The 41652-nt window shown below is 60.3% G+C and carries 35 protein-coding genes; 20 read left to right on the forward strand and 15 right to left on the reverse strand.

Annotation, left to right across the window (positions count from 1 at the left end):
* From O2S87_RS09255 to O2S87_RS09270, 4 genes are all read left to right on the forward strand, one after another.
* Nucleotides 1–456, forward strand: a 456-nt coding sequence (locus O2S87_RS09255; RefSeq protein WP_475408509.1) for a transposase, incomplete at its 5' end; no start/stop codon positions are given.
* Nucleotides 447–1082 (forward strand): DUF7958 family protein, encoded by a 636-nt coding sequence (locus O2S87_RS09260; protein WP_475408510.1) that lies wholly within the window; start codon nucleotides 447–449, stop codon nucleotides 1080–1082. The genes O2S87_RS09255 and O2S87_RS09260, both read left to right, overlap by 10 nt.
* 88 nt (nucleotides 1083–1170) lie before the next feature.
* The gene (locus tag O2S87_RS09265; protein ID WP_475408511.1) at nucleotides 1171–2292 is read left to right on the forward strand and encodes a pyridoxal phosphate-dependent aminotransferase; all 1122 of its coding nucleotides are present in this window, start codon (nucleotides 1171–1173) and stop codon (nucleotides 2290–2292) included.
* A gap of 88 nt (nucleotides 2293–2380) precedes the next feature.
* Nucleotides 2381–3307, forward strand: a complete 927-nt coding sequence (locus O2S87_RS09270) for a YncE family protein (RefSeq protein WP_475408512.1) — start codon at nucleotides 2381–2383, stop codon at nucleotides 3305–3307.
* A 34-nt stretch (nucleotides 3308–3341) separates the two neighbouring features.
* Here the strand turns inward: O2S87_RS09270 and ppc are convergent, their stop codons facing one another.
* From ppc to O2S87_RS09305, 7 genes are all read right to left on the reverse strand, one after another.
* A complete protein-coding gene (ppc, locus tag O2S87_RS09275; RefSeq protein WP_475408513.1) occupies nucleotides 3342–6035 on the reverse strand; it encodes a phosphoenolpyruvate carboxylase in 2694 nt (897 codons plus the stop codon).
* A 261-nt stretch (nucleotides 6036–6296) separates the two neighbouring features.
* A complete protein-coding gene (locus tag O2S87_RS09280; RefSeq protein WP_475408514.1) occupies nucleotides 6297–6866 on the reverse strand; it encodes a DUF7110 family protein in 570 nt (189 codons plus the stop codon).
* Between the two features lie 167 nt (nucleotides 6867–7033).
* Complete coding sequence (locus O2S87_RS09285) at nucleotides 7034–7375, reverse strand: glutaredoxin family protein (RefSeq protein WP_475408515.1); 342 nt, start codon at nucleotides 7373–7375, stop codon at nucleotides 7034–7036.
* Nucleotides 7376–7439: 64 nt separating this feature from the next.
* Nucleotides 7440–8087 (reverse strand): transcriptional regulator GfcR, encoded by a 648-nt coding sequence (gfcR, locus tag O2S87_RS09290; protein WP_475408516.1) that lies wholly within the window; start codon nucleotides 8085–8087, stop codon nucleotides 7440–7442.
* Nucleotides 8074–9144, reverse strand: coding sequence for a glucose 1-dehydrogenase (locus O2S87_RS09295; RefSeq protein ID WP_475408517.1), 1071 nt, complete (start codon nucleotides 9142–9144; stop codon nucleotides 8074–8076). Before O2S87_RS09295 ends, gfcR begins: the two co-directional genes overlap by 14 nt.
* Before the next feature lie 418 nt (nucleotides 9145–9562).
* A complete protein-coding gene (locus O2S87_RS09300) occupies nucleotides 9563–10198 on the reverse strand; it encodes a uracil-DNA glycosylase family protein (protein ID WP_475408518.1) in 636 nt (211 codons plus the stop codon).
* Nucleotides 10199–10278: 80 nt separating this feature from the next.
* Nucleotides 10279–10749 (reverse strand): DUF5793 family protein, encoded by a 471-nt coding sequence (locus tag O2S87_RS09305; protein ID WP_475408519.1) that lies wholly within the window; start codon nucleotides 10747–10749, stop codon nucleotides 10279–10281.
* A gap of 89 nt (nucleotides 10750–10838) precedes the next feature.
* On the opposite strand from O2S87_RS09305, the gene O2S87_RS09310 reads away from it, so the two are divergent.
* Entirely contained in the window at nucleotides 10839–11369 is a 531-nt protein-coding gene (locus O2S87_RS09310) for a DUF7549 family protein (protein ID WP_475408520.1), read from the forward strand.
* Between the two features lie 38 nt (nucleotides 11370–11407).
* On the opposite strand, the gene O2S87_RS09315 is transcribed toward O2S87_RS09310, so the two are convergent.
* Nucleotides 11408–11596: a hypothetical protein gene (locus O2S87_RS09315; RefSeq protein WP_475408521.1), complete on the reverse strand. Its 189-nt coding sequence runs from the start codon at nucleotides 11594–11596 to the stop codon at nucleotides 11408–11410.
* Between the two features lie 126 nt (nucleotides 11597–11722).
* Here O2S87_RS09315 and O2S87_RS09320 point away from each other — a divergent pair, with 126 nt between their 5' ends.
* Nucleotides 11723–12775, forward strand: a complete 1053-nt coding sequence (locus tag O2S87_RS09320) for an enolase-like domain-containing protein (RefSeq protein WP_475408522.1) — start codon at nucleotides 11723–11725, stop codon at nucleotides 12773–12775.
* Between the two features lie 149 nt (nucleotides 12776–12924).
* Nucleotides 12925–15453, forward strand: a complete 2529-nt coding sequence (locus tag O2S87_RS09325) for a GAF domain-containing protein (protein WP_475408523.1) — start codon at nucleotides 12925–12927, stop codon at nucleotides 15451–15453.
* Nucleotides 15454–15497: 44 nt separating this feature from the next.
* Here the strand turns inward: O2S87_RS09325 and O2S87_RS09330 are convergent, their stop codons facing one another.
* Nucleotides 15498–17678, reverse strand: coding sequence for a VWA domain-containing protein (locus tag O2S87_RS09330; protein ID WP_475408524.1), 2181 nt, complete (start codon nucleotides 17676–17678; stop codon nucleotides 15498–15500).
* 31 nt (nucleotides 17679–17709) lie between these two features.
* On the opposite strand from O2S87_RS09330, the gene cobN reads away from it, so the two are divergent.
* From cobN to O2S87_RS09365, 7 genes are all read left to right on the forward strand, one after another.
* Nucleotides 17710–21591 (forward strand): cobaltochelatase subunit CobN, encoded by a 3882-nt coding sequence (cobN, locus tag O2S87_RS09335; protein ID WP_475408525.1) that lies wholly within the window; start codon nucleotides 17710–17712, stop codon nucleotides 21589–21591.
* A complete protein-coding gene (locus O2S87_RS09340; RefSeq protein ID WP_475408526.1) occupies nucleotides 21584–22321 on the forward strand; it encodes a precorrin-8X methylmutase in 738 nt (245 codons plus the stop codon). The genes cobN and O2S87_RS09340 overlap by 8 nt, the downstream gene beginning before the upstream one ends.
* The gene (locus O2S87_RS09345) at nucleotides 22318–23085 is read left to right on the forward strand and encodes a cobalt-precorrin-7 (C(5))-methyltransferase (protein WP_475408527.1); all 768 of its coding nucleotides are present in this window, start codon (nucleotides 22318–22320) and stop codon (nucleotides 23083–23085) included. The genes O2S87_RS09340 and O2S87_RS09345 overlap by 4 nt, the downstream gene beginning before the upstream one ends.
* Complete coding sequence (locus O2S87_RS09350) at nucleotides 23082–24386, forward strand: cobyrinic acid a,c-diamide synthase (protein WP_475408528.1); 1305 nt, start codon at nucleotides 23082–23084, stop codon at nucleotides 24384–24386. The genes O2S87_RS09345 and O2S87_RS09350 overlap by 4 nt, the downstream gene beginning before the upstream one ends.
* Before the next feature lie 214 nt (nucleotides 24387–24600).
* On the forward strand, nucleotides 24601–25095 hold the full coding sequence (locus O2S87_RS09355; protein WP_475408529.1) for a hypothetical protein: 495 nt from the start codon (nucleotides 24601–24603) through the stop codon (nucleotides 25093–25095).
* 157 nt (nucleotides 25096–25252) lie between these two features.
* Complete coding sequence (locus O2S87_RS09360; protein ID WP_475408530.1) at nucleotides 25253–26452, forward strand: GAF domain-containing sensor histidine kinase; 1200 nt, start codon at nucleotides 25253–25255, stop codon at nucleotides 26450–26452.
* A gap of 134 nt (nucleotides 26453–26586) precedes the next feature.
* Nucleotides 26587–26766, forward strand: a complete 180-nt coding sequence (locus O2S87_RS09365) for a hypothetical protein (protein ID WP_475408531.1) — start codon at nucleotides 26587–26589, stop codon at nucleotides 26764–26766.
* A 186-nt stretch (nucleotides 26767–26952) separates the two neighbouring features.
* On the opposite strand, the gene lrpA1 is transcribed toward O2S87_RS09365, so the two are convergent.
* The 4 genes from lrpA1 to aroC form a co-directional block, all read right to left on the reverse strand.
* Entirely contained in the window at nucleotides 26953–27381 is a 429-nt protein-coding gene (gene lrpA1 / locus O2S87_RS09370; protein WP_475408532.1) for an HTH-type transcriptional regulator LrpA1, read from the reverse strand.
* Between the two features lie 90 nt (nucleotides 27382–27471).
* The gene (locus tag O2S87_RS09375; protein ID WP_475408533.1) at nucleotides 27472–28410 is read right to left on the reverse strand and encodes a thiamine pyrophosphate-dependent enzyme; all 939 of its coding nucleotides are present in this window, start codon (nucleotides 28408–28410) and stop codon (nucleotides 27472–27474) included.
* A 2-nt stretch (nucleotides 28411–28412) separates the two neighbouring features.
* Nucleotides 28413–30311, reverse strand: a complete 1899-nt coding sequence (locus O2S87_RS09380) for a 2-oxoacid:acceptor oxidoreductase subunit alpha (RefSeq protein ID WP_475408534.1) — start codon at nucleotides 30309–30311, stop codon at nucleotides 28413–28415.
* A 400-nt stretch (nucleotides 30312–30711) separates the two neighbouring features.
* Nucleotides 30712–31866: a chorismate synthase gene (aroC, locus tag O2S87_RS09385; protein ID WP_475408535.1), complete on the reverse strand. Its 1155-nt coding sequence runs from the start codon at nucleotides 31864–31866 to the stop codon at nucleotides 30712–30714.
* A 345-nt stretch (nucleotides 31867–32211) separates the two neighbouring features.
* Here aroC and O2S87_RS09390 point away from each other — a divergent pair, with 345 nt between their 5' ends.
* From O2S87_RS09390 to O2S87_RS09415, 6 genes are all read left to right on the forward strand, one after another.
* Complete coding sequence (locus O2S87_RS09390; RefSeq protein ID WP_475408536.1) at nucleotides 32212–33222, forward strand: TAXI family TRAP transporter solute-binding subunit; 1011 nt, start codon at nucleotides 32212–32214, stop codon at nucleotides 33220–33222.
* A 99-nt stretch (nucleotides 33223–33321) separates the two neighbouring features.
* Nucleotides 33322–33828 carry a DUF1850 domain-containing protein gene (locus tag O2S87_RS09395; RefSeq protein ID WP_475408537.1) on the forward strand — a complete coding sequence of 169 codons (507 nt, stop codon included), beginning with the start codon at nucleotides 33322–33324 and terminating at the stop codon, nucleotides 33826–33828.
* A gap of 85 nt (nucleotides 33829–33913) precedes the next feature.
* A complete protein-coding gene (locus O2S87_RS09400; protein ID WP_475408539.1) occupies nucleotides 33914–36703 on the forward strand; it encodes a TRAP transporter permease in 2790 nt (929 codons plus the stop codon).
* A gap of 47 nt (nucleotides 36704–36750) precedes the next feature.
* A complete protein-coding gene (locus tag O2S87_RS09405; RefSeq protein ID WP_475408540.1) occupies nucleotides 36751–37662 on the forward strand; it encodes a DUF4392 domain-containing protein in 912 nt (303 codons plus the stop codon).
* Between the two features lie 128 nt (nucleotides 37663–37790).
* Nucleotides 37791–39758, forward strand: a complete 1968-nt coding sequence (locus tag O2S87_RS09410; protein ID WP_475408541.1) for an ABC transporter substrate-binding protein — start codon at nucleotides 37791–37793, stop codon at nucleotides 39756–39758.
* Complete coding sequence (locus O2S87_RS09415; RefSeq protein ID WP_475408542.1) at nucleotides 39758–40597, forward strand: phosphatase PAP2 family protein; 840 nt, start codon at nucleotides 39758–39760, stop codon at nucleotides 40595–40597. The genes O2S87_RS09410 and O2S87_RS09415 overlap by 1 nt, the downstream gene beginning before the upstream one ends.
* A gap of 32 nt (nucleotides 40598–40629) precedes the next feature.
* Here O2S87_RS09415 and O2S87_RS09420 read toward each other — a convergent pair whose 3' ends face one another.
* Nucleotides 40630–41058, reverse strand: a complete 429-nt coding sequence (locus tag O2S87_RS09420) for a CopG family ribbon-helix-helix protein (protein ID WP_475408543.1) — start codon at nucleotides 41056–41058, stop codon at nucleotides 40630–40632.
* A gap of 266 nt (nucleotides 41059–41324) precedes the next feature.
* Nucleotides 41325–41573 carry a transposase gene (locus O2S87_RS09425; protein WP_475408544.1) on the reverse strand — a complete coding sequence of 83 codons (249 nt, stop codon included), beginning with the start codon at nucleotides 41571–41573 and terminating at the stop codon, nucleotides 41325–41327.
* Nucleotides 41574–41652 lie beyond the last annotated feature (79 nt).

Consider the following 41652-nt stretch of genomic DNA (forward strand, 5'->3'; position numbering starts at 1 on the left):
CGCAACGAGGACACCGACGACTACCATCTCTACGTGACGAATTTACCGGGAGAGTTCACGCCAGAGCAAGTAGCAGCGCTGTACACCCTGCGGTGGAACATAGAGCTTCTGTTCCGTGAGTTGAAGTCGCGGTACGGACTGGAGAAGTTCGAAACAGGCGATGAAGCGATTGCAGAGTTGCTCGTAACGGCGGCTCTGCTGACACTGACGGTCAGCAGAGCCTTGTTGGCAGTGTTTCAGGAGATTGATCCGGACGTCGAGTACCCGGAAGAGCGTTGGGCGACGACCTTTCGGTCGGTCGCCCAGCCAGTCCTTTTGGATCTCGCACTTGCTCTTGGCCATCCTCCACCAAATCTCCCAGAACAGATGCGTCGTGAGGCACGCCAACCAGAGAGATCACGCCTTACCTTGAACAAACGAGTGGCTCAAGCCTTCAACTCGGGGATATGGCCTTAACCGAACACGGATGGTTCAGAAGCCTCCATTCGGACGTCGACCCGGTGGTCGACGTACCCGAAGAGGTCGACCCATCCCACGCCGTCTACCAACAGGACGTTTATCTCGGTCTCGACGACGAAGACGCGGCGGCGTACGCGGTCGCACTCAGCGAGGTCGACCACATGGCTGACGGCGATTTCGACGCGACGGAACTCCCCACACACGAAGAGGGGCTGTTCATCGAGTCGATCTCCGGGATCCACGTCCGCTGGGACGACGCGAACGGGCAGTACCACACCCAGTGGGGTGACCAGCCAGCGGTCGACGATGAGCGGGATCCCGACGGTCGACTCGAACTACTGTCGTTCGACCCCGAGTCGATAACCGACCTCAAACGACAGGCCATCCGCAACCTGTTGTGTCATGTCCGCGACTGCTATCTCGCTATGGGGATCGCCCCGCCTGAACGGTTTCGGCTCCTCGGCCATGGCCGCCACGACGCGTCGACATGGTACGTCCACAACGACTACTACGAGGACTACTACGACCCTGACGCCGACGTCGACACGTGGTTCGAAGACCACACGCCCGAAAACGCGTATTCGATCGGCGGGGAACCAACGACAGTGCAAACCGACCAGTAGCCGATCGGCGGTTCCGTACAGTCGACCCACGACCCCCCTCTCAGCGGATGTGACAAAAGCTATCCTGTCGGCGGCGAGCACGTAGAGTATGACAGGATTTTCCGCTCGCGTCGAGCGCATCTCGATCAGTGGCATCCGCGAAGTGTTCGAGGCAGCCGGCGACGACGCCATCAACCTCGGACTGGGCCAGCCGGACTTTCCCACGCCTGCCCACGCCCGACAGGCAGCTGTCGACGCCATCGAATCCGGTGATGCGGACGGCTACACCCCCAACAAGGGGATCGAACCGCTCCGCGAAGCGATCGCCGCCAAACACGAACGCGATCAGGGAGTCGACGTCGATCCCGACGACGTGATCGCCACCTCCGGGGCGAGCGAAGCGCTCCACATCGCACTGGAGGCGCACGTCGACCCCGGTCAGGAAGTCATCATCCCCGATCCGGGCTTCGTCTCCTACGACGCGCTGACCAAACTCGCCGACGGTGAACCCGTCCCCGTTGGACTCCGTGACGATCTGACGCTCGATCCTGCTGCTGTCGAAGCGGCGATCACCGACGACACCGCCGCGTTCATTGTCAACTCGCCCGCGAACCCGACTGGTGCGGTCGCCAGCGAAGAGGATATAAAGGAGTTCGCCCGCATCGCCGATGAACACGACCTGCTGTGTGTTTCGGACGAGGTTTACGAGTACACCGTTTTCGAGGGCACCCACCACTCGCCGATCGACTACGCCGAAAGCGACAACGTGGTCGTCATCAACTCCTGTTCCAAACTGTACTCGATGACTGGCTGGCGACTTGGCTGGGTGATCGGTGCTAGCGAACGAGTCGACCGAATGGTTCGAGTCCACCAGTACGCCCAGGCCTGCGCCAGCGCGCCCGCCCAGTACGCCGCCGAGGCCGCGCTGACCGGCCCACAGGAAATTGTCGACGAGATGACCGACTCGTTTAAACAACGGCGTGACATCCTGCTCGACGGACTGGCCGACCACGGCATTGAGTGTGCGACACCGCATGGGGCCTTTTACGCGATGCCGGAGGTGCCCGAGGGCTTCGTCGACGAGTGCATTTCGCGCGGTGTGATCGTCGTCCCCGGCGCAGCCTTTGGTGAGGGTGGCAAAGGGATGGCACGGATTTCGTATGCGACCGACGCCGAAACGCTGCGTGAGGCCATCGAGATCATGGGCGAGGCAGCCAAAGCGGTTCGCTGAGTTCTGGACTCGACTGGCCTGCTGGCCAAAGAGTCGACGAATCGGGACGGTGCTAACAGGCTTTGCTGTGGCGGTTCATCATTGTTCTATGGATGATCGACTGCTTGTGCTCAACCGGGACGACGACTGCGTCTCTGTCGTCGACCCCGCGACCGGTGAGACGGTCGACGAAATCGAGACCAACTTCGGGCCACAGACGATCGAAACCTCGCCCGACAGAACCAAAAGCTACGTCACCTGCTCGCAGGGCAACACGCTGAACGTTATCGACAACAAGACGTTCACGGTTTCGGCCCGAATCGAACACGAGCTGTTCGACGATCCACGCGGCCTAGTCGTCCGCGAGCAGGCCAACGAACTCTGGTTGGTCTCGCGAAACAACAGTCAGGTGTACGTGTTCGATATCGAAACCGACGAGCTACTGGACGTGATTCCAACCCACCAATCACAGTCGAACTCGCTGTCGCTCAACAGCGACGAGTCGAAGGCGTACGTCACCAACAGCAGCGGCAACACGCTCACGGTCATCGACTGTGAGCAACGACGCATCAAGGTCGACGTGCCGGTCGGCAACGGCCCCGAAGGTGTCGGTGTTAACCCCCTGACCGACAATGTGTACGTCACGATCCAGCATGAAAGCCGGCTAACCGTCCACGATCCGGACTACCACGACACGCTGTATAAGACCGGCCTCGGCGAGTCACCGATGGGAATCGTCTTCGCACCGGATGCCTCTGTCGCGCTCGTCCCCAATCGGATGTCGAACGACATCTCGGTGATCGAAACGCGCTTTCACCGCTGTGGAGCGGGCAGACCCTGGGAGGTCGAACGCATCCCGGTTGGCATCTGGCCGGGCGAAATCGTCTTCAACAGCGACGGCTCGGTTGCCTACGTCTCGAACAACAAAACGAACGATGTCTCAGTAATCGACATGCAAACCCGTGTGGAAACCTCGCGGATCGACGTCAAAACGTTCCCCAACGGCATCACCTATTTAAATCGGGACGGGACGTAACGAACCGAAATCAGAGAGACCGATCCGCGGTCGGTTATCCGGTGTTTTTCATGCCTGCTGCAATGCCATTGACCGTTAGTCGGAGGGTCCGTTCTTCGGCTTCTGTCAGATGCGTCTGGCTCAGCAGGTGCGTCTGCAGGAGGTTGAGTGGGTCGACGTACGGGTTCCGTCGCTCCAAACTCTCGTCGAGCCAGTCGCGTCGAAGCAGATCGTTGCGACCAGTTATCTCGGCGACGTAGTCGACGGCCGACTCGTACTCGGTTTCGAGCCGCGGCTGGAACTCCTCGCGGAGTTCGGCGTCGGCCAGCGCTGCGTACTCGTCGGCGATTTCGAGATCGGTTCGTGTCAGCGAGAGCGCCGCCCGGTCGAAGGTGGTCCGGAAGAAGGCCCACCCGTCGTACATCTCGGTGAGCGTCTCCAGGTCGCCCTCGGCGTCCAGATAGGCGTCGACGCCCGCGGCCAGCGAGAACCATCCTGGTAGGATACACCGCGACTGGGTCCACGAGAACACCCATGGGATCGCCCGCAGGTCCTCGACCGATCGCTCTTCGGATCGGGAGGCTGGCCGAGAGCCGAGGTTGAGGTCTTCGATGACCGTAATGGGCGTCGCCTGCTCGAAGTAGGAGACGAACCCGTTAGTCTCGAGTAGATCGCGGTAAGCCGACCGCGCCGCAGCCGCCATCGTATCCATCGCCTCGGCCCACTCGTCGGGCACCTCCTCGACTGGTTCTTGAAGTGCGTTGTGGCGCGCGCGGATCTGGGCGTCAAGCATCTGTTCGAGGTTCCGCTCGGCGATCCGTTCGTTGCCGTACTTCTCGGCGATCGCTTCGCCCTGTTCGGTGAACTTGACCTGTCCGGTCACTGTTTCGTTCGGTAGCGCCAACAGCGCTTTGTTCATCGGGCCGCCGCCGCGGGAGATCGAACCGCCACGACCGTGGAACAGCCGCATCGTCACGTCGTAGTCGTTGGTGATCTCGGCGAGGCGTTTCTGGTTCTTATAAAGGTCCCAGTTCGCCGCGAGGAAGCCGTTTTCTTTGTTAGAGTCAGAGTAGCCCAGCATGATTTCCTGGGTGTTTCCTCTGGCTTCGAGGGCCTGTTTGTACGCCTCGTTTTCGAACAGCGTGCCCATGATGCGGTCGGCCCCGTTGAGCGCCGCCTCGGTTTCGAGCAGCGGCACCACGTCGAGTCCAGCGTGGTCGGGCAGCGAGACCGCACCCACTTGATCGGCCAAAAAGAGGACTTCGAGGACGTGGCTCGGCTCTTCGGTCATCGAGATACAGTAGGTGTCGATCGCCTCGACGCCGAACTCATCCTGCCAGTCGCCGAGTGCGGCAAATCGAGTGAGAACCTTTTCGGCGACCTCCGAGACGTCACCGGGATTCTCCGGATCGATGATCGGCTCGTCTTGCAGGATGGCGTCGGTCAACAGGTCGACACGCTCGCTTTCATCGAGTTCGCGGTATGCGATTCCTTCCTCGGCGAGTGCCTCGTCGATGGCTTTGGTGTGCTGGATGCGGTGATCACGGAGATCGAGGCTTGCCAGCTGGAAGCCGAACGTACTCACCTGACGGAGCAGGGGTTCGACGAACGCCTCGGCGATGTCGCTTCCCCCGTAGGCACGCAGGCTGGTGTCAATGGTTTCAAGATCTTCGAGGAGCTGGTCATCGTCTTCGTAGCCGCCGGGCCGAACGTCGCCGATGCGGTTGAGTCGTTCGCGCATCAGCCGGAGCTTTTGACGGTACGGCTCGTCGGGGTAGCGCTCTTCGGCCTCTCCAGTGATCATCGGGAACGCATCGAAATCGGCATCGAGCGAGGCCTGAAACGCTCCGGTCGTCGGATACCGGTCGCCGTCCTGGCTGAGCACCGCCGAGAGGCGTTTGAGCTTGGTTCGGTAGCGTTCGAGGACGATCTCGCGCTGGCGTTCGAGCGTGTCCTGGGTGACGTCGACGGTGACATACGGGTTGCCGTCGCGGTCGCTGCCGGCCCACGAGCGGAACTCGAACAGTTTCGGCAGGTCGATGTCGGGGTACTCGTCGGTGACGATATCCTCGAACTCGGCGTACACTTCGCCGGTGACATCGAACAGCGTGTTTTCGAGGTACCACTGGATGTTGCGGGCCTCGTCCTGTGGTTCGGGTGGTCGCTGTCTGACCTGGCGAGTCTGCCAGAGGCTCGTTACCTCGGCGTCGATGTCCCGCCAGACGCGTTCGGCCTCGCGGTCGGTCAGCGACTGGGCATCGAGCGTTTCGAGGTGGCCGGCGATCGACCGGAGTTTGGCTTTGACGGTGCCCCGACGAGCTTCGGTCGGGTGGGCCGTAAACGTTGGCTCGATAAGCACGTCGTCGAGCACCGACCGGATGGTCTCGGTGTCGGCTCCGGCCTCCGAAAGCGACTCGATGGTCTCGTCGAGACTGTCGTCGAGTGTCCCTTCTTGCGAGCCCTTTCGCACGGCGCGGACGCGCTCGCGCTCTTCGGCGAGGTTGATCAACTCGAAGTAAGTCGTGAACGCACGGGCGACGTCACCTTCCTCGTCGGGCGAGAGCTGTTCGAACGTCGACCGAAGCTCCTCGCGGGAGTCGATATCACCCTCGCGGTAGGCGATCGCGGCCTGTCGAAGTGATTCGACCGTCTCGAACGAGTCAGTTGAGGTCTGTTCTTTGAGTACGTCCCCGAGCAACGCGCCGAGTTCGCGGACGTCCTGGCGAACACCCCGATTGTGCAATTTCATACCATATGGTAGATGCACCCACTGGTAAAAGTCTCACCAAGTATAGAGCCGACAAAAACAAACTTTCATGATAGTTTTCCGGAATTATATCAGCACCCGATCGATCTATCGACTTCCGATTATCTCGTCGACACCTAGTCCGCTCACCGACTGACTCGCATGCATAACAGTACGCAACTCGCATACATAGCAGTACGCAAACTGGATCGTTCGAAAAGCGTCGACCACGGGTGTATCCGAACCACCGCGGTGGTGTGGTGCTCAGTCGCTGATGAACTCGTTGTCGCGCCAGTTGACGCCCGTCTTCCCGGAGCTGTTTTTCCGTGGGTTCTCGACGACCTCGACGGTCGCCGAGCGTGTTTCGCCCTCGACGATTCGCGTCGCCTCGAGCTGGCCGTCTTCCTCGGTGATCGCCGTCAGCGTCCCTTTTTCAGACAGAAGGGCGATCTCTTTGAGCACCTGGAACATCGGATACTGGACGGCGGTGTTCTGGAGCACCGTCTCGCGGTCACCTTTGAAGCACGCGAACTCGACGAGTTCCGAAGGGATCTCCTCTTCTTCTTCGTCGCCCCAGCGTGGACCACCGGCTCGTGGTGGCTCTTCCTCGTACACCCGCGTTTCCGAAACGCTGGCTTTGAGTTGGGCGGTCGGTGTGTACTTGCTGAGGCTCTCATCGGCCGCGACGGCCTTGATGATGAGCGTATTGTTGCGTCGAGTGATGTCGATGTCCTCGATCTCGTCGGGCAGATCGGGGTTCGAATCGAAATACGATTCGACGTCTTCGAGTGGCAGTTCAAGCGTCGAGTGGAGACGGAATACGCGACCTGTCATAGTGGAGTTGAATTCACGAGTAGTTCCCCGCGGCTGGGCCGATACCTACCGTTACTACGGGACGGTGATTATAAATATCCTGTGAGAGTACTGTACAAGTTGTTCTGTAACAGAGTCTCACACACTCCTGAAAGTCGACGAGAGCCCTCGCTAGCGACTGGCTGGAGTCAGGCCGTCAGTTCGGCCTCGAGCTCGCCGCGTTCCTCTAATTCTTCGAGGATGTCGCTACCACCGATGAACTCGCCGCCGACAAAGGTTTGCGGAATCGTCTCCCAGCCGCTTCGGTCCGAGAGTGCCGCACGGTACTCGGCGAGCGCGGGCAGGACGTCGACGGTTTCGAACTCCTCGACGTGCTTGCTGATGAGTTCGAGCGCTTTCGACGAGTAGCCGCACTGTGGCATCAACTGGTTGCCCTTCATGAACAACACCACGTCGTTGGATTCGAGCGCCTCGTCGACCTGCGCGGCCACCTCGTCGGCGTCTAGATCGCTGTCGGGTTGGAATGACATACTCACAGATTGGCTGCGTGACGGGAAAGGTATTGCGTCCCGCCAGCGAGCATCGATTGCCTGGCTACTCCTCGCGGCCGACACTGACGACGTTGATCAGCGAGTAGACGGGCACGCCATCGATTTCGTCTAGCCCTTGTTTGTCGACCAAGACGACACAGCCCACCGGTTCGCCGCCGCGGGCGCGGATCGCCTCGATGGTCTCCCGAAGCGTCGTCCCCGAAGTAATGGTGTCGTCGACGACGTAACACTCTTGATCGGAGATGGGCGAGAAGTTCCGCGAGAAACCGCCGCCGAGTTCGTCGATATCGCCTTCGTCCCACTGGTGTTTGGCTGGAGCATAAGCACTGAGATCGGTGTCGAGTTCGCGGGCGACGATGGTCGCTAGCGGGACACCCGCTTTTTCAATGCCGACCGTCAGGCGGACGTTGTCGCCCTCCTTCGAGATGATGTCGGCCATCGCGCGACTCACCTGGGTCAATCGGGCGCTGTCTCGACCGATGGCGTTCCAGTCGACGTGGATGTCCTGGGGGCTGGTTGGCCGGACAGCCAGTTCGGGTTCGCTGGCGGCGTCGCTGGCGGTCCCGCTGCGCTCGACCAGCCAGCTTGCGGTCTCCCGGGAGACGTTCAGTTCGTCGGCGATCTCGCCCTTCGAGAGCCCGCGGTCGGCCAACTCGGCGGCGCTTTCGATGAGCGTGTCAACGTTTTTCATATGTGCTGAATTGGACGGCGTTTTTTATAGTGGTGTCGTCGTCGACGAACGCCGCCTCGAACTCGTCGAGATCGTAAACTCCCGTGACAAGTGCATCGAGAAACTCATCGGAGAGCGAAGCAAGCGACTCGACGGCGGCCTCGAACTGCCGTCGGTTGGAGTTGACGCTCCCCACGAGGGCCTTGTTGTGCAACACGAGTTCCCGGTGGAGTTTGCCACCGTCGACTTCGAACGCCCAATCGCTCGGCACACCCAACAGGGCGGCCACGCCGTTGGGCGCGAGCGCCTCGATCGACTCGAAGGCGTGTTTGGCGTAGCCCGTCGCCTCGTAAATGAGATCCGGCGCTTCGTAGGCGTCGGGGATCTCTGAGACGGGTGTCTCGGTGCTATTTATATAGGTGCTGCCGAGCGATTCGATGATGTCGATCGTCGGGTCGGGACGTTCGCGCCGACCGAGACAGTAGGTTCGGTCGAACCGCTGTTCGAACATCGCCAGCGTGAGCAGGCCAAGGCTTCCGTTGCCCAAGACGAGTGCCGACTCGGGATCCCACTCGAATGCCGACCGGCTGGCTTCGGCGTGTTCGACCGCCTTTTCGGTGATCGAGATCGGTTCGACCAGAAAGCCGTACTCGGCGAGTTCCGGCGGCACGGTAACGAGCGCCGACTCGGGGCTGGTGAAGTACTCGGCCATAAAGCCGTGTTCGCCGACGATGCCGCGCTCGTGGTACTGGCCATCGGGGGCCATATCCGGTTCGTCGTTCTCGAAGTAGCGGTTCGGGCCGTTCGGTGGTCGACGCACGGTCGGAACGACCACGTCACCTGCTTCGAGATCGGTGTCGTTCGGGTCTTCGACGACGCCGACAGCCTCGTGTCCGAGAACGAGGTACGACTCGCCTTCGGGTGGCCCGCCGTGGCTGCCCGCGATCACCTCGTGGTCGGTGCCGTCGACACCCACTCTGAGCGTGCGCACCAGCGCCTCTCCAGATGCTGGCTCCGGCTTGGGGATCTCGATCAGTTCGGCCGCTTTGGTGCCGTCCGTAACGCCGATTGCTTTCATTAGTACATCGTACAGCGCCAATGCTAAAAGATTTATTTGTTTTTGAGTAAATAATCTGCCCAGGTCGATAGCCGAGCGGCGAGACCGTTGGTCTACAGTCGACAGCCGTAGTCGCGGCTACTGTTGGGGGCGGACGGGCGAAAACCCGCCGGGACCACAACAGGGGTAGCCACGACTGCCGGCCGTGTGACTGACCAAGCCACTGTGGGAGCACTAGTCCACAGCGTGGTGGCGCGTTTGACGACAGTGCGTCGGTGCGCCACCGGATAATGAACGTATGTCTGCAAAAAGGCTTTCCTTTCACTAAATTTGGTCATCTCAACGCCCGATTCTATGCGAGCATATGATTCTGTTCGCCTATATCGGAGTTCGTCCGATTCGACTCCGTATTTCCGGACGTTCGTCGGTCCTGCGTTGGCTATCGAACGTAGTAGGGGTCACTGCCAGCAATAAACCGGCCGAGATCGGTCTCCCGGCGGAAGTCGGTCGACCGAAGCACGCGGATCGATTCGACGAGCCGTTCGTGGTCGTCGTCGGTCCACTCGGCGGGCTCTTTGATCGGCATGACGAGCCAGCCGCTGCCCCGGATTTCGGTGGCGTGGAGTCGGTCCATGTCGACGGTGGTCTTCCAGGCCTGGGCGGTGTACTGTTCGAGCACGTGGCGGGTCGCGCGCTCGCCAACCGGAAACAGGACGTGGGCGGCGATTGCGCGGAGTTCGGCGTCGAAAAACCGCTCCATATCGACGTACTCGGCCTCGGTTGGTGTGCCGCCGGGGTTCGGGACACACATATGTAGATACGACAAGAACGTATCGCCGACGATCGGTTCGGAGCCGGTCGCCCGGAGCAGGCCGGCCGTCTGGAGGGCTTCTTGGAGCCGGATCGAGGAATCGAGCTCCGTGAACGGAACCCCGCTTTCGGTGCCGCCGTGAACACCGGGGTGGTCACCGATCACGTGAAATGCGGCGTTCGCATCACCGTATCCCGGCACGAACTGGGCACACGACGGAATCATTCCAAAGGGATTGCTCGTGCGCTCGGTAACGTTTCTCACAATATTCGGTATGTAATGGAGGCGCTAAATGTCGACCGATTCGAATCGATTCGATCCGCTTGGCTCGCAATCCGGCTGGTTCAGAGTTCGACGCCCGAAGGAATAAGACTCTGTCCCCGCAGGAGTTCTCCGTTGTCGTCGTAGACGAGGAAGGTCCCTTTGTCGAAGCTGATCGTCTCATTGCCGATGACGATCTCGATGCGATACCGACCGTTCGTCTCGGTTTGGCGGCCGTACTCGCGGGCGGCATTAATAAATGCGAACACGTCGTCGGCCGCCTCGTTGGTTTCGAAGATGAAATCGCCGGTGAGCCGGTTGGCGACGCTGACGACGCCAGCGGCGGTCGGCGTCTCCTCTATCGACTCGGTGAGCCGGAAGGCGACGTCGACTTTCTCGGCAGTGAGTCGGTTGTCGTCTACATCCAGCAGCCGGGCTTCGAGCTGGTCGGTCGTGCCGGTAACCGAGATTCGTGCGAGTGGTTGGCGTGGCTCGCCGCCGGTCTCAACCCACTCCAAATTGCGAACGTCAAGGTCAAACTGTTCTCGCCGCATTCGATACCAATGATAGCGTGGCCGACCGTATGAACGTAACGCCTCCCTCTCGGCAGATTTTTATCAGAGTCGCCGACTGTCCTACGAACATGGTTTGGGTCCAACGCGAACAGGCGGGTGCACTCGCGGTGCTGTCGGCGTGGCTCGGCGTACTGTTGCCATGGAACGTAATCTACTCCGCAAAGGAGGGGATTTCGGTGTTGTTCGTCCGGTTTCCGTTGTTCGAGTTCCAGTACACCCGCGGCGTTTCAGGTTCGATCGGCGGACCAGCCCTGCGGTCGGTCGTCGGAGCGATCCGACTCCAGTTGGGCGGGGACCTCGAAACGGCAACGTTCGTCTGGGCAGTCGGTGCAGTGTGTATGCTGTTGGCCCTCGGGCTGTCGATCGTCTACTACGCCCGCGAGTCACGTCTCGAAGCCGGTCGGATCCATCCGGTTCGCCTCATGGGCGGACTACTCGCCGCCGCGACATGTTCGTTTGCGGTTGCAACCTGGTTCGTCTGGACCGGGAGCCTGAATGGCGTACCGATCCCGATCGGGGTTGTCCTGCTTGGGCTCCTTGCATGGGCGTTGCTCAACGCGGAGCTCGCCGGTGATCTTTCCGCAGAAAACACCCAGTAGTCTCGTCGACGTTTCTTCGACCACCAGCCTGGTACGCGTTACTCGCGAGCGAAGTAGGTGATATCTCGTTCGAGATCGTACCCTTTCGGCACGCCGATGAGTTTCAGACAGTCGTGACAGAGCGGTTTGAAAATCGATCGCGACTTGTTGATTCCCACGGCATCTTCCAGCGGAATGACCACCTCACACCGACTACACTCGATCCGGTTTCCCTCCAGAACTTCCATATATCCGTACTATCAGTCGTTTCATAATACACTTTCGCAGAGGAGCGACGGGTTCGCCAAACCCCCCAGAAATCCACAGGGAGTGGCCGAACAGAGCTATGTACCTATTGGCTTGCTCTGTTTCGTATGGCTCTCTACGACCGGCTCGCCGATCTCCCAGTCCACATCGATTTGGTCGACTACCGTCGACGCGAGCGTGAGACGACCAGCGACTTCACTCGGACGACCACGCTCATCTCGCTGCACGGCACGGGAGAGACTGGCATCGGTGAGGACGTCACCTATGAAACCGCCGACCACGACGCCCTGCTCGCCGCCGAGTCGTCGTTCGATCTCTCCGGGAGTCACACGGTCGACTCACTGTCATCGCAGCTCGCCGAGTGGGATCTCTTCTGTGGCCGCGAGCCCGACCAGGCGGCGTTTCGAAACTACCGTCGCTGGGGGTTCGAAAGCGCAGCCCTGGATCTCGCGCTGCGACAGGCCGACACCGATCTCGCCAGCGCACTCGACCGGACGTACGATCCCGTCGAGTTCATCGTCAGTACACGACTGGGTAGCCCACCGACGCTCGATCGAATCGAGCAGCTCGTGGCGCACAACGACCAGCTCCAGTTCAAACTCGATCCGACCGACGAGTGGACGGTCGACCTCATCGAGCAGGTCGCCGAGATGGGCCGTGTTCGGATTCTCGATTTAAAAGGCCAGTACAAAGGAACCGAGGTCGACCAAGCACCCGACGCCGAACTCTACGGTCGGCTGTTCGAGGCGTTTCCCGAGGCGATTATCGAGGATCCAGCGCTGACCACCGAGACCGAGCCGCTGGTGGCAGCCCACCGCGAGCGAGTCTCGTGGGACGCGCCGATTCACGGTGTCGAGGATATCGAGACGCTGCCGTTCGAGCCCGACTGGCTCAACGTCAAGCCGTCGCGGTTCGGTTCGATCCAGTCGCTGTTCGAGACGATCGAGTACTGTCTCGACCACCGAATCGAGCTGTACGGCGGCGGCCAGTTCGAACTCGGCGTTGGCCGCGAGCAACTGCACGCGCTCGCCTCGTTGTGCTATCCACGCGCGCCGAACGACGTCGCACCGGCGGCCTACAACGTGCCGACGCTCGATTCATCGCTCCTGACAAGTCCGCTGTCGCCGCCCGACGAGCCCCGCGGCTTTCGCTGGTCGTGAGCGTGTCGACCGAGACGCATCAGCGAGCCCAGCCACTGCGAAACGTATGATAGCATAAATATGTGAGTGAAACTCTTGAAAACCAGGGTATGACACGTAGTAACAACCCGACCCGTTCAGTTATTATACTCAGCCGACAACTATCTTCAATGAACGAGTCCGGTGACCAGTCGACTGCACCTCACACGCACGACGAGTCGACGCACGCGGCCGACCCGTCGGGCGTGTTAGCGGAACTCGTCGACGATGCGGTGTTTCGACTCGGACATGAAGGGAACATACGTTCGGTAAACAGTCGATTCGAGATCTTGACCGGCGAGACCGAATCGGCGTCGGTCGGCCAGTCGCTGTCAACGTTTGTCGTCGAAAGCGATGCCCAGAAGTTGGCTGCAGTCGTTCGCGCGCTCGGGAAACAGGCCCACGGCGACCAGACAACCCTCGGCGTCAGTCTCCAGACGTACGACGACGAGCCGGTGGCCTGTCAACTCTCGCTGGCGGTCGTCGGCGAGTCGTCGGCCGCAACCGAGATCGTGGGCACGATTCGCCCTGTGGACATCGCCGAGGCCGAACTCGAACGCCGCGCGCGCCAGCAGGCAGCGGTCGCCCGACTTGGTCATCTGGCGGTCGAGTCGACCGATCTCGACGAGCTCGTGGCCGAAACAACCCGACTGGTCGCCGAGACGCTCGACTGTCCGTACGCAAAGGTCCTCGATTTCGATCCCGACCGCCAACAGCTCGTGGTTCGACAGGGCGTCGGCTGGCGACCCGGGATCGTCGCGAACGCAACCGTCGAGACGAATACGAACTCGCAGTCAGGCTACACACTTCTGTCAGCCGAGCCAGTGATCGTCGACGATCTCGCGACCGACACACGCTTTTCGGGACCCGAGCTGCTGACCAGTCATGGCGTCAAAAGCGGCATTAGCGTGATCGTGGGGAGTCTCGACGAGCCATGGGGGATTCTCGGTGTTCACGACACGCGCCACCGCCAGTTCACCGACGAGGACGTCAACTTCGTCCAGAGCGTCGCCAACGTCCTCACTTCGGCACTCGATCGTCACGACCAGCTCCAAGAGCTCCGGCGGTACGAACGGATTATCGAGACGGTCAACGATGGCGTCTACACGGTCGACGCCGAGGGTCGGTTCACGATGGTCAACGAGGCGTTCTGCGAGCTAACGGGCTATAGTCGTGAGACGCTGATCGGTGCCGATGGCTCGCTGTTGGTCGACGATGAGATACTTGAAGCAATCAGCCAACTCGAAGCCGAGATGTCAGTCGAACCTATATCGAATCCAACGCTTGAGGGAGAAATCAATACTGTCAGCGGCGAGACAGTGTTCGCCGAGGCGACATTTGCCCGCTTGTCGATCAACGACAGCTGGGAACGAGTCGGCGTTGTCCGAGACATCAGCGAACGGAAGGCATACCAAGAGCGGCTCGAAACAAAGCGAACAAAGCTCGAAGCGCTCGACGAAGTCAACTCAGTCGTCCGAGAGGTAACGAACGCGATTCTCGAACAGTCGACACGCCACGAGATAGAACGGGTCGTCTGTGAGTCGTTGGCGGCGTTCGACGCCTACCGTTTTGCCTGGATCGGGGAGGTAGATACCCATTCACAAACAATTGTCCCACGCGCAGAGGCAGGTGTGGCGGGCTATCTCGACGAGGTGACTGTCTCGACGAACGCGGCAGACCCTCAGAGTCGTGGTCCCGCTGGCTGTGCAGCCGAAAAACAGGCGATACAGGTCTCACAGAACGTGTTTGATGACCCCGACTTCGAGCGCTGGCGGGAAGTGGCTGCAACGTACGGCTACCAGTCGTTGGCGGCGATTCCGATCACACACGACGGAACACTGTATGGTGTTCTTGGACTCTATGCGAACGTAACGGATGCCTTTTCGGCCGAAAAACAGGCAATCATCGAACAAGTCGGAGAAATCGTCGGTCACGCGATCGCAGCAGTCGAGCGCAAACAGGCGCTTATGAGCGACGTAGTAACCGAACTCGAATTCGAAATCCCAGACCTGTTTCCGCTGGATGATGCGGAGATCCCGACTGGCGAGATCGTCTTCGATCGCGTCGTGCCCGTCGACGGTGGATCGTATCTCCAGTACGGTCGAGCGACGACAGAGATGGTTCCGATTCTCGAACAACTTGAAGCAGAACACTCTTCGTGGGAAACGGTAACGATCCTCGACGAGTTCGACACACAGGTGTCGTTCGAACTGCGGATCGACGAGCCGCCAGTCACGTCGGTGATCGCCGACGCGGGAGGCGCAGTCAAACAGGCGATGATCTCCAACAACGATTTTCGTGTGACCGTTCACCTTCCACAGAACGCGGATGTGAGGGGAATCCTCGATCGGATTCGAGAGCTGTATCCGTCAGCCAGACCGATTGCGCGTCGACAGGTCAATCGCGTCGAAACCTCGACACGGCAGCTTTCGACCGCCTGGACAGATCAACTCACTGATAAACAACGCGCGAGCCTCGAAGCCGCGTTCTTTGCAGGCTTTTTCGAGTGGCCACGCAACAGTTCCGGGACGGATTTGGCCGAGTCGATGGGCGTCTCACCGGCAACGTTCCACCAGCATCTTCGGGCGGCTGAGCGCAAACTGTTTGCAGGGTTGTTTGCGGAGTCTGTCCCCGGCCCGCTGGTTGGCTCGAAGCCATAACTCCCAAAAACGAGTCGGATCCGTTTCAGTGGCTCTCACAGCGATTACTCGCAGTCGACAGCGTCTCCGACGGCCGACGAAACGATAGTCGGACTCAAGGCCTCCAATGGGACTGTCTGCCCGCCGGTTTCAGCCGCGATCACCGAAATGAGACCACCACGATCTTTGGTTCCTGCGTCGACGATCACGACCTCGGCCCCGCTCGCCGCCAACTGGCGAGCCGCCTGTCGGGTTGCCGCAGTCGGACTCCCCTCGGCGACGTTTGCTCGACCGTCAGTCACCAGCAGCACCACGCCAAGAGAAGCGTCGGTACTATCGAGAACCTCTCGGGCTGTCACAAGCCCGTCAGCCAGCGGCGTCCGGTCGCCGGTGGGCAGCTCTTTTAAATGACGCGCCGCCAGCGAGACGCTCCGCGTCGGTGGCAGCAGGACCTCTGCGGAGTCGCCACCAAACGCGACGAAGGCCACCTCATCGCGCTGCTCGTAGGCATCTCTGAGCAGATCGAGGACAACCCCTTTGGCGGTCTCCATCGCCGGACGCATCGACGCACTGGCGTCGACCGCGAAGACGATGGTCGCGGCCGTCTTTCGCTCGCGGACCGACTGTCGGAGATCATCGGACTCAACGCGGTCGTGGCCGCTCGAAGCAGCCGCTCGGACCGACGCGGCAGCGTCGACTGGCCGGTCGCCGGTGGCTTGTTCGGTCCGAACACGGGCCCCACGGCTCCCGGTGTGGGTACCCCGGCCGCGCCGACCGGACTCGCCCTGTTCAGCGTCCATTGTCGACTCCTCGGCGTCGATCTCTGGTGCGGTGGCCTTTCCGATGGCGGCGCGCTGTTGGCCGGGCACGATCGGTGTTCCCTCGGTCTCTGGGTTGCCATCGTCGGCCGTTCCATCTCGGTTGGAGTCGTCAGATTCGCCAGCGTTGCCAGCATCGCCTCGACTCGATTCGGTCGACTCGGGGCCACTCTCTGCGTCGTTTCTCTTGTTGGCATCTGCTCCAGCGTTCGGGGGCGTCTCGGTCGACTCACCGTTGTCGGCGTCATCGCTATCGTTGCCGTTGTTTCCGTCGTTGCTCTCGTCGCCCTCGTTGGCGCTCTCGTCGTCAGTCGACTCCGACTCACCACCGGTCGACTCGTCGTCTTCAGTCTGACGTGCTTTTGAATCGGCGTCGTTCTCGCCGTCGGAACCCGTCTCGTCTTCGTCGTCGAAGTAGTCGTCCAGCAACTCGTCAGGATCGGGTGGCTCCTCGAAAGGCTGGCTCTGAAGGCGATGCGGGAGGGTGTATCTGGCCGCCGTCTGAATATCCGACTCGATGACTTTCGGTCGATCGTCCAGCGCGGCCAGCGCCATCGCCGCCCGAGCGGTGGCAATGTCGGCGCGGTGACCGTCGACGTTGGCCTCGGTACAGAGGTCGGCTATCGTTCGCTTGAACTCCTCGGGCAACGTGACTGCGTCGACTGATTGGCGGGCGAGTTGAAGCGACTCGCGGAGGTCGTCGACTTCGTCGCTGAACTTCTCGGTGGCCGGCTCATCAGTACCGAGCGCACGGTCGATGATGTTGACGCGTTCGTCGAGATCCTGGCTTCCGGTCACGGTTGCCTGCAAGTCGAAGCGGTCCCGGAGCTGTGGCCGAAGGTCGCCCTCCTCGGGATTCATCGTCCCAATAAGGGTGAACTCGGCAGGATGCGAGACGCTGATCCCGTCGCGTTCGACCGTATTGATCCCGCTTGCGGCGGCGTCGAGAAGAACGTCTACGAGGTGGTCGTCGAGGAGATTGATCTCGTCGACGTAGAGGATCCCACGATTGGCGCGCGCAAGCAGGCCCGGATCGAACTCCGCCTCGCCAGCCATCGCATCCGCAATCGAGAGCGTGCCAACCACGCGGTCCCGCGTCGCTCCGAGGGGTAGGGTCACCAGCGGGACCGACCGCGTCTCGACAGGCAACTCCGCTGTGGGCCGATCTCGGCACTCCGAACACTGTGCGGTGCGGTCGTCCGGATCACAGCCGTAAGGACAGTCCGCTACGACCTGCTGGTCGCCCAGAAGGTCGACCAATCCTCGCACGGCGGTCGACTTGGCGGTGCCCTTTTCGCCCGAAATCACCGCACCGCTGAGGTCGTCGTGGGCCGCAGCAAGCAAGAGGACCTCTTTGAGTTCCGGCTGGCCGACAATCGCGGGGAAGGGCACTGTCGACGGCTTTTTGCTCGCGGGATCTGCAACCATACTTGCGCTACTACAACGCTAATTTATAAAGATGACACGGATTGGCCTCTATACGGCAACGGAAAACGAACTCGGCTCCGTCCAGCGGGCGGCGGGCCGACTCGATGGTATCGATCTCGTCGTCCGCTCCGAAAGCGATCTCGACGAGCAGACGGATGTCGAGGCATTCGTCGACGAACTCGACGACGCGGCGGCAGTCGTCCTGTGGCTTCACGGCGGCGAGGACAGTATGCCCGGCTACGAGTACGCCGTCGGTCGGCTCCGCGAGATGGGTGTCCCCCTCATCGTCAAAGCCACCGGCGACGCGTTTGCGTTCGAAGACACCTCGGTCTCCGAGGCAGATCGTGATCTCATATATGAATACCTCGAACGCGGCGGCACGATCAACATCGAGAACTGCTGTCGGTTCCTCGCAAGCGAGTACGGCGGTGTCGACACTGACTACGACGACCCCACTGAACTCCCGACCGAGGGGGTCTACCACCCGGACTATCCGGGTATCGACTACGACGACCTCATCGACACCTTCGACTCCGACGCGCCCACGGTCGCAATCTGGTTCTACGAGTCCCACTGGACCCACGAAAACACCCGCTACGTCGACGCACAGGTCCGCGCCGTTGAATCCCTGGGCGCGAACGCTCTCCCGATTTTCTGTAATCCGGCGACCGACGAAGACGGGCAAGAAAACGCCGAATGGGTGACCGACAACTGGCTCCTGGACGATGGCGAGCCACTCGTCGATGCCGTCCTGTCGTCCTTTATGTTCTCGCTGTCGATGGACGAGCGCGGTCGATCTGCCAGCGACGAGGGCCAGGGGGCAGAAGATGTCTTTCTGGACCGACTCGGCGTCCCGGTGCTCCAGACGATCACGACCATGCGCTCGCGGTCGCGCTACGAGGCCAGCGACACGGGCGTCATGGGGTTCGAACTCGCGCTGTCGGTCGCCCTCCCAGAGTTCGACGGCAACGTCATCACGCATCCGATTTCGGGCAAGGAGCGAATGGACGACGATGCGGGGATCGGCAGCGCGCCGAAACAGCATTTCCCCATCGAGGATCGTGTCGACCACGCTGCCCGGCTGGCGGTCAACTGGGCGCAACTTCGATACCTCGAGAACGCCGACAAGAACGTCGCGGTCGTCCTCCACAACTACCCGCCGAGCGACGACGGAATCGGCACCGCGTTCGGTCTCGATTCGCCCGAAAGCACCGTCAATCTCCTCGACGAACTCGACGCCCGCGGCTACGACCTCGGCGGCTCGGTGCCCGACTCCGGCCAGACACTTATAAACACGCTGACGAGCCAGCTTACCCTCGACAACCGGTGGGTCGCACCCGAAGACGTCCGAGAGCGGTCGGTCGACGTTGTCGCCACCGACCAGTACGCCGAATGGTTTGAGCAGGCTGACGAACGGTTCCAAGAGAACATCAGAAAGGAGTGGGGCGAGCCACCGAGTCGACCCTTTGCGATCCCCGGCGCGGAGTTCGGCAACGTGCTCGTGACGGTCCAGCCGCCGCGCGGGTTTGGGATGGATCCATCGAAAGTGTACCACGATTCGGACCTCCAGCCGCCGCACGACTACTACGCCTTCTACGCGTGGCTCCGAAACACATTCGAGGCCGACGCGGTCGTTCACCTCGGCACCCACGGCTCGCTCGAATGGCTCCCCGGCAAAACCGTCGGACTGAACGGCGCGAGCGCGCCGGACCAGCTCATCGGTGATCTTCCCAATATTTACCCCTACATCGTCAACAACCCCGGCGAGGGAACCCAGGCCAAGCGTCGCTCGTACGCCGCGATTGTCGACTATCTCACGCCCGTCATGGCGAACGCCGGCACCTACGACGAACTGGCCGAACTCGAAGACCTCGCCAACCAGTACCGCGAGGCCGGGATGCAAGACGCCCGCGAAGACGACGGCGACCACCTCGAAGACCTGATTCGCGCTCGCGTCGACGAACTCGACCTGGCCGTGGAACTCGGAATTTCGGGCACTATCGACGAGAAACTGGAGGTTCGCGGTCCCGACGAGGCGGGATCGACGCTCGCCGAGGGCGACGTTTCAGGCGAGGACCTCGCTGTCGACGAACTCGTCGAGCGCATTCACGAGTACCTCACCGACATAAAAACGACCCAGATTCGACTGGGCCTCCACACCATGAGCGAACCGCCAGTCGACGACCGACTCGTGGAGTATCTGGTCGCGCTCACCCGACTCGAAAACGGCGATGTGCCGAGCCTCCGCGAGAGCGTCGCAGGCGTGTTAGGCGTCGACTACGACGCCCTGCGCAACCGCCCGGGTGAGTACGACGACCAGTTAGGCATGACCTACGCCGAGGCTGCCGACCACGTCCAGGAGACCAGCATCGATCTGATCCGGACGCTGGCCGAACACGAGTTCGACGTCCCGGACTCCGAACGAGAGGCCGGACCAGACGACGAGGAGAACATCAATCTACTCGTGGTCGACATCGACACCCTCGGCGACGGCCGCGCCCAGTCGAGCGCTCACGACGACCTGCGAAAAGCCCTCGCGTTCATCTGCGAGGAGGCCGCCCCGCGCGTTCAGGGGGCCAAAGACGAAATCCCGCGAACTGCCGACGCGCTCGCTGGCGCATACGTCCCACCCGGCGGGTCGGGTGCGCCGACGCGTGGGGGTGTCGACCTTCTGCCGACCGCACGAAACTTCTACACGCTCGATCCGCGGAAAGTCCCGGCCAAGTACGCGTGGCAAGTGGGGAGGAACGTAGCTGAGGGCGTCCTGGACCGCCATCACGACGAACACGACGCCTACCCCGAGGAGATTGGCGTCGTCGCGTGGGGAACACCCACCGTGAGAACCAAGGGTGAGACCATCGGCCAAGTGCTGGCGATGATGGGCGTCAAACCCGAGTGGACCGAGGCCGGACGGATCGACGACGTGAACCCGATTCCCCTGGACGAACTCGGTCGACCCCGGATCGACGTGACCACGCGCGTCTCGGGGCTGTTCCGGGATGCATTCCCCGCGGCGGCTGGCGTCATCCATGACGCCGTCTCGGCGGTTGTCGACCTCGACGAACCGCTCGATATGAACTACATTAAAAAGCACGTCCAGGAGGAAGCCGAGCAGTTGGAGGCCGACGGCTTTGATGCCAAAGACGCAAAGAAGGCAGCAACCAACCGCGTCTTCACCACGAAACCGGGCGGCTACGGCGCGGGGACGAACAAGGCCGTTGACGAGGGCAACTGGGAGGATCGCTCGGATCTCGCCGATGTGTACGTCCAGTGGGGTGGCTACGCGATGGGCAAACGCGGCAAGGTGAGCGAGGCTCACGACAGTTTCGAGCGCCGTCTCGCCAACGTCGACGCCACAGTCAAAATCGAGGACACGATGGAACAGGACGAACTCGATTCGTCGGACTGGTACGCGTTCCACGGCGGCTTCATCTCCGCTGTGGCGGAGGTATCCGGCAGCGAACCCGCCTCCTACGTCGGCGATTCGTCGGACCCCGAAAACGTCTCAGTGTACACCAACGAGGAGAAAGTCCGCAAGGCGATGCGGGCTCGCGTCCTCAATCCAGCATGGCTCGACTCGATGACCGAGCACGGCTACAAGGGTGCAGGCGACCTCTCGACGACGGTCGACGTCGTCATGGGCTGGGACGCGACGACGGGCGTCATCAGCGACACCCTGTGGGAAGACGTCGCCGAGAAGTTCGCGTTCGACGAAGACCGCCAGGAGTGGATGCGCGAGGTCAACCCGTGGGCGCTCGAATCGATTTCTGATACCTTGTTGGAGGCCATCGAGCGCGACCTCTGGGACGCCGACGAGGAGACGGTCGACCGGCTTCGAGACATCAACCTCGGCATCGAGGGCGACCTCGAAGCGCGTGCGAGTGCTCCGGCCCCGGAGGTTTCGGATGACTGAGCAAGAGGCGGACCCGGAGATCGAAGAAGAGTACGCCGACCTCGGCGCAACGACACAGGAGGCCATGGAGATCGCCGAGACGAGCATGGACATCGTCCGGCAGTTCGTCCCCGACGAGACGCTCGCGGATCGGTTCCGCCAGAAATCGGTCCACTCGATGGGTGACATCGAGTTCCAGCACCTTCTGCGGTTTACCGGCACGAATGAGGCCGGTGAACCGGACGAGGACGCGCCGATTCGGGCCGGGGCGGCGGCGGTGCTCCGGGAGTCGACCATCGTCACCGACATCACGATGTCCAAAGCTGGCATCACGGGCCGCGGGCATAACTGCGAGAAACGCAAAGCCATCGGCAACGGCGCAGAACTCGCCAAGAAAACAGGGATGACCCGGACCGCCGCATCGGTCCTCGAACTGGACAAGCAGGGTGTGTACGACGACGCGATTGCGGTGGTCGGCAACGCCCCAACCGCGGCGTTCGCGCTTGCGGACTGTATCGAAAACGGGACACGCCCGGCGGTGATCGTTGCGACGCCAGTGGGATTCGTGAAAGCTGTCGAGAGTCGCGAGCGAATCCAAGAAGTCGCCGAAGAATACGACGTGCCCGCGATCACGAACGTCGGTCGACGCGGCGGCAGTGGCCTTGCGGCCGCACTCACCAACGAACTGATCCACGTCGCCAAGGACGTGCGAACTGGCGAACTAGAGCTGGATATCGAGGTCGACCAGTGAGCGACTACGATCTCGATTCGGGTCCCGATCCGGCGACGTATGCGGCGGCCGCGGCCGAACCAGACATCGACGAGGTCGACGCGCCAGTGTACGCGGTCGGCATCGGCCCCGGTAATCTGGAATTCCTCACGCCTCGCGGTCGACGGGCCATTGAGGAGGCGAACGTCGTTGTCGGCTTTTCGACCGTGGTTGACTTCATTGCTGATCTCACTGACGCCGACCTGTTAACCTGTGGCTACCGAGACGAAAGGGAGGCCCTAACCAGCTTTGCGGAGCGCGTTGCCGACGGTGAGCGCGGGACGGCGGTGTTGATGGGCGATCCGAATCACTCGGGATACCAGTTCGTCGGGAAGGTGCAGGACGTGGTCGACACGCCCGTCCAGATCATACCGGGGATCTCCTCGCTACAAATCGCGGCGAGTCGGTCCCGGACACCAATGGAAGACACCGAGTTCGTCACCCTCCACAAGAGCGGCGACATCTCGGCTGGATTGGATCGGCTTATAAATGCGGTCGGCCAGCGACATTTACTCGTCCTGCCGCGGCCGTTCGACTGGATGCCCGGCGACATCGCCGCGCATCTGTTGGACCACGGCGCGGATCCCGCGTTGGAGGCGCTAGTTCTCGAAAAACTCACCCACAAGGATGAATCGGTTTCGCAGTTCTCGTTGGCGGAGCTTTCAGAGCACGCTGGCGGCTCGGGAGCCGAGGATACGCCGTTTTCGGATCTGTCGGTGCTGGCAGTTCGACGGAGGGTCGAATGAGGGGGTTCGTTCTCGGCGGCGTCAGCTCTGGCGTCGGCAAAACCGTCGCCACGCTGGCGATCATCCGCGCGCTCGACGAGGCGGGCTACGCGGTCCAGCCAGCCAAGGCCGGTCCCGATTTCATCGACCCCAGCCACCACGAAGCAGTGGCGGGTCGACCCTCACGAACGCTCGATCTGTGGCTCGAAGGAAAAGAAGGGATGGCCCGGAACTACGCCCGTGGCGAGGGCGACATTTGCGTCATCGAGGGCGTAATGGGCCTGTACGACGGCGACGGCTCCAGCACGGCGATGGTGGCCGAAGCCCTCGATCTGCCGGTCGTCCTCGTGGTCGACGCCAAAGCCGGAATGGAGAGCGTTGCGGCCACTGCCTACGGTTTTCGAGAGTACGCCGACGCGATTGGCCGGGAGATCGACGTGGCGGGAATCATTGCCCAGCGCGCCCATGGCGGTCGACATCAACAGGGAATTCGAGATGCACTTCCCGAGAGTCTGACCTACTTCGGTCGCATACCGCCGTCCAGCGATCTCGAAATCCCGGACCGACATCTCGGACTCCAAATGGGCGATGAGGCCACCCTTCCGCTCGAAGCGCTCTCGGCGGCCGCCGAACAGCTTGAAACGGATCGGCTCGTCGACGTGGCACGAGAGCCACGGAAAATCGACACCGAGCCAGCGACAGTCGACCGAACGGACGCGACGGTTGCGGTCGCCAGTGACGCCGCCTTCTGCTTCCGGTATCCAGCCGCTATCGAACGCCTCCACGAACGTGCGACAGTCCGGACCTTCTCGCCGGTCGCTGGCGACCCCGTACCCGAATGTGACGGTGTATATCTGCCAGGAGGCTATCCCGAACTCCACGCTGAACAGTTGGCCGAGACGTCGACGCTGTCTGAACTCGGTGAGCGTGCCAGCGACGGCCTCCCCGTCTTCGGCGAGTGCGGCGGCCTGATGGCGATGAGCCAGTCGCTGACAACCGCCGAGGGAGAGCGTTACGAGATGGCCGGGATTTTGCCCGCCGATGTCGAAATGTGCGGTCGGTATCAGGCGCTGAATCACGTCGAACTCGAAGCCACAACGGGCGCGCTGACCGCTCGCTCGGGCGAGTCGATCCGCGGCCACGAGTTCCACTACTCGAAGGCCACCGTCGACAGCGATGCTCGATTCGCCTTCAAAACCGTCCGCGGCGACGGGATCGACGGCCAGCACGATGGCCTTCTCGAATACGAGTCGTTGGCTACCTACGCCCACGTCCATCCCGAGAGTGGTGCGTTCGATCGGTTCGTCGATCGACTCGGCTGAGCGGTGCCGCGGCCGACCCACCCTCGCCGACTGTATGAGCGTTTGTTCGCTGCGAATACGCGCGGATACTGATCACATGTGGCCATTATTCACCTGAATCGTCGACTGATACCACGTAGCACCGCTCACTCGGTGTTCGGTTACCGACAGATTCGGAACACAAATCGTGTCTCGTGGTGGCAGTACACATGGTTCAGTATGGACCGTGAGTAGTATGTCGACACAACAACAAACAGAACAGGAAATGCAGGTCGGCTTCGGGTCGGCGCTGTGGACGGGATCGCTACTGATGGCGCTGGCTGGCGTCGGCTTTATCGGCTACGGGATCGTCTTTCTCGCGCTGAATTTTGTAGGCAGTGGCTTTGAGATCGGCGTGAGCCATCTGGGTGGGCTGACGCCCGCCGAGCTGGACCCGACGGTCGCCTTTTACATTAGCCACCTCCACGTTGCCACGGCGGGATTCATCATCTCGACGGGAATCGCCGTCACCGCCCTCTCGTGGTTCGGCGTCCGCCAGCGACTTCGGTGGGCGTGGGCAACCGCCATCGCCGCCGCAGTCACCGGACTGGTGATCGCCCTCCCGATGCACTACGTCGGTGGCTTCGGCCACGATTGGGTCTCCCACCTCGGGCCGATCTACCTGGCAACGGCTCTCTTCGTCGTCGGCGTCGTACTGGCGTATAAAGGACTGCACAGCCCAATACGGTGAGACACCACTCGCGTGGCCGACCCCTTGCTGAGAGATTGTATCGCCGACATACCGACCGAAAATTGGGCCTCGATGTCGGCGAAACAGCCCGACAGGGATCTCAGCCGTGATATTTACTGGCGTATGTATATTATCTCGTCCACTAGTTAGTATATAAATGCGACAGTCATCGAACTCATCTACACCACTTCAGAGACTGGCTGAACTCCTAGAACTGGATCTCCCCTTTTCGGAAACGGTCGACCGGATCATCGAGGCTGGAACCGAACAGTTTGACGTCGGTCACGGCCATCTCACGCGGATCGTTCCCGAACTGGACCACTGGGAGGTCGTCGCAACTACCGACGAACCCGGCGGGCCAGCACCACTCGGGCACACGGTTGACCTGCAAACGACGTTCTGTCGGCTTGCAATTTCACGGAACGATACCCTTGCGGTCCACGATGCACCCACTCAGCGCAGTGAGTTCGAACGCCCATACGAGGAACACGGCTGGAGTTGTTACCTGAGTACGGCAATCGAGATCAACGGCGAACTGTATGGAACGCTCTGTTTCGGAAGCAAATCACCGCGGCTGGAGTCGTTTACCGACACCGAGATCGCGTTTGTCGACTGTCTGGCCGAGATCATCGAATCGAAGATCAAAGCGAACACGCTCGAACTCGAACTCGAAAACACGAACAACCTCATCGAGATCTTCAGTCGGGTGTTTCGACACAACCTTCGGACCGACCTCGGAATCGTGGCCGGACACGTCGAACTGCTTTCCGAACAGGCCAAGCCGCCCGAAGAGCTGCTGACGATCCGGTCGAGAATCGAGCAACTGTTGGCGCTTGGAGAGAAATCCCGCCATGTCAAAGACATCGCCCAACACGATTCGGAGTGGGAGGAGTATTCGATCTCCTGGATGGCTCGTGAAACGACAGCAGCCATCCGCGAGGAGTACCCCATCGCAAAAGTGGTCCTCCGAACCCCACGCGATGTCCAGCTCATCTCCTTTCGGACCGTCGAGACCGCGCTGTACGAACTGATCGAAAACGCGGTCAAACACGGAGGCGAGACACCGACGGTGAATGTCACTGTCGAGCCATCGGTGACCGATGTCTCGATTACAGTCACTGACAACGGAAGCGGACTGCCGAATCAGGAACAACAGATCCTCCGAGGTGGTCGGGAAACGCCACTGTCTCACGGCAGCGGAATGGGGTTGTGGATTATCCGCTGGATCGTCGACAGTCATGACGGTGAAATTGATATATCAACTTCTTCGAGTGGAACGGAGATCACGGTTTCACTCCCACGACCGACCGCAAACGCAAAACTGATCAAAGCCGACGAACTGAGCCGTCTCTACTGATTCCTATTTCTTTTCGTTACTGTAAATCACGAGTGTGATATTGTCTCAATCACCTCGCTACGTCACGATATGCTTATATCATGACGTATTTGCTTTATGATATTTATGTGTGCGTAGTTCGTACAGGCGAGTGTATGAGTTCGCTTCAGTCGGTAAAACAACACGCGGTGACAACAGCCCAGCGGAGTACCCTTCTGGTAGCCAGTGTCGGGCTCATGTTGGCGACCGCGAGCGTTGTCTACGGCTTTACCACCGACGACCTTATGACGGCGCTCGGTGCAGGCCTGCTCGTCCCGAGCATCGTTCTCCTGTAGTCGATTGTAACCCGCAATCACAGTGTGGACGTGGGTTCGACCCGACAACAGACGAACTAATAACAGACACGCAGACGAATTAGAAACGTAGACGAACTACCTGAGAGACGGAGTCTCGCACCAGAGACTCACCAGAATACAAAACGACCACTAATTGGATCGACGAAAACAGTCGATTCTTTCTCGTTATTTCAGCCGTTCCTGGAGGAATGAGGGATGGGCCGCGGTCACGCCCTCGACCGCGAGGATGTCGTCGCTGATCACATCGCCCAGCGAGTCGCCGTCTTGGGCCCGAACTTCTGCCATCAGCATATGGTCGCCCGAGGAGGTGTAGAGCGACTCAACCGAATCGAAAGATTTGAGCGCACGTGTGGCCTCGACGTACAGCTCGCTGGCGACGTCGATGCCGACCAGCGCGATGGACTGCGAAGAGAGTTTTTTCGGGTCGACATCCGCCGAGTACCCAACGATTACGCCCTCGGACTCCAGTTTTTGAATGTATTTACGGACCGTGGGCTTCGAAACCTCCGCACGGGTGGCAATCTCGGAGTAGGAGGCCTGTGCGTCTTCTTCGAGCACAGAAAGAATACGATCCTCCGTCGATGTAGTACTCATACGTATAGCTTTTGCTCCAAGCAAAAAATATCTTCCGAATAGAAAAACGATACCGCCCGTAAAAAAACAGGTCGACAGTGACGCGCTGACCTATTTGTGTTTATCGAGGAACAGGTCAGCCGACCGTTCCCATTCGTAGGAGTCGTCGAAGTAGCGCTCGGCGAGTGGCTCTTCGGGCATCTCACCGATGGCGCGTTTCTCCTGACCGTAGGATGGTCGATCCTCATCGACATAGTACCGACCAGTGAGGACTTTGCCCTCGTGGAGGGCTTCCTCGGTTTCGGCCATCATGTCAGCGGCCTCACGTCGGTCCGTTGGGTCGAAGTCGTAGTCCTCGGACTCGTTGACGTCGATGTAGGGAACGTACTGTCGGGCGTCCTTGTTCCAGGTTGGACACTGAGTGAGGAAGTCGATGTGAGCGAAGCCGTCGTGCTCCATCGCCTCAATGATGATTTCCTTCGCCTGGTTCGGGTTGACTGCCGCGGTCCGTGCGATGTAGGAGGCACCCGAGGTCAGACCGAGCGACAGTGGGCGAAGCGGCTCTTTGGCGTTGCCGTGGGGCTGGGTTTTCGACTTGTGACCCTTCGGGCTCGTCGGCGAGGTCTGGCCCTTCGTGAGGCCGAAGATCTCGTTGTTGAACACGATGTAGGTCATGTCGTGGTTCTCACGCGCCGTGTGCATGAAGTGGTTCCCACCGATGCCGTAGCCGTCACCGTCGCCACCAGCGGCGATAACCTCAACGCCGGGGTTGGCGAGTTTGGCCGCTCGGGCGACCGGCAGTGATCGACCGTGAATGGTGTGGAAGCCGTAGCTGTCGAAGTAGCTGTTCAGTTTGCCCGAACAGCCGATCCCCGTCGTGAGCAGCATCTCTTCGGGGGATTTACCGAGCTCCTGGGCGGCGCCCTTCAGTGCCTTGAGGACACCGAAGTCACCACAGCCAGGACACCAGGTTGCCTGGGGTTCGAGTTCCGGCGTGTAGTCGTTCTGGTCGACCTCTTGTCCCTCTCCGATTGCTGAAAATGCACTCATAGTTAGTCACCTGCTGCTGGTACGAATTTGGTCTCGATTCCACTAAGCTCTTCGTCCTCGACGATCGTCGTGACGAATCCCTCGACGATGTCGTGGGGTTCGAACGGATTGCCGTTGTACTTGAGCAAGCTCGATAGTTTCTCGCCGTACTGGCCCAGTTCTTTCTGGGTCAGTCCGCGGAACTGTGCGGAGGCGTTCATCTCGACGACGAGCACCTCGTCGACGCTCTCGATGAACTCGGAAACCTCGCCTTCCGGGAACGGCATCATATCCGAGACGCCGAGCGATTTGACCGAGTAGCCCTGATCGTTGAGCCGATCGACGGCCTCTTCGACGGTTCCCTGCGAACTGCCGAAGGTCATCAGTCCGTACTCGGCCTCGTCTGGGCCGTGATAGGTCTGGTGGCTCTCGTCTTGGGAGGCCAGATCGGCTGCGATCGCTTCGAGCTTCTGGGTTCGCCGATCCATCTGGGCGACACGGTTTTCGGGGGACTCTTCGATGTGTCCCTCGGGCGTGTGTTCGTTACCCGTCGCGAGGAAGCGGCCGCCCTTCTGGCCGGGGATCGACCGTGGGCTGACGCCGTTTTCGACGTCGTGCTGGAAGCGGCTGTACTTGCCGCTCTCGTCGTGTGGGGCCTCTGCGAGTTCTTCTTCGGTGAGCGTCGAACCCAGCGATGGGTTCGGCTCCTCGTCGAAGACGGAGGCGGGAACGTTCATCAGCTCGCCGCCGAGCTTCTGATCGTAGAGTACGATCGTCGGGATCTGGTACTCGTAGGCGATCTGGAACGCTCGTCGGGTCTGGGTGTATGCCTCGGCGACGGTGCCGGGCGCAAACACGACGCGCTGGGAGTCACCCTGCGAGGTGTACAGCACGTGTTCGAGGTCGGCCTGTTCGGGCTTGGTCGGCAGTCCCGTCGACGGACCTGCGCGCATCGCCTCGATAAGGACGACCGGCGTTTCGGTCATCTCTGCGAGGCCGAGTGGTTCGCTCATCAGGGCGAAGCCGCCACCCGAGGACCCGGACATCGCTTTGACGCCTGCGTGGCTGGCACCGACCGCGAGTGCGGCCGCAGCGATCTCGTCTTCGACCTGTTCGGAGATGCCACCGATCTCTGGGAAGTTCTGACACAGGATGGTGAACACTTCGGTCCACGGGGTCATGGGGTAGCCCGCGATGAACCGACAGCCCTCGTCGATCGAACCGTAGGCGATTGAGTCCGAACCCGAAAGCAGGACCTGTTCTTCGTCATGCGAACCCTCAGGGATTTTGACGTCGTGTTCGTCGACGTCGTACTCCTCTTCGACCATTTCGTAGGCGTTGTGGAGAATCTCGAGGTTTGGTTCGAGAATCTTCTCCGGCATCGCCTCGGTCATTAGGTCTTCGATCCATTCGAGTTCGATCCCTGCGAGCGCGCAGGTCGCGCCGACACCGGCGGTGTTGCGCATGACCTCGCGGCCCTGTTCGCGGGCCATCGTTCGGAGGTCGAGATCGTAGACGTGCCAGTTGTTCTCCTCGACGCGCTCGTCGAAGTTCTCGATCTCGGAAGCATCGAGCAGCCCCGAGTCGTAGATGATGACGCCGCCCTCGTGGAGTTCATCGAGGTTCTCCGAGAGGGGCTTGATCTCCTCGTTGCCGTAGACAGAACCCTCCTTCGGGTTCCGTGCGAACGAGTCACCCAGTGCGAGCAGGAAGTTGTAGCCGTCGCCTCGGGATTTGACCGGTTCCGATGCAGCACGGATTTCCGTATACGTGTGGCCGCCGCGGATCCGCGACGGATAGTGTCGATGCGTGAATACGTCCAGCCCTGAACGCATCAGTGCTTTGGCGAAGTTCTGGCTGGTTGAGGCGATCCCGTCACCGGAACCTCCTGCAATCCGCCAGATGAGTTCGTTGTCAGTCATAATTTGAGGTCACGGCCACTGTGGGCCACTAGTATCCGTGATTTGCTATCCCCGCGTAAAAGAGTTTGCTATGGATTGCCAAGGAACGATAATGAAAGACTCCAATTTTTGTCGGTATCCCTACCAAATAGCGTACGTTACATTTGTACTTACACCTTCAGTCGGGATATGGTTCAAATAATTTACCTATGCTACAAAGTAGCAAGTAGTGCGGTTTCGAGCAGACCCGTTTGGTACCTCCCGAAATCAGACGCTGATCGGAATTTCATCTTAAGAAAAGACACTCGGTCGAACAACTCGTCGTGGCCGGGCAGCTTCCGCCACTCAGTTGATAACGATTAATAGTCCGAAAAGGCTGCTCGCAGTCGACAGGGTGCAGGTCGGTCAGTGACTTCGGGTCTCAGTCCATATTGTTGGGGCTTCGTGGGTGATACGAGGTGTCGTACTCGCCGATATCGCCGTCGAGGCGGTCAGGATTGATTCGGCCCGAAAGCAGCATGAAGTCGACGATCAGCAGGTTCAACATGGCTTCGACGACTGGCACACCGCGTGGCGGCAACACTGGGTCGTGTCGACCGACAACTTGGATCTCCTTTGTCTCACCCGTCTCCCAGTCGACTGTCTCCTGTTTTTTCGGGATCGACGTCGGCGCGTGCCACGTGGCCTCACCCCAGATCGGCTGGCCGGTCGTAATGCCGCCCTGGAGGCCGCCGTGTTTGTTGCCAACCGGCGTCGGGTCGCCCTCGTCGTCGAACTCCCAGTTCTCGTTGCGATCGCTGGCGGTCCACTCGCGGGCGTCTTTGCCTAGTCCGAACTCAACGTGCGTACACGCGGGAATCGAAAACATGGCCTGACCGAGCCGCGACGGGAACGAATCGAATCGGGGAGCACCGAGCCCACGGGGAACGCCGCGAGCCTCGAAGTAGATCGACCCGCCGATCGAGTCTCCGGCTTGCTGGTACTCGTCGGCCAACTCGCGCATTTTATCGGCAGCCGCGGGATCGGCACATCGGACCTCGTTGTCTTCGGTGTGCTCCAGCATGTCTTCCCACGTGACGTCGTCTGCGCGGACGTCGCCGATCTGGTTGACGTGAGCTTTGACTTCGATACCGTGTTGTTCGTTTATCTGCTTGGCAATCGCCCCGGCTGCGACCCAGTTGACCGTTTCGCGCGCTGAGGAACGGCCACCACCGCCCCAGTTTCGCGTGCCGAATTTGGCCGAGTAGGTGAAATCGCCATGCGAGGGCCGCGGCGCGGTGATGTATGGTTCATACTTACCTGACCGGGCGTCCTTGTTCTCGATGACCATCCCGATCGGGGTGCCAGTGGTGTAGCCGTCCTGAATCCCGGAGTTGATCGTGACCGCGTCGGGCTCGCCGCGGGAGGTCGTGATCATCGACTGGCCGGGTTTGCGCCGGTCGAGCTCCGCCTGAATCTCGTCTTCGTCGAGTTCGAGCCCCGCCGGACAGCCGCTGACGGTGACCCCCATCGCCTTGCCGTGGCTCTCACCGTAGGTCGTCACTTCGAACAGTCGACCGAACCGATTGCCGTTCATTACCACTCGGTGTGTGCTCAGCCCATTTGAACCTTGCAATACGGGCAGCCCATCGAGACTTAACGCGAAGTAGCTGCGTCGGTCGACCCAACGTGAACGACCGCGAACGGTCGACGTGGGAGACCGTCCGTTGAGCTCCCCTCAACAAAGAAAATTATAAATTATGGTGGACTCAACAAATGAATTAAGAGTGACGAGCAGACGATGGCCTGAGTAAAACGAATGGTCATTTGTTTCCTTATTAGCTGTAAATATATTTTTTTCACACCTAATTTCCGTTTTCTCATTTACAATTTTCACGATTAGGCGGTATACTTATAAGTATATAGTTTATTTAGGACCTGTATGGAGCAACCAACACGACGACGACAACTGCTAGGATCGATCGGTATTCTCGGAACAGTCGGCCTCGCTGGCTGTATTCAGGGTGCTGATGAGGGCGATGATGAAAGCGAAGGTGACGACGGAAGCGAAGACGACGGCGGCAGTGGAGGCGGCGAAACGCTCAACTGGTGGGCCGGTGGCACCGGTGGGACATACTACCCGTTGTCGAACGACATCAAAACCATCGTCGAAGACAACACCGACTACTCGTTGCAGGTTCAATCGACCGGTGCGAGCGTCGAGAATGTTGGTGGACTTGAAAGCGGTGAGGCGAACTTTGGCGTCATTCAGAACGACATCGCCTCGTTCGCCCGCGAAGGGGAAGGTATTACAGACTTCGATGGTGAGCCGGTCGAAAACCTTCGAGGCGTCGCTACGCTGTACCCTGAATCGATTACCGTAGTCGCCGGGGATGACAGTGGGATCGAGACGCTCGAAGACCTCGAAGGCGCACGGATCAACACCGGTGACACCGGCAGTGGCACGCAGGTAGACGCGCTGGCCATCCTACGGGCGGTCGGCATCGAAGAGGACGATTTCAGCGAAGAAAACAGCAGCTTCGAAACCGCCAGCGACCAGATCAACAACGGCGACATCGATGCGGCGTTCGTCGTTGGCGGCTACCCCGTGGGCGCAATCGAAGAGCTCGCGACGAGCACCGACATTCGCATCATCGAAATCTCCGGCGACACTCGCGAGGCGATCAAAGAGGAAGCCTCCTTTTTCGCCGACGAGACCATCCCCGGCGGCACCTACGATGGCGTCGACGAGGACGTCGAGACCGTAGCCGTGATGGCGATGATCGCGACCCGCGAAGAGGAGTCCGCCGATATGGTCGAAACGATAACCGCCGCGATCTTCGATAACACCGACGATCTGAATACCAGAGCAGACGACATCAGCCGCGACAGCGCCCAAGAGGGCATGTCGATCGATCTTCACGAGGGTGCGGCGGCGTACTTCGACGAGTAACCGCCCACGCCTTCGGTCACCCAACGGAGACTCACGCATGGACACTGCGGCCACACCAATGAACACACTCCTGGCGGGCACAGAGCAACGCGTCCGGTGATGGTCCGCCGCGCGCTGCTTTTCGGCGTCGTGTTTCTCACGCTGCTTTCGGTGAGTGCGGTCGGTGTCGCGACAGTTCCGACCGACCGTGTGCTCGTTATCACTGACGATTCGTCAGGCGAGCGGCTGCTCGAACAGCCTGTCGACGACGGGACCCCAGTCGAAATAGAGTACACTCACAGCGTCGAAAAAACCCGCGTGCTCGATGCATACACGGTCAATGGCACAGAACTCGAAACTGACCGCATGGAGTTCGAATCTTACGGTGCCGGACTTCCGAGTAACGCCGACGTCGAACGTACTGACGAAGGCGGGTTCGTCTTCTATCCGAACACGAGCTACGAGGAACTGTCCGTTAGTCTGGGTGCAGTCGCCGACCATCACGTCAGAATCGGATCCCAGGAGTACGACCTCCGCGAGGAGATGGACCGACGATCGGTCACCTTCACGGTCGAAAAACGACCGCTGACCGATCGACTCAGATCGGCGTTCGTGAGCGATCCGTGACTGTCGTAACCGCTCGACTCAGACCAGATAGATCAATTAAACACAATACAGGACACGTCATGAACACAACCTCTCCCTCGTACTGATGACAGACACACCACCTGCTCGGACTGACGATGGCATCGACGACAAACAGAACCCTGCCGAGGACAAAATCGAGCTGATCGACGAGATCGAGCGACGGCGATCCTTGCGTGGCGTTGTCGCAGTCTTCGTTTCACTTGTCGGCATCGCCTTCTCGGTTTTCCAACTCTGGCTCGCTGAGAGCGGCCAACGGTTCGACATCTCGATTCCGTTCGTTGGAATCGAAGCCAAAATACTCTCGTTGCAGTCGCTCCAGATTAACGCGATTCACGTTTCGTTCGCGCTCATTCTCGCGTTTCTCATCTTCCCGACCAGTACCGGAGAGGGCTTTCTCTCGCGCCGTCTCGGCCGCCTCGTGCCGCTGGTACGCAGTCGACTCGGGCCAAACAATCCGGTCACACGTGCGACCGAGACGGTCGCCGCTGTGTTTCGGTGGTTCTTCCTCGACGCCGACCAAGACCGTGTGACGCCGACCGATGTCCTATTGGTCGGCGGTGCGATGCTCGCGCCGATCTACATGGCCACCCAGTGGAGCGAGGTACGCCGACTGCGCGTTCGCGGCTTCGACGTCATCGGCACGGTCGACGAGGTGTATCCGTTCTTAGAGCTCCCGGTTAGCCTCCTGTCGGCGGTCGGGATTCCACTCGACTCGATCGCCTACGGTTACATTGTCGGTGTTCTGGGCATCCTGTTGGTGCTCGAAGCGACCCGCCGGGCACTCGGGATCTACCTGATGGCGATCGTCTCGTCGTTCATCGTCTACGCCCGCTGGGGGTATCTCATTCCACGAGACGGTGAGGTCGCCCTTCGGATCGTGCTGGGACCGATCGCGATCGTTCCACCCGAAATAACGCTTCCGTACATCGGCGTGCTCTCGATTACCGAAACGAGCTGGACGAGCATTGTCCGGGACCTGTGGTTCACCACCGAGGGGATCTTCGGCGTGCCGGTCGCCGTCAGCGTCGACTACATCTTCATTTTCGTCCTGTTCGGGGCCTTTTTGGAGATGAGCGGCGCGGGCAAGTGGTTCATCGAACTGGCCTACTCGCTCACCGGCCAGCGAAAGGGTGGACCAGCGAAAGCCAGCATTATCGCCAGCGGCTTTATGGGCATGATCAGCGGTTCGTCGGTGGCGAACACGGTCACGACCGGCGCGTTCACGATTCCGTTGATGAAGCGCTCGGGCTACGATGCGGAGTTCTCGGGTGGCGTCGAGGCGGCGGCCTCCTCCGGCGGTCAGATCATGCCGCCGGTCATGGGTGCCGCAGCGTTCCTCATCGTTGAGTACACGGGAACCCCATATGCCGAAGTGATCCTTGCGGCGTCCGTTCCGGCCTTCTTGTTCTTCTTTGGGGTCTGGATCATGGTCCACCTCAAAGCTTCCAAGGAAGGAATTGGCGGCCTGAAAGCCGACGATATCGTCGACTTCCGGCCACACCTTCGGCGTGGGTGGTTCTATCTCGTCCCGATCGTGATCCTGCTGTACTTCCTGTTGATCGAGCGGCTCTCGGTCGACCGGTCGGCGTGGCTCACGATCGTCGCCATCGTCGGCTTGCTCGCGGTCATCACGGCCTACGACGAGAGGATCAAAACATCGCTGTTCGGGACGATCGGCGCGCTGTTCGCGCTGTCGGCGGTCTCGTATCTGCTGGTCGGCGGGGGGATCACGACGCTTATCGACACGCTCATCTCCGGCGGTGGATTCAACGGCGGACTGCCGCTCGCCGAGGCGGTTCCGGCCGCCATCCCCTCGTGGATCTGGATCACGCTCTGGGTTGGGCTGAGTTTCTCCGCGTTCAACTACCGCGGATCGTCGCCGCTGCTCGATTTTGACCCGCAGGTCGACGCGACGCTTGGGACGATCGTCGACCGATTCCGCCAGCCGAACCTGACCGACAACCGAATGGCTCGGTTCGGAACCTTCGTCTTCAAATCGATGGACAGCGGCGCACGAACGGCGACCGAAGTCGTCATCGCGGTCGCCGCCGCCGGGATTATCCCCGGCGTCATCACCGTCACGGGGCTGGGGCCGAATCTCACCTCGCTGCTCCGTGTGGTGGCCGGTGACTCGCTCGTGTTACTGCTCGTCATTACCGCGTTCGCGTGTATCATCCTCGGGATGGGAATGCCGACGACGGTCACCTACATCATCCTCGTCTCGATGCTCGGGCCCGCCCTCGAAGGGTTCGGCCTGGCCATTCTCGCGGCCCACCTGTTCATCCTCTATTTCGGTGTCATCGCCGACATCACGCCGCCGGTCGCGGTCGCCGCCTACGCCGCCTCGGGTATTGCCAAAGGCGATCAGTTCATGACCGGCGTCAAGGCGTTCTCGCTCTCGCTGAACAAGGCACTGGTTCCGTTTGCGTTCGTCTTCGCACCAGGAATCCTGCTCGTCCGGGGAAGCGGCACGGACTCTGCGGTTATCGGTCTGAGTGACGTCCTCGATCTCGGCTTTTTCGTCCCCGAGGTCCTCATCCCGATTCTCGCGTTGACCGTCGGCGTCGCCGCGCTCGGTCCGACGGTGATCGGCTACCTATACGGCCCCGTCAGCGGAATCGAGCGTGCGTCGTTCGGCATCGCCTCGCTCGCGCTCACGGCCCCGCTGTTGGTTCACGGCATCATCCAGGGGCTGCTCGGACTCGCGGGCCTGCAACTCGCCGTCGGCACGCTCATGTTCGACCTCGTGCTTCGCGGGCTGGGACTGGTCCTCTTCGTGGCGCTCGTGGTGAGCAATCGCCGCGCCAGCGAGGACAAGGACAAGCCGAAGCGGGCGACGCCAGACGCCGCCTGAGCGGTCCCACCCACTAGCTTTAGGCGCTGTGGCTGGCAACAGCCACCATGTTCGCAGCAATCGACCACCTGATCACGCTCGATCTGGGTGGACGAAACAGTCGGGCACTCTATGACGCCGCCCGTGGCATTCTGTCGTACGATGACGAGCCACTGGTAACGCGGGCGGCCGACCACCTCCAGGCAGCGATTTCACCGGGGTCGACCGTGCTCATCTCGACTGGCTTTCCGATCATCTCGGTTGGGAGTCCCGAGACCGACGGCCCCCTCGGGGCGGTCGTTCTCGGTCGGGCACTCGACATACTCGGCGCGAGGCCCGTGTTCGTCGTCGAGCCCGCGCTCAAACCCGCAATCGAAGCGCTCTGTACCGAGTTGGAACTCCACGCGCCGGACATCAAGACCGTCGACCCGCCCGGTTCGACCGATTCAGCCGCGACCGAACCCAGTCGTGACCTGTTGGACCGCTACGATCCCGCCGCGGTCGTCGCGGTCGAAAAACCCGGTCGCACCGCAGATAGGGCGTACCGAAACATGGCTGGTGAGGACATCTCGCGGTCGGTTGGCCCGGTCGACGATTTGTTCGAGGAGGCGACCGATCGCGGGATTCCAACCGTCGGTGTCGGCGACGGCGGCAACGAGATCGGCATGGGATCGATCCGATCGACCGTTGAGCGGGCGGTCGACCACGGCGAGACAATCGCCTGCGTCCAGTCGGTCGACGCCCTCGTCGTCGCTGGCGTCTCGAACTGGGGGGCCTACGGCATCGTCGCGGGACTGTCGCTGCGCTCGGGCCGGAATCTGCTGCACACTGGCCGCACCGAACGATCACTGCTCGAAGCGTGTGTGTCGGCTGGCTGTGTCGATGGCGTCACCGCCCGGCCGACGCCCAGCGTCGACGGGATCTCAGGGGACCACCACGCCCACATCGTCGACCTGCTGTCCGGGTGCTGCGAGCGGTAGCTTACGAACCTACCGACCCCGTAACGACACGAAACGTATTCTTTCATTCATGAATGTCTCAGTTTCTTGAGATTATCGGATCGTTGTCTTATTATACGTGTACGGCCGAATATGTTGTCTACCAACTGATGACTCCTCCAGACACCGCGTTCTCGCTTTCTCGTCGCGCCCTCCTCGCTGGAGCAGCAGCCGCAACAACTTCGACAGCTGGCTGTACTGGACGGATACAGGGTATTTTCGGGGGGTCGGATTCACAGTTCTCGCTCGAAATCAAGACGCTGCCGATTGATGCGGACCCGTATGCGGTCAGTATCGCCAGACACCTCGAATCGAACCTCAGAGACGCTGGCGTCGACGTGACGCTGACGGTGATGAGAATCCAGGAGTTCGTTCGGCAGGTGCTGTTGAACCACAACTTCGACATCTATGTCGGACAGTTCCCCTACAATCGGCTGTCGGACCCCGACGTGCTGTACACAATGTTCGGGTCGTCGTTCGACACCGAACTCGGCTGGCAGAACCCCGTTGGCTTCGCCGAACAGTCGTGTGATGATGCATTAGATGCCCAGCGGTCGACCAGTGGGGATCGTCGGGAACAGGCCGTCGACGAACTCCAGTCGGTACTGGCCCGTCATCAGCCGATCACCCCACTCGTCTGTCCCGACCTCGTGACTGGCGTTCGAACCGACCGATTCACCGGGTGGGATCCTGATGATCGACCGTCCTCACAGGGCGGGCCGACGCGACCACACAATCTGCTGCAACTCGAATCCGTCAGCGACGAGCCCGAAACGCTCCGACTTGCAACCGTCTCGAACCGTATCACGTCCAATCGGAACCCGATCTCGGCGGCCTACCAGCAAGAACAGTCGGTGATCGATCTGGTGTACGATTCGATCGCCCTTGAGACCGGCTCTGAGTACATCCCCTGGCTCGCCCACGAGCTTACTTGGTACGATGACTCCGAGCCGCTGTCGGTAGACATCCAGCTCCGAGAGGGCGTTCAGTGGCACAACGGCGCACAGCTGTCGGCGTTCGACGTCGACTTCACCTACCGGTTCTTGGGCGATACCTCGCTGGGCGAGGCCGACGAGCCGATTCCGTCCGAACGCTTCGGTGGGCGGATCTCACTCGTCGACACAGTGACCGTCAAAAACAGCCACGAACTCACGATCCAGTTCGTCGACACCACCACGGAGATCGCCCAGCGGGCGCTCACGGTCCCGATACTGCCGAGAGACATCTGGGAAGCACGGACAGATGTCGAACGGCTGACCAGCCGACCCGGTCCGACAACGACCGCGCTTACGACATCGAACGCCTCGGCGATCGGCAGCGGTCCACTCCAGTTCGAAGAGGAAGACGGTGATACCGCCGAGTTTTCGCGGTTCGAACCACACTTCCTCTGGCGGTCGCTGACTCCCGGCGAACCCAACACAACGACGAACTCGCAAGGCAATCAGTCGACGCGAGCTGCAAACGAAACTGCGGAAAACAATACACAAAACCCTGCAGACGACCAACGACCGGGCACCGAGACCGGTCGTAGATCCGGTGTTGAACTTCCAACGGGAACGTACGAGCCGCCGCCGGAGGCCTACAGCGGTTTGCCAGCGTTCGAGACGGTTACCGTCCAATCGGTTTCGTCGGCGGGCGCTGCCGCTGCGTTGCTTTCGGCAGGCAATGCCGACGCCACCACGGCCACACTCGGCGTCGATACGATCGAGGCGTTCGAAGACACTGACGAAATCGAATCTATCGAGTATCGGTCGAACGCGTTTTACCATCTCGGATTCAACACCCGCCGAAAGAACCTTCGGAACCCCGACGTACGACGCCTCATCGCCCGGCTCGTCGACAAATCGCTACTCGTTGACGATAGCTTCGGCGGGTATGGCGTCCCCGTAACGAGCCCGCTTGCAGAAACCGACTGGCTCGCCGAGTCGCTGCAGTGGGACGAGGAAGACGACGCCGACCCTTCGGTGCCGTTCTTCGGTACGGACGGCAATCTCGCGGTCGAAGACGTGCGTTCGGAGTTTCGATCCAACGGGTTCAAGTACAGCTCGGACAATAAACTCATCTCACAACACCGCTAATGTTACGCGCACTCGCTTTCGAAGTCACTGTCGTCGTCCTCACGCTCTGTACAGTCGGTGCGGTCACGATCATCGGTCGGAGTCGACTCACGATGCTACGTTCGGAGTTAGCGCCTCGACTGCGTGATTCTGCACCGTATCTCACCGTGCTCATCGGGGTGTTAGTGATCAACTCGCTGGTCCGCGATTCGGCCCAGGGAGTATCGGAACTCATCGGCTGGAATATCACCGATACCATCGAAGCCATCGAGGGAGATTTTGTGGCGAACATCCAGACATTCGAGACAGAACTACTGACGATGTACTTCTCGAATGTGTATGTGTTTGGCTACGTGTTCTTGCTCGTCTTTCCCGTGTTAGCTTACGTTGCACTTCAACGCCGTGAGACGTTCAAGCGGCTCATCGTCGCCTACAGTCTCAACTACTTTCTCGGACTCCTTCTGTATATTTTGTTTGTCGCTTTCGGACCGCGGAACATCGAAGCCGCTGAGAACCTATTGTACAGCCCGAATCCGGAGTATCAGTTCCTCACGAGTGCGGTCAACACGAACACCAACGTCTTTCCCTCACTCCACACGTCGTTGTCCGCAACCGTTGCGATTTTCGCGTACAAAACGCGTGAATCCTATCCGCTCTGGTTCGTTGTCGCAAGCGGTATCGCGGTGAGCGTCATTGTCTCGACGATGTATCTCGGTATTCACTGGGCGACCGATGTGGTCGTTGGCCTCGGGCTTGCAGTGTTCTCGGTCGTCGTCGCCTATCGGTACGTTCCGTTCGACGACAAACAACTCCCGGACAGGTCCCAAATCCGTGCGTGGGTCGACAAACGCTTCAGTTGAGATAGTGCTCTGGTCGACGCGTTCGAAACAGTTCAGTTGAGATCGTTCAGCGAGCTAAACTCGTCGACGGGCATCACCGAATAGTCGACCGAGAGGGTGTCTTGAGTCGCTCGGATCTTGCCGACGAACGTCGATATCTCGGTGAGTTGGCCTTCGAGCACGAACAGCTCCATGCAGTAGTGGTTGCCAACGTGGCTATGGAAGTTCGAGGCGACAAGCGATTCGTGTTCGTGCCGCAGGTGCATCATCCGCTCTTCGACGCTTGTCGTCTCGTAGTTGAACAACACGGTGACAATGGCGATGAGGTCCCGGTCTTCGAGCCGCTTGTCTTCGAACTCGCCCAACAGATTGCGCGCGGACTCCCGGACGACCTCACTTCGACCTGTGTAGCCGTGTTCGTCGGCAAAGGTGTCGATTCGATTGAGTAGCTCTTCGGGCATTGAAACGCTAACGACTGTCATATATTAATTCATGAGCCGTTCAATAATAGGCTTTATTATATTTATCGTTGATGAGCATCTCTGTTCACAGAACTGCAGTTTCATATAGTATAATTGACGATTGTGGAGTAGATGATAAAGAGTTGCCTGAGCAGCGCTGTAAGGGATAGTCGGCGCGGGCTACTCTTCGTCGAACAGCGCAAATCAGAGATTTTCCAACTCGACTTCGCTTCGCTCAGTCGAACAACGCGAATCGGAGATTCACTGGCTCGATGAGGCTAGAGTGGTCAGCGTAACTTTTGAATATCGGTGAGGAACTTTTTGATCCAACCATTCGCAAATCCAAGACGTTGAGAGAGATCTAAGAATGTGTCAGTGACAAACTGTTTGAAATGCTCTCGATTCTCGAAGATTTGTGGTGAAATCTTTCGTTTGAGGCTCTTCCAGATCGGCTCGATGGCATTGAACATCGGTGAATACGGCGGGAGGTAGTTGGATAGCAGTTCCATGCCGAGACGATTTCGTAGCAGTCTCATAGATCGTTCACCAGTGCTGAACTACTGTGTCGCTGGGGAGTCACGGATCAACGGAATCGATAGATTCCGTGATCCGCAC

Source organism: Halohasta sp. A2, assembly GCF_056175805.1.

What these genes read in the sequence shown, in the direction of transcription:
- O2S87_RS09260 (WP_475408510.1), top strand. Translation starts at nt 447, where the DNA reads ATGGCCTTAACCGAACACGGATGGTTCAGAAGCCTCCATTCGGACGTC.
- O2S87_RS09265 (WP_475408511.1), top strand. Translation starts at nt 1,171, where the DNA reads ATGACAGGATTTTCCGCTCGCGTCGAGCGCATCTCGATCAGTGGCATC.
- O2S87_RS09270 (WP_475408512.1), top strand. Translation starts at nt 2,381, where the DNA reads ATGGATGATCGACTGCTTGTGCTCAACCGGGACGACGACTGCGTCTCT.
- ppc (WP_475408513.1), bottom strand. Translation starts at nt 6,035, where the DNA reads ATGAAATTGCACAATCGGGGTGTTCGCCAGGACGTCCGCGAACTCGGC.
- O2S87_RS09280 (WP_475408514.1), bottom strand. Translation starts at nt 6,866, where the DNA reads ATGACAGGTCGCGTATTCCGTCTCCACTCGACGCTTGAACTGCCACTC.
- O2S87_RS09285 (WP_475408515.1), bottom strand. Translation starts at nt 7,375, where the DNA reads ATGTCATTCCAACCCGACAGCGATCTAGACGCCGACGAGGTGGCCGCG.
- gfcR (WP_475408516.1), bottom strand. Translation starts at nt 8,087, where the DNA reads ATGAAAAACGTTGACACGCTCATCGAAAGCGCCGCCGAGTTGGCCGAC.
- O2S87_RS09295 (WP_475408517.1), bottom strand. Translation starts at nt 9,144, where the DNA reads ATGAAAGCAATCGGCGTTACGGACGGCACCAAAGCGGCCGAACTGATC.
- O2S87_RS09305 (WP_475408519.1), bottom strand. Translation starts at nt 10,749, where the DNA reads ATGCGGCGAGAACAGTTTGACCTTGACGTTCGCAATTTGGAGTGGGTT.
- O2S87_RS09310 (WP_475408520.1), top strand. Translation starts at nt 10,839, where the DNA reads ATGGTTTGGGTCCAACGCGAACAGGCGGGTGCACTCGCGGTGCTGTCG.
- O2S87_RS09315 (WP_475408521.1), bottom strand. Translation starts at nt 11,596, where the DNA reads ATGGAAGTTCTGGAGGGAAACCGGATCGAGTGTAGTCGGTGTGAGGTG.
- O2S87_RS09320 (WP_475408522.1), top strand. Translation starts at nt 11,723, where the DNA reads ATGGCTCTCTACGACCGGCTCGCCGATCTCCCAGTCCACATCGATTTG.
- O2S87_RS09325 (WP_475408523.1), top strand. Translation starts at nt 12,925, where the DNA reads ATGAACGAGTCCGGTGACCAGTCGACTGCACCTCACACGCACGACGAG.
- O2S87_RS09330 (WP_475408524.1), bottom strand. Translation starts at nt 17,678, where the DNA reads ATGGTTGCAGATCCCGCGAGCAAAAAGCCGTCGACAGTGCCCTTCCCC.
- cobN (WP_475408525.1), top strand. Translation starts at nt 17,710, where the DNA reads ATGACACGGATTGGCCTCTATACGGCAACGGAAAACGAACTCGGCTCC.
- O2S87_RS09340 (WP_475408526.1), top strand. Translation starts at nt 21,584, where the DNA reads ATGACTGAGCAAGAGGCGGACCCGGAGATCGAAGAAGAGTACGCCGAC.
- O2S87_RS09350 (WP_475408528.1), top strand. Translation starts at nt 23,082, where the DNA reads ATGAGGGGGTTCGTTCTCGGCGGCGTCAGCTCTGGCGTCGGCAAAACC.
- O2S87_RS09355 (WP_475408529.1), top strand. Translation starts at nt 24,601, where the DNA reads ATGTCGACACAACAACAAACAGAACAGGAAATGCAGGTCGGCTTCGGG.
- O2S87_RS09360 (WP_475408530.1), top strand. Translation starts at nt 25,253, where the DNA reads ATGCGACAGTCATCGAACTCATCTACACCACTTCAGAGACTGGCTGAA.
- O2S87_RS09365 (WP_475408531.1), top strand. Translation starts at nt 26,587, where the DNA reads ATGAGTTCGCTTCAGTCGGTAAAACAACACGCGGTGACAACAGCCCAG.
- lrpA1 (WP_475408532.1), bottom strand. Translation starts at nt 27,381, where the DNA reads ATGAGTACTACATCGACGGAGGATCGTATTCTTTCTGTGCTCGAAGAA.
- O2S87_RS09375 (WP_475408533.1), bottom strand. Translation starts at nt 28,410, where the DNA reads ATGAGTGCATTTTCAGCAATCGGAGAGGGACAAGAGGTCGACCAGAAC.
- O2S87_RS09380 (WP_475408534.1), bottom strand. Translation starts at nt 30,311, where the DNA reads ATGACTGACAACGAACTCATCTGGCGGATTGCAGGAGGTTCCGGTGAC.
- aroC (WP_475408535.1), bottom strand. Translation starts at nt 31,866, where the DNA reads ATGAACGGCAATCGGTTCGGTCGACTGTTCGAAGTGACGACCTACGGT.
- O2S87_RS09390 (WP_475408536.1), top strand. Translation starts at nt 32,212, where the DNA reads ATGGAGCAACCAACACGACGACGACAACTGCTAGGATCGATCGGTATT.
- O2S87_RS09395 (WP_475408537.1), top strand. Translation starts at nt 33,322, where the DNA reads ATGGTCCGCCGCGCGCTGCTTTTCGGCGTCGTGTTTCTCACGCTGCTT.
- O2S87_RS09400 (WP_475408539.1), top strand. Translation starts at nt 33,914, where the DNA reads ATGACAGACACACCACCTGCTCGGACTGACGATGGCATCGACGACAAA.
- O2S87_RS09405 (WP_475408540.1), top strand. Translation starts at nt 36,751, where the DNA reads ATGTTCGCAGCAATCGACCACCTGATCACGCTCGATCTGGGTGGACGA.
- O2S87_RS09410 (WP_475408541.1), top strand. Translation starts at nt 37,791, where the DNA reads ATGACTCCTCCAGACACCGCGTTCTCGCTTTCTCGTCGCGCCCTCCTC.
- O2S87_RS09415 (WP_475408542.1), top strand. Translation starts at nt 39,758, where the DNA reads ATGTTACGCGCACTCGCTTTCGAAGTCACTGTCGTCGTCCTCACGCTC.
- O2S87_RS09420 (WP_475408543.1), bottom strand. Translation starts at nt 41,058, where the DNA reads ATGACAGTCGTTAGCGTTTCAATGCCCGAAGAGCTACTCAATCGAATC.
- O2S87_RS09425 (WP_475408544.1), bottom strand. Translation starts at nt 41,573, where the DNA reads ATGAGACTGCTACGAAATCGTCTCGGCATGGAACTGCTATCCAACTAC.